The sequence below is a fragment of the Tardiphaga sp. 709 genome (assembly GCF_032401055.1).
Taxonomy (GTDB): Bacteria; Pseudomonadota; Alphaproteobacteria; order Rhizobiales; family Xanthobacteraceae; genus Tardiphaga.
In genome coordinates this window covers 4,960,997-5,016,763 of the sequence record NZ_CP135529.1, presented here as the reverse complement: position 1 = coordinate 5,016,763, position 55,767 = coordinate 4,960,997, and the positions used below count along the sequence as shown (strand labels likewise).

The following is a 55,767-nucleotide window of genomic DNA, read 5'->3' as shown; positions in this document are numbered from 1 at the left end:
CGAAACTGGATCAAGTCGCTTGGTCCCGGAGAAGGCGGGTGGCTGGGCGCGATGGCGGACCCGCACATCGGACCGGCACTTCGGTTGATCCACGAGCGACCGGATCGGCCCTGGACCCTCGATGACCTCGGGCAACGCGTGGGGCTAGGTCGCTCGGCGTTTTCGGCGCGCTTCACCAAGCTCGTCGGCCAGTCCATGTACAGTTATCTGATAGCGCGCCGGATGTCGGAGGCCGCATTCTTGCTTGAAACAAGCGACGAGGCGATCGCACGGATCGCGACCTCTGTCGGCTATGAGACCACTGCCGCGTTTTCGAAGCTCTTCCATCGACATCACGGCCTATCGCCTGGTCGTTACCGAGCAACGTTGCGCTCTGACGGCGACCGGAGGCAAGAGGACGTCGTCTTGGAAGCAGAAGTCACCGATTGACCCGCAAGCTCTACAACGGGGTTCGGACCGTGTTTAGCTTGTCCATGGTAGGACTCCCAACTTCCTTCGTTATCGCAGCTTACCGAGCCAGAGCGCAGAGAGCGACGGACGATTGCGCACGCCGAACTTGGCGTAGATCGATTTGACGTGGAAATGCGTGGTGTTCGGACTTTGGTCGAGCTTCTGCGCGATCCGGCTTTCCGTGTCCCCGTCGAGCAGTGCGAGCAACACCCGGCGTTCAGCGGGTGTGAGGGGCGCGTTGGCGATGAGCAGACCGTGGCTGAGCAATTGTTCTCGGTGGAACCATCTCAAGGCGCGCATGACGAAGCCCAGACGCTGGCCGTCCTGCACCGTAAAGCGGGGTGCCTGCGCATCGCGAAACACGAACAGGCGAATCCTCACGTCGTCATTGAGCGCAACGCGCACGGAAATGCTATCGGCGAAGCCGACGTCCAGATAGTGCCGCCGATAGTGCTTGCCCTCGAACCATTCCGGCGGAAGCGTTTCAAACAGCAGGCGGACGCGGAACTGCTCATCGCCCGACATGGAAAGGATCTGAGACAGGTCGACGTCGTCGGACCAGAGTGTATCGTACTGCTTCTGCACTGATGCCGCCACCGCCGGCATCGGGTCCAGCACCCTGACGAGGCGCGGACGCCAGCCGAGCAAGGGATCGGCCCGCTTCGGCGAAGGCAATCGCACGACCACGCCCCATAGCACATTGCGTGCCGACAACATGGTACGCAGTGCGGACAGCAGGTGTGTCAGCGCGGCGTCGCCGTCGGCGACTGAGAACTCGGCCAGCTGATCCCAGAGTGCATAGACTTCTTGATTTTGCGGATCGGTGGGATCCGTCGAGAGATGCATGTCATTCCCAATCTGTGCAGGAAGCCGGGCCTGCGCGGTCATACATAAAGCACAGCGAACCACCTTTCTAGGTAGTTCTCAGACGCATCAGGTAGCGCGATATTCAGTACGGGTGCTGGGAAGAACAGATTCTCTCACCGTGCCGATATGGGGGATATAACGATGCGCACACGGCGCGAGCCGGCGTGAAATGCCAGGCGACGACCGGACGGACGCTGTTCTGGCTGCAGTCAACCTCTCCTGACCAGCCGGTTGAGCAACTTGCACGAAATCACTCCCACACGAGAAATACTAACGCTGAGATGACGGTCCGCTGACGTCATTGACGTACTCGATTGCCCCTATGCGCGTTCGCCAGCTTCTGCGAGTCGGCTCTCTGGTGCTGCGTTCTCTCGCTATTCGTGACGCTGCGTTAGCCGTCTTGCCGCCGCTCTTTCGAGGCGACTGACGGGACTTCTTGTCGAAAGCAAATGCGCTTGGCGTTTTGGAGTTAAGTTATGAAGTGCAGGCTCGGTTCGAAGACGTTGCTGCAGACGGCGCTATTGCTTACCGGGAAGCACGTAGCCAATTGCCCTGAGGCTTACGGCGAAAGGTCGAGCCCCCGGGCCGCCTCCGCCGCATCAAAAACTATTCGCCCCGTCACCTGGCTTGGTTCAACCGCGCTGCTGGCGTCGCTGGCCGGGACGGTCGTGCCATCGGAGGCGCTCGCGGCCTGTGTCGGCGAGAACACCGGCAGCGTGACCTGCGATGCGGCCAACCCGGCGACCGGCGGCATGCTGATCACGAGTTTTGCCGGCACAACGGTCGTCACCGTCAATCCGGGCGCGCAGATCGACACCGGCCCCGCCAGCGTGACAGTGACCGCTCCCGGCAGCCTGACCTTCACCCACAGCGACACGAACTTCGGCATCCCCCAGATCGTGACCCTCAGCAACGATTTCGGGGACATCAGCTATGTCGGCAATGCCGCGACGAACGCGGTCAATGCGCAAGGCACCACTGGCACGATCGACATTCTCAATACTGCGGCGATTGGCACCGGAGGCCTCGCGGCGCTGACGACAGGCAACGGCAAGATCCAGATCAATTCCAACGCCACCGTGAACGGTACCATCTTCGGACAGTCCAGCGGCGGCGACGTCTTCATCACTGGATCCGGCAACGTCACATCCACAACCGCCGGCATCAGCGCCACGACCGTCGGCGTGGGCAACGCGATCATCACCTACAACGGTCCCATTACATCGGCAGACGCCGCCCTGTTTGCGTCGACCTTCGACGGAAACGCCACGGTGACGGGGTCCGGCAGCGTGACGAGTGCCGACGGTGCCGGCACCATCAAGGCGTGGGTGGCCGGCAACGGCCCCGGCAATGCGCTGATTGCCTGGAACGGCGCCGTCAACAACACCGCCGGCGGGGCGGGCCTCTATGCGATCGCCGATTTGGGAACAGCCACGGTGAACGTCCCGGGGAACGTCACATCGACCAACAACGCGGCTGTGCGGGCTTCCAGCGGAACTGGGACTGCCACCGTGACTGTTGCCAACGGCTTGACGCTCAGCGGCAGCTTCCAGAACGCCATCGATGTCGGTTCGCCATTCGGCAATGTAAATCTCGTGGTCGGCGATGGAGCTTCCATCAGCGCAATCGTTGACGCTATTTTTGCCCATACGATCACCGGCAACACCACGGCCACAATCGGCGCCGGAACCGTTGTCAGCGCCGCAATAGGAGGAGGACTCGTCCTCCAGGCGCCGGGTGGCATCACCACGGCCACGATCGGCGCCGGAGCCATTATCAGCGGCGAAGGAGGCATCGGCATCGACACAGGCAGCGGCTCGCTGACGATCGGCAACGGCGCGAGCGTCACAGGAACGGGCGGAACTGGCGTCAGCGTGCAGAGCAAAGCCGGCTTCACGCTGTTCAATGCTGGCATCATCAGCGGTCAAACGGCTGCGATACACTTCGCACACTTTACACCGATCAGCGATCCCATGACGCTGACGCTGGGGCCGACGTCGGTCATCGTGGGCCAGGTGATTGGCGGCGCCAGCCCGTTTCAGATCGCTCTGGGTTACGTGCCGGGTGTCGCCGACATCTTGCAGCTCGGCGGCACCGGCGCCGGCACATTCGATGTCTCGCTAGTCGGCGACACCGCGCAATATTCCGGCTTTGGCACCTTCAACAAGGTCGACGCGTCGAACTGGACGCTGACCGGCACCAGCACGTTCGCGGGACCGGTGAACGTCAGTGGTGGCACGCTCAGCGTCAATGGCGACATCACCTCGGCAGCCAGCCTGACGGTGAATGCCGGCGGTACGCTGGGCGGCACCGGCGTCGTCGGCACCACGGCGATCAATGGCGGCACGCTGGCGCCCGGCAATTCGATCGGCACGCTCACCGTCAGCGGCAGCTTGACGATGACGGCGGCATCGACCTATCTGGTGCAGGTCTCCGGCACCACGTCGGACAGGACCAACGTCACGGGCCTTGCCACGATCAGCGGCAAGGTGATCGTCGATCCGCTGCGCCCGCTCGGCGTCACCACGACCTACACGATCCTGAATGCCGGCACGCGGACCGGCACTTTCGACAGCGTCAGCATCGACAACTTCTTTGCCCGCAATGCGCGGTTGAGCTATGTCGGCAACGACGTGCTGCTGACGCTCGATCCCGGCCTGCTCGGCCCGATCCTGCCCGGCAGTGCCGGCACCAATCAGCGCACCGTCGCCGGCGCGATCGACAATGCGATCACCGGCGGCGCGGTGCTGCCGAGCGGCTTCAACGCGCTGTACCTTCTGTCCGGCAACGAGCTGCTAACTAGACTGTCGCAGGCATCCGGCGAGACAGCCACCGGCGCCCAGCAGACCACTTTCGACGCCATGACCCAGTTCATGGGCGTGATGACCGATCCGTTCACCGCAGGCCGCGGCACGGCGCAGGCCGGCGCGGCGGGGTATGCGGACGAAACATTGGCCTACGCCGCGAAGCGCGCTCCGAGCGATGCGCTGGCCGCGATCTATCGCAAGGCTCCGCCGATGGCGCCCGCGTTCCAGGCGCGCTGGAACGTGTGGGCGGCGGGCTTCGGCGGCTCGCGCAACACCGATGGCAACACGGTGGTCGGCTCGAGCGACACCCGGTCGAGCATCGGCGGCGTTGCGGTCGGCGCCGACTACTGGTTCTCACCAAATACGCTGGCGGGCTTCTCGCTGGCTGGCGGCGGCACCAACTTCTCGGTAGCCAACGGCGGCTCGGGCCGCAGCGACCTGTTCCAGGCGGGTGCGTTCGTGCGCCATACGGTCGGATCAGCTTACATCACAGCAGCCGCGGCCTATGGCTGGCAGGATATCACCACCGATCGTGTCGTCGGCGGTGATCGGCTGCGCGCTCAGTTCAATGCCAACAGTTATTCGGGTCGCGTCGAAGGTGGCAATCGTTACCTGATGTCCTCGCTGGGCGGCGTCGGTTTTACGCCTTATGCCGCGGCGCAGGTCACGGCACTCGATTTGCCATCCTATGCAGAGACTGCCGGCGGCGGCGCCAACACCTTCGCACTGGCCTATGCGGGCAAGACCGTGACCAGCACCCGCAGCGAACTCGGCTTCCGCATTGACAAGTCGTTTGCCGTAACGGACGCGATCTTGACGCTGCGCGGTCGCGTCGCATGGGCGCACGATTTCAATAGCGACCGTTACGCTTCGGCGACGTTCCAGACGCTGCCCGGTGCGAGCTTCTTCGTCAACGGCGCGGCGCAGGCGAGCGATGCTGCGTTGACGACCGCATCCGCGGAGATGAAGTGGACGAACGGCTGGACCGTCGCCGGCACCTTTGAAGGCGAGTTCTCGGATGTCACGCGCAGCTACGCCGGCAAGGGCGTGGTGCGGTACGCGTGGTGAGACGCCGAGGCGTCTGCTGACAACCTCAGCTCTGATGCGGGCCTTGCATGATCTTCATGGCATCCTTCACGTGGCGCCACTCGTTGGCTTCTTCCACCTGACCTTTTTGCTCGCATGTCAGTGCATTCTGAGCGGCATGAGCGATGGCCACGGCGCCGTGCCGATCAAGCATCTGTCGGGCAATGGTGTGGACTTGAGTTTCGGACATCATTTGCTTTCTCCTGATTTTCCCGAGCCAAAGAAAGCTGGTCCTGCTGGAACCGAACCGGCCCGGTGTCTCTGAAAACGGTGGAACAGCCAATCTCGTTCCCGGAAAAAACAACCGGCCCCGCGCTGGCATGGGCCGGCCATCTATCGCGGCCGCTATGCCATGAATTTCAAACTCGAATTGCGATCGGGCAAAGCATTGTGCACCGCAAATGCAATCATCCGATGTTAAACATCGGATGATTGCATTCGCTCTGAAAACGTGAGATAGGCCACTGAGGAAACAAGCGGGGAAGAACACTCGTGGCACGAAGTCCTACGAAATCGTTGGAGCGGGGAAGCAAGCCAGGCCGTATCAATTCGGTCTTGACCACGCTCGGCTGCGAAATCGCGCAGGATATTATCCCGATTGGCGCGACCCTCCCCCCGAGCCGGAATTGGAGGCGCGCTTCGGTGTCGGGCGCGGCGTCATCCGGGAAGCGATCAAAACCCTCGCTGCGAAAGGAATGGTCAGCGTGCGTCCGCGTTACGGTACGCACGTCTTGCCGCGCCGCGACTGGAGTCTGCTCGATCGCGATGTGCTGGGATGGCTGGTCGGCGGCGGCGAACCGGACCGCGATCTTCTGATGGCGATTCAGGAAGTCCGACTGATCATCGAACCGGCAGCAGCAGCGCTCGCGGCAACGCGGAGCACCAAACAGGACAGGTTGCGCATCGAGGCCGCACTGGTCGGCATGGAAACCTCGCACGATCAGGAAAGCGCCATCAAGGCGGACAAAGCATTCCACCTCGCCATTCTCGATGCGACGCATAACCCCGTGTTGCAGGGTTTTCGCGGCGCCATCGATACCATTCTGAGCGCGGTGTTTCTTGTCGCGGTCGGCAGCCCCGGCTGGTTCGAAGACAATCTGCCAAACCACGCGGCCGCGGCGCGCGCGATTGCCGCGGGCGATGCAAAGAAGGCCAAGACCGCCATGGAGCAGGTGCTCGGCTACACGCAATTCAAGCTCTCGAAGCGTCGCGCGACTGCGACGCCTGAGGGCATAACGCGGGTCTCAACCGCGGCGGCGAAAAAAAGAAAGAGGAAGCCCCATGTATCGTGACATGATCGGATCGACCCACGTTCTTGCATCGCCGGAAATCGCCATCGTCGCTATTCCCGAGGACGAGCGCGTCTGGGTCCCGCAGGCGCCGGATGTCTGGTTTCGTCCGCTGATGCTGAACACACGACAGGGGCAGTGGTGCAATCTGCTGCGCGTGCGACGCGCCGGCGTACTATCGCGGCATCTGCATCCCAATCCGGTGCATGGCTTCGTGTTGCGCGGCAAATGGTTCTACCGCGAACACCAGTGGGTGGCGACGGAAGGCTCCTACGTGTTCGAGCCTCCGGGTGAGATCCACACGCTGATCGTCCCAGAGGACGTTCCGGAAATGATCACCTTCTTCAACATCCAGGGATCGATGCTGTATCTCGATGAGAACAACAAGCATGTCGGCTATGAGGACGTCTTCACCAAGATCGATATGTGCCGCGCCCACTACGAGTCCGTCGGCCTTGGCCGTGACTACGTCGACCAGTTCGTGCGCTGATGGCAGACGGTGCCAACATGATCGAGGAGATGCCGTCGGCCGCATGGGCGTCGATCTGGTACGCGGGAAAACGCGTGCTGGTGACGGGTGGAACGTCAGGGATCGGTGCGGGTCTCGCGCGCGGCTTCGTTGAGGCCGGCGCGGAGGTCATCGCGACCGGCGTGAATGCTGCGGAGATCGAGCGAGCGCGTTCGGATTCGGTGTTGCGCGAGGCTCAGGCGCATCAGCTCGACGTTCGCGACGACAGCGCGATCAAGTCCCTTGTCGGCTCGCTCGGCGAACTCGATGTGATCGTCAATTGCGCCGGCGTCATTCGTCGCAGCGAGGAACTCGACCCCGCGGTTTTCCAGTCGGTGGTCGATATCAATCTCAACGGCACCATGCGGATGTGCGCCGCCGCGCGGCCGCTGCTGGCACGCTCCAAGGGCGCGATCGTCAATCTGGCATCCATGCTGTCGTTCTTCGGCGGCGGTCTCGTTCCCGGTTATGCCGCCAGCAAGGGCGGTATTGCACAACTGACGAAATCGCTGGCGATCGCCTATGCGAATGACGGCATTCGCGTCAACGCGATCGCGCCGGGCTGGATCGCCACGCCGCTGACGACCGATCTGCAGGCCAGCCCGGAACGCAGCCAGGTCATTTTGGGGCGCACGCCCTTGGGCCGTTGGGGCAAACCATCGGACCTCTTGGGCGGCGTGCTCTATCTGTGCTCGCCGACGGCATCTTTCGTGACGGGGACGATCCTCGTCATCGACGGCGGATATGCCGTGACGTGATCAGGACGGCGGCAAAGTGCCGCCGTTCGCAGACGAGATTTGAGTACCAAACTGCGTAGCCGAGAGCCTCGCAGATAAAATAAAGCGGCCAGAACGCTGGTCAAAGGGAGGTCGCGTGCTCGTTGCGCCCGGTCAAAAAGTGCGGTCCCGCGTCGCCTGGCGCGGCATGAACTCGCTGGTGGGCGCAACCTTGTTCGTGGCGCCCTTGCTGGTGCTCGTCGCCATCTGGGCGATCGTGGTCCCGCTCTTCAATGTCAATCCGCGAATTTTTCCGTCGGTCGGCTCGGTGGCCGAAGCAGCGGTTGCCGCGATCGGCGATGGCTCGCTCATCCGCCATATCGGCGCGAGCATGCTGCGTGTCGGACTGGGCACGTTTCTCGGCGTGCTCGTCGCCGTCCCGCTTGGCATCGCCATGGGCGTGAGCCCTGCGGTCTCGGCGTTCCTGACACCGCTGTTTCGCTTCTTCTCGGTGCTTGCCGGCATCGCCTGGATACCGATCGCGACATTGTGGTTCGGCTACGGCTTCGGCGCCATCATCTTCGTGATCTTCAACGCGGTCTTCTTTGTGGTCGCCTACAACACGCTACTCGGTGTCTCCACCATTCCGATGACAATCCGCAATGCGGCCGCCTCGCTCGGTGCCGGACGATGGGCGTTGCTCACCGAAGTGCTGCTGCCGGGTGCGCTACCCAACATCGTGACAGGCGTGCGCACCGGGCTCGGCTTCGCGTGGCGCGGCCTGATCGCGGCGGAGATGATCGCGACCAATGTTGGGCTTGGCTACATGCTGTTCGTCGCCCGTGACTTCTATCGCACCGAAGTGATCGTGCTCGGCATGATCGTCATTGGCGTGTTGTGGCTATTCATCGACCGGTTGCTGCTCGTTCCGCTGGAACGCGCGACGATCGAGCGATGGGGACTGGTGAGACGCACATGAACATTGCACTAAAATTCTGGAGCGGTTACGTCCGCGCGACGCATCGGTGGCCAATTATCGCGACCATCGTGCCGTTTATTCCCGTGGTGGCGATCTGGAGCATTGTCGCCAATTCAGGCATGTTTCCACGCGCCTTCTTCCCGGCGCCGGTGGATGTGATGCGGTCGTTCATCTCCCTCACCTACAAGGGAATTCTGCCGGACTATCTGCAGGACAGTCTGGTCCGGCTGCTGTTCGGTGCATCCATCGGCGTCGCGCTGGGCATTCCGCTCGGCATCCTGATCGGTTCCAGCCGCCTCGCGCATCGCATCTGCTGGCCGGTGCTGCTGTTCTTTCAGGCTATCGGCGACATTGCGTGGCTGCCGATCCTGCTGATCTGGTTCGGCTTCGGCCTCACCACCATGACCTTTGTCATCGTCTACACCGTGCTGTTTCCGATCGTGCTGAGCACCGTGCTCGGCGTGCAGTCGGTACATCGCGATCTGGCCCGTGCGGCGCAGAGCCTCGGCGCGTCGCCGATGCGGGTGCTGTGGGAAGTGACACTGCCCGGCGCCTTGCCGAACATCATCACCGGCCTGCGCAATGGCCTCGGCTATGGCTGGCGCGCGCTGATCGCGGTGGAGATCATCGTCGGCACCAGCGGTATCGGATTCATGATGTTCGATGCACGTCGTGCCGGCTCAACGGTCGAGATCCTGCTCGGCATGATCGTTCTTGGAATTCTTTGGTACATCGTCGATGCCTGGATCCTTGCGCCGATCGAGCGCGCAACGGGCCAGCGGTGGGGATTGGTAACGTCATGAAAACGCTGTCGCTCAAAAATCTTCGCAAGACCTATTTCGATCCCTATGCGGGATCGCAGGTCACCGCCGTTCAGGACGTCTCGCTCGACGTCGAGCAGGGTGAATTCGTTTCAGTCGTCGGTCCCTCCGGCTGCGGCAAGACGACAATTCTGAACATGATCGCGGGCTTCATCCCCTATACGGGCGGTGAAATCCTGATCGACGGCAATCTGGTCAAGGGGCCGGGTCCTGATCGCGGTGTTGTGTTCCAGTCGTTCGCCCTCTTCCCGTGGAAGACGGTGCTGGAGAATGTCGGCTTCGGCCCGAAGATGCGCGGCGTGCCAAAGGACGAGCGCGACCGCACCGCGCGGGAATATCTCGCGCTCGCCGGCCTCTCGCATGCCGCGGATCGCTACCCGAACGAACTGTCCGGCGGCATGCAGCAGCGCGTCGGTGTCGTCCGTGCGCTGGCCAACAATCCGGCCGTGCTGCTGATGGACGAGCCGTTCGCCAGCGTCGATGCGCAGACCCGCATGACACTGCAGGAAGAGCTGACGCGGATCTGGCAGGAGCGCAAGCCGACCGTCATCTTCATTACCCATGATGTGGCGGAGGCCGTGTTCCTCGCCAACCGCGTCGTCGTGCTGTCCAAGGGCCGCGTGCTCGATCAGATCAAGGTCGATCTTCCGCGTCCGCGCGTCTGGGATCAACTGATCGAGGATGAAACCTTCAAGCGTCTATCCGCGCAGGTGCTGCAAATGGTGCGAGCTGCATGAGTATCGCGCGAGATGTCATTCGTTCGACGCGCGGGCGTGTGGTGCTCGCTGTCATTGCCGTGTGGGCCGCGTTTCAGGGCTGGCTGAGCATCGAGGCGCCGGGCAAAATCTCCAAAGAGCTCGCCGGCGCGTCCGACAAGGTCAATATCCAGATCGATATGCCGTTTACGCCGGAGCGTTTTCACGTTCTGGCGTTTCAGAAGTATGGGCGGATCGCCGGAGCCGACGATCATTCCATCGGACTAAGGGGTGTGAAACGAACGGACCTCAACGCGGTTGCCCGGCCTTATTGGGTCACGAGCGTGAGGCCAATCAAAGAGGAGGACTGATTTTGAAACGCATATTATGGGCCTTAACGGCTGTGATGCTGGCTTGCGTGCCCGCACAATCGCAGACATTGACGAAACTGAATGTCGGCATGGTCAGTGCCATCGACATGCTGGCGATCCCGGTGGCACTGGAGCGCGGTTATTTCGAGAAGCAGGGCCTCGATGTCACCATCGCACGCCCCTACGCGACCGGCGTTGATGCGCTGAATGCGCTGCAGGCTGGCGAGACCGAGATCCTGCAGGTCGGCGTTCCGATGATCGGCGCCGTGCTGCGCGGCATGGATCTCGTGGCGCTCGGCAATTACAGCGGCAGCGCCACCAAATCCGGTTCGGATGCGACCATGGCGATCATTGCCCGTGAGGGATCGGGCATCGTCAAGGGTGACCTCAAGAGCCTCAAGGGCAAGAAGATTGCGACCTCCTTCGGCACCATCAACCATCTCTACATCCTGGCGCTGCTGGAGAAGGCCGGACTCAAGCCCGACGACGTTCAGCTGGTCAACACGCCGCCGCCGGATATGACTGTCGCGCTGCTCGCCAAGGGCATCGATGCGTTTTCCGGCTGGGATCCGTGGCCGATCATCGCGCGGAAAGACGTCCCCGGTGCCTTCGAAGTGATCCGCGGGGGCGATGTCATCGCCTATCTCGGCTATGTCGTCTCGCTTCGGTCCTGGGTCGAGAAGAATCCGGAGACGACGGAGAAATTCCTGGCCGCGACCTCACAGGCCGACCAGTGGATGCGCAAGAATCCCAAGGCCGCCGCGCAGATCGGCACCCGCTGGATTCCCGGCCTGAAGCCGGAGATCGCCGAAGCCGCCATGGAATTCAATGTCCAGCAGCTCGACCGGCGTCTGTCGGCCAACAGCTACAAGGCAATGTGGAGCGCACAGGACCGGCTTCAGCGCCTCGGCGTGCTCAAGGCAACCTTTGACGTCAACAAGAATATCGACGCCAAGCCGATCCTGAATGTCATGAAGAAGCATCCGGAACTCTTCGCCGATTTGCCGCCCATTCCGGCTGAGGTGGCTATCGGACCGGATTTCACGTTCAAGCCATGAATAAAGAAGGCGGTCTGCCCAATTACGGACCGCCTTTTTTTGATCGATGCATCATTCGAAAACACCAGCTAGCAGCGTCGCACTTTTGCGACCAGCTCACGTTTGTCCGCAACGTCAACTGCAACTAAGCCAGTCCCAGGCCGCCATCGATAGCAACAACCTGGCCCGTCATCCATTCCGAAGCGGGACTCGAAAGCCTCACGATCCATTCTGCCAGGTCGTCAGGAACGCCGCGCCGCCCGAGCGGTATGCGCGCACGCTCCTGTTCCTTGATTGCCGCAGCCTGTTCCAGGGAGAGCCCCATCATGCCCGTCAGCGCGCCTGATTCCGTAGGCCCTGCCGCCACGGCGTTCACGCGTATGCCGAGCGGTGCAAGCTCCAGCGCCCAGCAGCGGGTCAATTGCTCCAAGGCCGCCTTGCTGGCGGCGTAGTGAGACAGTCCAGCCACCGGCTTGTGACCGAAAGTGCTCGAGACATTAACGATCGTGCCCCGTGTTGCCTTTAGGTGAGGAAGAGCAGCAGAGGCGAGGAGACTTGGGCCGAGCACATTGACGGAGAAAATGTCCCTGATCCGATCGGCTGTCGCGTCTGCCAGCGGAAGGATGGCACCTGCGCCCGCATTGTTGACCAAGGTATCAACCCTGCCCCAAAGATCGACCGTCTTGGCGATTGTGCGCTTGGCATCTTCGGCGGAGGCTGCATCCGCCACCATGCCGGCTATGTTCGCATGCTCGGCAATCGTTTCTTCGATAGGGCCGGGACGGCGGCCGGTCACGAACACCTTGTTGCCTTCCCTTGCGAAGCGCAGCGCCGCCGCCTTCCCTATGCCGGAGCTGCCGCCCGTCACAATCACGACCTTTTCACTCTGCATTTTCAATCTCTTTCTCGCCAAGATGACGCGGCTTGGTCCCGCTACTGTTGTGCAGTTCTTCTGAATCGGCGCTGCTAAAACCAGGGCGCGCACTCATTAGCGAAGAGAACGCGCCCCGGTCCTAACCCGGCAAGCGATCAGTAGTCCCAGGAGATCGGAACCCAGCGAAACGCATCGCCATCGATCGCCACGTGGCCGGCGGACGGGAATGGCAGATGGGTCGCGACCAATAATTCGCCGCTGGCCGCCAGCTCCCGCAACAGACGGGTCCGCACGCGCGCTGCTTCTTCGGGGTCGTGCTCGAAACCGTTGTGCCAATCGGGTTGGTCAAACCCGACCGTGAACACGGCGTCGCCGGCGAAGGTCAGCGCGTCACCGCCGGATGCCAAGCGGACGACACTGTGTCCGGGCGTGTGGCCGCCGGTCCGACGCACGATGACTCCCGGCGCCAGTTCGTGCTCGTCCGTGAATGTCCGGAAATGCTTTCCATATTCGGCCATGAACCGCTTGGCGGTCGCCCGCAGCGCGTCCGGGAATCCCGGCGGCATTTGGGTGTGAGAGAAATCGGGCGCTTTCCAGAATTCGACCTCGGCGGCAGCGACGTGGATCCGCAGATCCGAACGCAATTGATCCTTCACCCCTTCGACGAGAAGTCCGCCGATATGATCCATATGCAAATGCGTCAGCACGATATCAGTGACGCATGCAAGATCGATCTCGGCAGCTGCCAATCGCTGGATCAGTTGTCCGGCCCGCGGCAAATGTAGGTCCGGGTCCAATCCCAGCCCGGCGTCGACAAGAATGGTCTGCTCGCCACTCTGCACGACGACCACGTTCAGCGGCCAGTCGAAAGCGTCCGGCGGCAGGAACATGTCACGCATCCAGGCGGCCCGGACGGCAGGGTCTGCGTTATGTCCCAACATGGAGGTTGGGAGTGGCAGCACGCCATCGCTGACCACCAGCACGTCGATGTCGCCGATCTTCACTGCATAGCGCGACGGAACCAGTTCGTTACGCCCCGACTTGGCGGGGGCTGATGTCGTATCAAGGTTCATGTGTTTCTCCTTCTGGGTATTTTGCGAGGTGTTTTTCCGAGTGGCTTGAATCGTCTGTGTCATCTGTGGGTCCTCCTGGTTGATCGTGAGAGCTGACCGCGCTCCTGCATGGAGCACGGTCCTTTCTTGTGTGAGGTGGCTAGACTTCGGTCACATGCTCCGGATCGGCCGAGGCGAGAGCGGCAGCACGCTCGGGCTTCGGCGGATAAATCCAGACGGTGTTGATTTCCTGCTTGGTCTTCTTGGCGACGTCGCCAACCATCTCGACCTTGCGATCCCAGCCGCGCGTGAACAGTGCGCCGGCTTCGCCGAGGTCGAGACAGGTGACGTAGGCCTTCTGGTGATATGGCCTGGGCGCCATGCGCAATAATTCAGCGGCGGCATTGTTGCCGGCAAAGGCACCCATCCGCGTCGCATGCTGGCACGACATCAGCGCGTAGTTGCCGACATCGTCGCTGGCCGCTCTGGCAGCATCGCCAGTAGCGAAGACGCCGGGCACCGAGGGTACGCGCAAATCGCGGTCAACCAGCAGCCGGCCGAAATTGTCGCGCTCGGCGGGGATCTGCGTGGTCAGCGGCGCGGCGCGAATGCCTGCCGCCCAGATCACGGTCTCAGTCTCGATACGTTCGCCGTCGGACAGTGTGATCCCGGATGCATCCAGCGAGGCAACGCCGGCACCGAGCCGGGTCTCCACACCGAGCTTGCGCAGCGCCTCCTCGATGATGGGACGTGGACCCTCGCCCATATCGGGAGCGATCGCACTGTTTCGTTCGACGATGATGACGCGCGGCCGGGCGTCCTTGCCGAGGATCGCGCGAAGCCGCGCCGGCATCTCGGTCGCCGCTTCGATTCCCGTGAAGCCGCCGCCGGCTACGACGATGGTGTCGCGTCCGTTCGATGCCGGCCGATCGGCCAGGCTATGCAGATGCTTGTCGAGCGCGATCGCATCGTCGAGATTGTCGACGCTGAAGCCATGCTCCGCGAGGCCGGGAATATTCGGGCGGAACAACCGGCTTCCAGTCGCCACGACCAGCCGATCGTAGGAGAGCGACTGTCGCTTATTGTTGGCGGTCGCGACTTGCACCGTGCGGGACGTTGTGTCGATCGCCTCGGCGCTGCCTTTGATATAGACGACATCGACGGCCTTGAGAACATCCAGCAAAGGCGCCGTCAAGGTTTCGGGCTTCGGCTCATAGAGCCGCGGGCGAATGACCAGTGTCGGCTCGGGTGCGACCAGCGCGATCTCGAGCTCTTCGGGCGAAACGCCCTTGATGTCGCGCAGGCGGGCTGCTGACAATGCGGCGTACATGCCGGCGAAGCCGGCGCCTATGATGACTATTCGCATGTGATTTTCTCCTTGGGTTTAAGTTGCTCGGCAGTACGCGCGTCACCGCCGCCGCTTCTCACCTGCGGCAAATTTGTTGCAATCAACGATGACGCGAAGAAGGGAAACGACGAAGTGAGCCCCTATGGCGGGGTACAGTCCAGCATCGACGCCAGTTGCATGGGACGTTCACATTCGGCGCGGCAGATCCGCGGAACCAGCGGCCGGTCACGGTGAAAGATGATCGGCTGAGCGGACGTCAGCGACCGGTCGTTCAAAACCTGGATGTCGTCGCTCACGATGATGGACAACGAAGGAGTGCTGTCTTGCGCGGTCTGCGCTGGCTTCTCGGCCTCTTCCCCCGTCGATGTCGTCAGTCGAATGGTCAGTGAAAGTCCATATATCAGAGAGCTCGTGACGACTCTCCGTCGCGGTATCATTGCAAGTGGGTCGACGAAGGTCTTCCAGGCCATTGTCTGTCTCCGTCCGTTATTGGCGTGGGCACGGTGATGATCTAGCTGATCGGATCTGCAACTGCCCCAGAGCGATTGACGTACCTGTCGAGAGATTGCGGCTAACGCGTCCGTCGGCGCCAATCGCTTGGACTTTCTCCGGTCAGCTTCCTGAACGCCGCTGCGAAGGCTGTCTGCGAGGCATAGCCAAGCGCCGCTGCCACCGACACGACCGATGCGTCGGTGTCGCGCAGCATGTTCATGGCCTGCTCGAGCCGGTGTTGGCGCAACCAGGCATGTGGCGAAAGCCCGGTGCTTTCCTTGAAAGCGCGGCAGAAGTGAAAGCGCGACAGGCCGGCATCCGAGGCCAGGGCGGAAAGAGAGACGTCCGTATCGCTGTCCGAGCGCAAACGTTCGATGGCGCGTAGCAGCGTCTTCGGCGCCAGCCCACCCATGGTCTGCTGGAACGTAGTTGGCGCGCCGGTGTGCGCAGCCAGCAGGCGCGTGGCCAGAAGATCCGTCACTTGCTGCCTGAACAGGGCATCCAGGGCCGCATTGCCCTCCAGCACGTCCGCCGCACTTATGAGCAACCGCGATGTGATGGGATCGGGATGCGCCGTTCGCTCCAGAAGGTCGCCAGGAGCGGCGATGTCGGCTTCGTGGGCAACGCGCTCGAGTATTCTGTGCGGAAGATAGAGCTGAACGACATCAACAGGTTTCGGAATATCCCATCGGGAGCTTGATCCTTCTGGAATGATGATCACAACACCGGGACGAAACGTTCCAATCGCAACCGATCTTCCTGACCGCCGCTCCATGCGCTGCATCGAACCGTTGTAAGCCATGATGACGTGATGGGTCATGGGCTCGACGACGTCGTGCAATGGCTCGTGCTTCCAGTGGGTGATTCCGGCACCGGAGGAATCCAAAGCCATGTGAAATGGTGTGGTCCCGAGCACGCGGGACATCTCCGCACCGGCAGAACGCCGCTCGGCATGGGACGGAGTTTCCTGGGGCGCCTCAGATGCGGCTACCGGGTCATTCGAACGATCGTGAGGCTTGGTCATGGACGTGCACCTGCATCAGGCGTTCGTGTGCGTCCGATAAGACCTGTACCGCCCATGACGATCATCCTCATGACCTTCCTCCGATTGTTCGGGCCATCCGTGGCCTTGCTCCTGAAAGCACTGCCAGAATGCGCGCGTACGGGCCGGAAAGCCTTGTAGGCACCTTGAATTGCCGTTGAGTTTTCCTTGGCTTCTTGTGCAATCGACGCGCGGACGTGCAGTTTTCATTCAAAAATGATGGCCTGGACACGATCGGCGCGAGCTCAAGCGAGGCGCCCGAACTCGTCGCTGTTGGACCGAAGCCGTTCGATCTGCTGCTCTTTCCGGTCCAGAACCGGGCACAGGCCATCATTGAACCCGACATGCCGCTCCCGCGTCTCATCGGACGAGGAGCCGTAGTCGATGTCCGAGCCAAGTCCCCTTCTGGAATTCATCATGCAGGCGCTGGCGTCGAAGCCGGAAGAGCGTGGCATTCTGTTTTACGTCATGCTGACATTCGCCATCGGCCTCTGCGTTGCCGCGTTGTGGCCATTTGGCGGCACGCAGGGCGACATCCTGACCGGTTACGGGATCGCGGTGGTGGCGGTCGGCAGCGGCGTGTTGCTGGTGAAGTGGTTCTTTCACAGCATCAATTGATGCGGTCTTCGCAATTCGCAGGCGTTGGCTTTACGCCACGCCTGCGCGATGCACGCACGGCGCAAACGGATCGACCGCCCACGCTTCGCCGGATTTGAGCCACACGCGGCTGATATCAAGCCAATCCGCCAGCGGCAGCAACCGGAGACCAGAGGGCGTTGCCCAGCCCTGCGACTCCGTCACGAACGGCGCATCGTCATCGGGGCGGCGCACGATCTGAACCACATGGGTAATCCCGCGTGGCCGCGGATGGTTCGCGGCCCATGCTCCGCCACCCTGTCGCAAGCCGATGGTGGCAAAACGCGGCAGGCTTTCGAGATCTATCCGATCGCCTTCGAGAATAAACCCGGTGCGGGCCTCGATGACTTCGATCATGCGATCGGACCAAGTCGAAATCCCGGCAATCTCACTGGTGCTGAAGACGCCGCTTTTGGATGCATCATTCATCGCCTGCATCGCGCTGGACAGCAGCAGCGCAGCCCAGCCGGAGCAATCGATGACCGGTGGCTCCCACGCAAGTCCTTCGGACTTGACGCCGCCTTTATAGCCGACGTGCCCCATATGGCGTTCGACGAGTTGCCACATGGCGGAAGCGATCAGGCTCGTATGGGGAGGTTCAGCCAGCTCACGCACCAGACGCGCGACATGCGCTTTCAGCTCGCCCAGCGCGACTTCGGGAGGCGCCACGTCGATGTCATGCACGTGCCAATAGGTCACGCGGTCTTCCCAGCCCGGAAAGCGCTCGGTGAGCAAAGCACGGTGCTCTGCCTCCTTCACGGCCACGACCATATCGGACGCTGCAAGCGCATCATGCGTGCAGACCGCCGGCATCCGCGACGCGCCAAGGGGCGAGATGCCATCGACGGTCAGCGCGTCGATGGTCTGTCGCGCCATCGGGCCGACATTGTCGCTGCCCCGCTCGATGGCCAGGGCGTGCGACGTCGCCTCCCAGTCCAGACCGGCACGGCGCGCCAGGTGATTGAAGAGTTCTTCCGCATAGCGGCTGCGATAGTAGTTGCCGGTGCAGAGGAAGAGGACGGTCCTGGCCATGGCCGAGTGTGTTTGGCGGGACCTGCATTTGTCAATTGCAGCGCCCTCGCCGCTCGCGAGCCCATGGACCCCGCAACCATTTTGCTGGATTGTGCCGGCCTCGCCTTGCGCCCAACGAATCATTTTTCAGAGGAAATCCCATGTCGCGCTCGCTTTTCCGCACCACCCTCGTCGCCGCCCTCGCGCTGATCGGCGCAAGCCTGTCCTCCGCGGCTTTCGCCGATAGCGGCACGATCCGCATCAATGTGCTGAAGGGCGGCTGGTTCATCGGCGCGTCGGGCGGTTCGGGCACGCTGACCTTTCGCGGCCGGACCTATCCACTGTCGATCGGCGGCTTGAGCGCGGGCCTCGTATTCGGCGCATCGCAGACCTATCTGTCCGGCCGCGTCAGCCGCATCAACAGCCCGGGCGATGTGGCCGGCGTCTATGGCGCAGGCGGCGCGGGTGCTGCCGTCGGCCGCGGCGTCAGCGCCATAGTGCTCACCAACGAGAAAGGCGCGCTGCTGGAACTCAGCGGTCGCCAGACCGGATTGATGGTCAATGCCGATCTCTCGGGCCTCGCCATCTCGCTGCGGTAAGCGGCGAGCCCATAAGCGGAGCGCTGCGGCGCGTTTCAAACATGGCGGGCCGTTCTTTGCGGAATAACGGACCGTGGCAGCCTCTCGCGTGCGCACCCGTTCTGAACGCACATGGGCAGGTCAGCTGGCAACCGGCTGACTGAGATTGAACTTGTCCTGCAGCACCAGGGCCGTGCCCAACGCCTGGCTGCGATAGAACGCGTTGCCATCCGTGTCGGCGGAACTGATGCTGACATTCCAGCCCATGCGCTCCTCAAACACGAACAAGGTCATCGCCTTCGGCCAGGGGCCGAAGAGGTGGATCGTCCGCTGCTTGATCAAATCCTCCAGCTCGTTCGCAGTCCTGAGCGGTTTTTCCATGAAACCTCCGGGTGATGTGCACGAGGCTAGCATGCGCCAGGGCGGAAGGATCGAACCATCTCGCCGGAACCATCAGGCATAGAAAGAGGCATCTTCCCGTCCCATACAGCCCAACCTTTGCAATGTACGGAACCGTACCAACCTGTTACTGCGGGGAATGACCATTCCTTTGCCGCGCTCGATCGAGAACGAGCCTGACTATCTCAAGGAACTGCTCGCGAAGGCTGGCGTCGATGCGCAGGCGCTCGCCATCGCGGCCAAGCTGCAGGAAGTGGTGATCGGTGAACTGCATCACCGCGTCAAGAACACCCTTGCCATCGTGTCGGCCATTACATCGCAGAGCCTGCGCACGGCCGGCAGCCTCGAAGAAGCTGCCAAGACCATCGGCGATCGCCTGCAGGCGCTGGCGGTGGCGCAGGATCTGCTGATCCGCGAGACCTGGACCGGCGCGAGCTGCCGTTCGCTGATCGAGAGCGCGGTGCGCGCATTCCAATCCAAGAGCCTCGATCAGTTCACGATCACCGGCGACACCCTCGCCATCTCGTCCGGGCCTGCCATGTCGCTGTCAATGGTGATCCACGAGCTTTGCACCAACGCCACCAAATATGGCGCGCTGTCCACGCCGGCCGGCCGGGTCACGATCTCGTGGTCAACGACGCAGGATACGCCGAAGCGCTTCATCCTGCGCTGGAACGAAAGCGGCGGACCGCCGGTGATCGAACCGTCACGGAAGAGTTTCGGCAGCCGTCTGATCGAACAGGCGCTGCCCGGGCAGCTGCAGGGCGAAGCACGCCTGCGCTTCGATCCCGATGGCCTCAGCTGCGAGGTCAACATTCCGCTCAGCATCATGCAGGAACGCTAGGCGCGAGTGTCACGCCGCAAGCCTGCGAAAGAATGACCTAGCGTCAGTTAAACACCACATTCAGAAAAGCCGCATCGTGATCGATCGCGCGAATGTGCACGCGATGTCACGCGGGTTTCACAAATCCTGAAGATTTTTGCACTGCGTTTTATTCGAATGCGCAAGTCATACTGCGCGTGGCGGGATGTCGCGCAACACCGCATGAAGGTTCAACGCTCTAACTTCAAAACAATGTCACTAGCCGTCATCGACGTTTCATCGCACGGACCAAGATACGCCCCAATGCGTCAGCATGGTCCGCGCAGCTCGAGACGACGGAGTGTATCATGACAACCGACCCGACACCGAAGTTCGACGCAAACTATGTGGCCACGCTGCGCCAGGTGCTGGATATCGCCGTGCAGCAGATCGCCGTACAGCATCGTACGCCGGCGACGAAGGCGATGATGGCGGAGACCATCGTGCGCCATGCGGCCGGCGGCATCACTGATGCCCATGCGCTCGTGTCGCACGCCGTGACCGCAGGCGCGAACGGCGCGCCGTAGCATTGCTGCGCAATCTTTCGCAACGCGAAAAGCGGGAACTGCCACGTATTTGATGGCATGCCGCCACGTCTTCGCCAAACCGGACAGCGAAGTTCCATCGAAGCCGATGGAAAACGATACCGATGATTATGTCAGAAAATTATTTCAGAGATCGCGCGGACAATTGCAACCGCCTCGCCCGCGAGGAGAGCGATCTGGAAATGCGCGGCATGCTCTGCGATCTCGAACTGGACTATCGCGCCAAGGCGCTCCACGCTGCAGCCCATGGCTGGCGCGACGCGCCGCGGTATTTCGAATTGGCTGAGGCGTAGGCCTGTCGCGATTGAAGCTGTCATTCCGGGTCGCGAAGCGGCGCCGTCAGGTGACGTTCGCGAACCCGGAATCTGGATGTAATTAGAACATTTCGGGATTCCGGGTTCGCGCAAGAGCGCGCCCCGGAATGACGAGTTTCAAATTCTACGCTTTCACGAGCCGCACCTGAGTGCCCCAGGGATCGGCGATCGCAATGCCATCTGTGATCGACTCGCCTGACAGACCCGCCGCCGCAAGACGGTGCTTGCGGTCGGCCATCACGGCATTATCGGCAATCCGGAGCGAAAACCAGGCCAGCCCGGTCTCCTGCGCATTGCGCGGACCGCTGCCAGCGCTCTGCCATGTGTTGATGCCGATGTGATGGTGATAGCGACCTGACGACAGGAATGCGACACCCGGCCGGCCAAGCCGCGTCGGCTCCATGCCGATCAGACCCTCATAAAAATTGCGCCCACGCGCGACATCGCCGACGCGTAGATGCATGTGGCCGATACGCAGCGCCTTCGGCGCGGTGTGATATTGATCGCGGGTCGTGTCCGTCTGCGCCACGATATTGTCGATATCGAGCTGGTCGGTCCCCATGGTCACCATGTCGCCGGTCCATTTCCACGCCGACGGCGGCCGGTCCGAATAGACCTCGATGCCGTTGCCCTCGGGATCGGTGAGATAGGACGCTTCGCTGACATGATGATCGGCAAAGCCGTCGAACGGCGTGCGCGCCAGCGCGGCATGGACCAGCCAGCGCGCGAAGTCCGCGCGGCTCGGCATCAGGAACGCGGTGTGAAACAGCCCGGCGGTGGTCTGCGCTTCCAGCGGCGCATCGGGCCGATGGATCAGATGCAACAGCGCCACGCCATCGACGCCGAGCACGACCTCGGTCTTGTCCGCACTGATGGTATCGAGCTTCAGCAGGTCTGTGTAATAGATCCGCATCTTGCCGAGGTCGCGGACGCGCAACGCCGCCGCGCCGATACGCATCGGCGTCTGTTGCGCGAAGGGGAGCGCAGCCGACACGGCCGCGCCAAGATCGACACCGCCCTCGGCACGCACCGCGCCCATCAACGCGGTCTGGCTGGCAGCAAAGGCGGCGAGCTTCATCACCTGTCGGCGCGTGGTCATGCGGGGGGTCCATGGCGGCAGAAGGGGTTCAAGAGCGGATCATTGTGGATAGCAGGCAACCATACGGGGTCAAATCACATCGCTGTAGGCCCAATCCACGGGACCTTTTTTAACATAATGTTACGTTCCGACATCGTTTTGGTAGTTGATCGCAGAAGCGAAGTGAGGAGAACTCACCCCAACTCAAAAATAAAACAGACGGGAAACGCCATGTCGACAGCCCCCCACATCATCCGTGATGATAACCGCGCGCGTGCCATCGTGACGGCGATGGCCTTGTTTGCTGCGCTATGCGGCACCACCGCCCCCGCTTCCGCACAACAGCTCGCCTGCGACGACGGTATCAAGACCGCATTTCATCCGGATGAGGCCACCACCGTGGTGGCCGTGCGGGCGATCAAGAAGGGCGAGGAACTGATCGCACAGGATTCGCCTCGCCCGATTACCATGGCGGCGGATATGTGCCTTGTGAAGCTTCTGGTGGGGCCAGGCTTCACGGCGGAAAAGGACAAGGCTGCGCGCTCCTGGTCCGAGGGCATCGGCATCGAGGTCTGGCTGCCAACACCGGCGAACTGGAATACGCGCATCCGCAATTACGGCGGCGGCGGCTGGGTCGGCGGCGGCCATCGTTATGCCGACAAGATCGGCAGCAAGGTGCCCGCCCTCGTCAACGCCAATATGGGTTATGCCTCGGGCACCACCGATGCTGGACAACCCTGGTATCAGGACGGCTCCTTCACCTTTCTCTCCGACGGCAAGATCAATACCGAAGGATTTCGCGACTTCTCGGTCCGCGCCCTGGTCGAGCAGGCCGTCAAGACCAGGGCGCTCGCCACGCTCTATTACGGCAAGGCGCCGGCTTACGCTTATTACGATGGCCACTCGCAGGGCGGCCGGCAGGGTATGAAGATCGCCCAGGACTATCCCGAGCTCTATGACGGCTACATGATCGCGCAGCCGGCGCTCAACATCCCGCAATTCGGCACGGCTGCGCTGTATCCGCAGATCGTGATGAAGACCGAACTCGGCTTCACCGCACTCGACAAACCGAAAGCCAGCGCCTTCGCCGCCAAGATCAACGCCGCCAACAAGCGCGCCCTCGCCGCCTGCGACCAGGCCGGGCTCGGCTTCCTGCTCGATCCGTTCGTCTGCGACTACGATCCCGCACGCGATGCCGCGGCCCTCTGCAGCGGCGAGGCCGGCCAGGGCGTCACCGGCAGCAATGCCGATGCGGCAACCTGCATGAGCCTCAAGGAAGCGATGGCGCTCGACAGGATCTGGTTCGGCGCAACGCCCGATGGCAGCTACGACGCCGCGCAAAGCTCCGACAGCCGCAGCGGTAAGGCGCTCGGCACGAAGCAGGTGTGGTGGGCCTTCACCAGGACCACTGCGATCGGCAGCCAGATCACCGGTACGGCCGCCGGCAGTGTGGCCCTGGCACTGAAGGACGTCCGCTACGCCGCCGATGCCAGCGCCACCAACCCGTCGGACATTCCGTTCAACAACGGCTCGACTACCGAACGCAACAAGTGGCAGGAGCTCAGCTATGCCGGTCTGGCCGATGCGGTGAACAAGAACCTCGCCTTGCAAGCGACGCTGTTCAGCAATCTCGGCACCGACAAGGCGGATCTCGGCAAGTTGCGCGATCTCGGCCGCAAGATCGTCGTCTATAGCGGCCTCGTCGATGACGCGATCCCGCCCGCCGGCAACGTCAACTATCACGAGCGCGTCGCGGCGCAGATGGGCGGCCATACCGAGGTGCAGAAGTTCATGCGGATGTATCTGCTGCCCGGCTCGGCCCACAGCTCGCAGGGCCGGGCCTATACGGTCAGCGGACAGAACGATTCCGTGCCGCTGCCGAAACTGCCGGGGAATGCCAACCAGACGCCGACGCGTGAGCAGGATCAGTTCTTCACCGCGCTGACGGACTGGGTCGAGAAGGGTATGGCTCCCGGCGAGATCGCACTGACGTCGCGCGACAGCAAGTTGAGCTATCCGGCTTGCGTCTATCCGCTGCGGACGGTGTGGAATGGCGGAGCGATAACGCAGGCGGCGAGTTTCGGCTGCAAGTAGCTGGCACTTTCAACAGCTGTCATTCCGGGTTCGCGCAAGAGCGCGCCCACAGGCGCACCAATTGGTGCGCCTGTGAATGACAGTGTGTGGCTTCTTAGAAGTTACTCGCCCCAGGCCGCGAAGGCGTCGTTGAAGGCACGCTCGCCGGGCGAGCCCTTCTCGATGGCGATGATGGCGCGGCGCTGGTTGGCATAGACCAGCGGGATGTCGAACCATGACCGCTCCTTCAGGAGCTGCAGGTTGCGCGCGCGATCGCTTTCGACATTGCTGAGACCGACAAGGAAGAAGCCGTCGGTGACCTTGACCGCGAGGCCCGCCAGTGGCGTGCCCCTCGCCTGCTCGTTCGACTTCATCAGCACGCCCGGAACGTTGGCGATACCGCCGCCGGCGAAATCGGGCGGCAGCACGAAAGTCAGTTCGGCCGTGTGGCTGGCGGGCAGCGACGTGTCGGTGTTGCGGCGGAACGACATGGTCATCTTGAACTTGCGTTCCGGAATCTCGATGTCCGCGCGCACGGCGATGTCACCAGGCTTGCCGCCGGTGCCCTTGATCTGCTCGGTGCGCCAGACCACCGTGCCGACATATTGCCGGCCCTTCGGCTCAGCCGGATCCTCGTCATACAGAACGACGCGCTGTGCAACCGGCGCGATCTGATCCGACGAGGACGGCTGACCGACGCGATCAGCGATTTTCGGCCGCGGCGCCAGCGGCGCATCCTTGTTGTCGGTGACGACGGGCGCCGAACCGCCGGCGAAACCGCGCACCATCTTGTTGATCGTCGGCCATCCCAGAATCACGGCGCCGATCAGGATCATCACGATGCCGATGAGAAGCGCGGTCTTGAACGGGAAACCGCCACTAACGCGCTTCGGCTTCGGAGGCTTGGGCGGCTTCGCCTTCTTGCCCTTGGAATCCTTGATGCGCGACGGTGGCACCTGCGACTCGTCGCCGGCCTGCTCATCGTAAGCTGTCTCGTCGTAGCCGAAAGCCTCGCTACGCGCTTCCATGCTGGGTTCGAGACGATCGAATTCCGGCGTCGGCGACGGCACGTTGGCGTAGGTCTTGCGCGCCGCACGATTGGCCTGCGCAGCGGCGCGGCCGAGATCGTCCACATCGGCGGTGACGTCGCGGAAACCGCGCATCGCGGCATCGCCCTGGTCGCCGCGATCGTTGCGGGCCGGCGGCGGCGTGTTGTTATCGGAGCGGCGCGGCGTGCCTGATCGTTCGCGGGTTGGCGGACCGTTCGGATCCTGCGCACCGGCATTGGGCGACTGCTGCTTTGGAATCGGCGGCGGATCGACGCGCAAGGTGCGCGGCGGACGCGGCTCTTCCGGGGCACGCGGAGACGGCGGCGTCGGCGTGATCGGCTGACGGCCGCGCGGCGACGGCTCGGCCGGCGTGGCACCGGCACGCGACCCGGCATTACGGAAAGCATCGCCAGCGCGCGGCTTGCCATCCGATGGCGGCCGCGAGGCGTCGCGGGCGCGCTGGGCCGCTTCGGATTCGACCTTGCGGACTGCCTCTTCAAGCGACAGCCGCTCGCGGGTGATCTCTGACTCGCTGAGGGGCGGCTCGACACTGCGCAACTGGGCAATCAGAGCCGTGCGGGCGCGCTCATAGAGCGCGCGCCGCTGCTCACCGGGAGCACTGGGGTCCAGTCCGGCGATGGCACGGGCGATCAACGGGTAGTAATCAGCCATCTCGACTCAATGTTGCGGGTGCATCAATTTGGAGGCTATCCGGTAACAGTTCGTTAAGCCTCAAACGGGTTTTGCACCAGAATAGTATCTTCGCGTTCCGGGCTCGTGGAAAGCAAAGCAATCGGGCAGCCAACCAGTTCCTCGATCCGGCGCACGTATTTAATCGCCTGCGCCGGCAGATCGGCCCATGAACGGGCGTTCGCGGTCGGCTCTTTCCAGCCTTCGATGGTCTCGTAGATCGGCTCGATCCGGGCCTGGGCGCCCTCGCCGGCCGGCAGATAGTCGATTTCCTTGCCGTCGAGCTTGTAGCCGACGCAAACCTCGATGGTGTCGAAGCCGTCGAGGATGTCGAGCTTGGTCAGCGCCAGGCCGTTGATGCCGCAGGTGCGGACAGTCTGTCGCACCAGCACCGCATCGAACCAGCCGCAGCGACGCTTGCGCCCGGTATTGACGCCAAATTCCTTGCCGCGACGGCCGATCTCTTCGCCGATCTCGTTCAGCAGTTCGGTCGGGAATGGACCTTGGCCCACGCGCGTGGTGTAGGCCTTGCAGATGCCGAGCACATAGCCGACCGCGCCCGGGCCCATGCCGGTGCCGGTCGCTGCCTGGGCGGCCACGGTGTTGGACGAGGTGACATAGGGATAGGTGCCGTGATCGACATCGAGCAGCGCGCCCTGCGCACCTTCGAACAAGATGCGCTTGCCCTCGCGGCGCTTGCTGTCGAGCAGCCGCCAGACCGCCTCGGCGTAAGGCAGCAGCACCGGCGCGAACGCGGCGAGATCCTTGACGATATCGGCCGACTTGAATTCTTCGAGGCCGAGGCCGCGGCGCAGCGCATTGTGATGCGTCAGCAGGCGATCGACCTTGTGCGGCAAGGTCTGCAGATCGGCGAGATCCATCAGACGGATAGCACGGCGGCCGACCTTGTCTTCATAGGCCGGGCCGATGCCGCGCTGGGTGGTGCCGATGGCGGTGGCCTTGTTGGCATTCTCGCGCAGTGCATCGAGTTCGCGGTGCAGCGGCAGGATCAGCGTGACGTTTTCGGCGACTCGCAGATTGTGCGGGCCGACATCGACGCCCTGGCCGCGGAGCTTGGCGACTTCATCGACGAAGGCCTGCGGGTCGAACACCACGCCATTGCCGATCACCGAGAGCTTGCCGCCGCGCACCACGCCCGACGGCAGCAGCGCCAGCTTGTAGGTCTGGCCGTCGATGACCAGCGTATGACCGGCATTGTGGCCGCCCTGATAGCGGGCGACGACATCCGCCTGATCCGACAACCAGTCAACGATCTTGCCCTTACCCTCGTCGCCCCACTGGGCGCCGACGACGACAACATTGGCCATTTGGCGCTAGTCCTCTGAAAATACACGCGTCGAAGCGTGATCAGCGCGGAAAACGGTCTGCCGTTTGCCGGATCACGCCCAGGCATCCGCCTAAACGCGGCCAATGATCTTGGTTACCCAAGTCTTCCAGGACGCTGTCTGCGATGCAAAACGGGAATAAAGGAAGCGCGGGGGGAAAACAAGCACGAACGCCCCGAAAATGGCCTCGTTAGCCTCATGCAAACCTTTGATATCCCCTGAAAATCCGGGGCGTTGTGGCGAGATTGCGGCAGCGCTCGCGGCCCGATTACTGAGAATGCCTCTCAATCTCACATGGTCGTGAGATCGGCCATCCCGGTTGGATCTGCCCTCGTTGTGCCGCTGCGTCGCCCTATATGGGTACCTCCGAGCGTTAATCACGCCGCTCGCCCGCAGACGTTGAACGAAATCGCCCGCCGCCCGCCTTACCGATGTCGCGTTCAGGAGTACCAACATGACCCATTCAATCAGGCTGGCGGCGGCCATCGTCACTGCGGCGTGCCTGTACGGCGGTGCTGCATCGGCGCAACAGGCCAACCCGGGCTGCACATCGAGCCAGCCGGCCGGCGGACCGCAAACCCTGCGCTGCGGCGGCGTAACGATCATTGCTGAAAACGGCGCGCGCTTCACGCTGCTCGATCGCGACCGCAACGGCCGTGTCGACGGCGTCGACCTGCAAAGCAAGGCCGTTCTCATCGAGGCCCCCAAACAGAAGGCAGGCAAAACCTTCGAGGTGATGACACCGCAGGCGATCGCCGCGGTGCGTGGCACCAGGTGGGCGGTGGACGCCGAGGGCAGCAAGACCTCCGTCTTCGTCGAGACCGGTCGCGTCGGCGTCAGGCGCGTGACCAGCCCCGGCAGCGTAACCCTCGGCCCCGGTGAAGGCGTCGATGTCGATACCTCGGCGACGCCACTCGACATCAAGCGTTGGCCCGCGCCGCGCGTCACCGCATTGATGGCAAGGCTTGGTCGTTGACAAAGGCTTGGGCGTTAAACGGCCCGGATACGCGACGATGATGAAGGCCAGCAGATTGCAGACACCGCTCGCCATGGTCCTGGCGGGCGTGTGGGCGGCGGCGCTGGCCTTTGGACATAACCGCGGCGATGTCGGCTTTCTCGACAGGCTAGAAGCGACGCTGACCGACCTGCGCATCCAGATCCGCGGCGTGAAGAAACCGCCCGATCTCGTCACCATCATCGCGATCGACGATCGGGTCGCACGCGAACAAGGCAGCTATCCGCTGCCCCGCGCCACGCTGACGACAATCATCGAGGAAATCGCACGCTACAAACCGAAAGTGCTCGCACTCGATCTGCTGCTGGTCGATGGCGGCGCAGCAGAGAGCGATGCCGCACTGGCACAGGCGCTCGGCAAGACCAACGCCGTCATTGCCGCGGCGGCTCTGTTCAGCGAGTCCAAACAGACCGTGGCCACCAAGGAGGCCGGACCTCTCGCCGACCTGCCGGTGGCGTCAGGATTTCTGCTGCCGCTGAAAATCTTCGCCGATCAGGCCACGGTCGGCGTGGTCAATCTCAACACCGATAGCAGCGGCGTGCCGCGCTCGATGCCGATGCTGATGCGCTCAGCCGACCGCGTGATGGTGTCGATGCCGCTGCGCGTCGCATCAGCCGCCTCGCGCGACGATGCCCAGATTGGCGAGTATAATTTCTCCCTCGCCGGCACCCATGTCCCGACCGATGTCGGCCATTTGTTGCCGATGTCTTTCTATGGGCCGCGCGGCACGATCCGGACGATCAGCGCATCGGAGGTTCTGGCGGGCAAACTCCGCCGCGCCGATGTCGAGGACCGCGTCGTCGCCATCGGCGTCACCGTCAGCGGCGGCGGCGATTTCTTCTCCACGCCGTTCGATCCGGTGATGCCCGGCGTCGAAGTCGTGTCCACCGCAATCACGCATCTGCTCGCCAAGGACACCTTGCTGCGCAATACATCCATCCGGCTGTTCGATGCCGGCTTTGCGATCGTCCTGGCGATGCTGTGCATCGCCCTGCTCGCATGGCGGCGCAATGCCGTCGGCCTCATTGCGATCGTCGCCGTGGTCGCGCTGTGGGCCGTGATCAACACCATCGCCTATGGCCATGGCATCTGGATGAGCGCCGCATTGCCGCTGGCCGCGGCTGTGCCGCCGGCGATGGCGTTCGGCGCACTGCAAATCTGGAGCAGCCGGCGCAGCGTGCAACGCTTTGCAGCGCGCAGCGACCTGCTGCGCCAGTTCCAGGCGCCGGGTCTGCGTGACTGGCTGATCAAGTATCCGGACTACCTGTTGCAGCCGGTGCATCAGCATGCCGCCGTCATCTTCATCGATATCTCGCGCTTCACCGCACTCAGTGAGACACTCAACGCAGACGCGGTGCGCGAATTGCTGAAGTCCTTCCACGCGATGATCGATCAGGTGACCCTCGCCCATGGCGGTGTGGTCACAACCTTCATGGGCGACGGCGCGATGATCCTGTTCGGATTGCCTGTCGTCGCCGATGACGATGCCCCCCGTGCCGTGCGCTGCTGTATCGACCTCACGACGCGAACCGGCACGTGGATCGCTGGTCTTCCGCCTGAGATCGCCAGCCAGATCGGATTCAAGATCGGCGCGCATTTCGGCGATATCGTCGCATCGCGTCTCGGCGGCGCCAGCTACCAGCACATCACCGCGACCGGCGATACCGTCAATGTCGCCAGCCGGCTCATGGAGGTCGCCGCGAGCCACGGCGCCAAGGTGGCCCTGAGCGACGACCTGCTGCGCGCCGCGGGAGCGGACTGTGCGGTGCGCGCGACGGGGGCGCTGAGCGGCCCGACCGAAGTCCAGATCCGCGGCCGCAGCGGCGCGGTCAGCGCGTGGCTTTGGCACGACGGCAGCGCGGCGGAGGCTATATCGACCTCAGCGTAAATCGACGCACGCGGCATCGCCGCGATGGAGCCGGAACCCGCTCTGGTCTGGCACGTTTGCTCGAAGACCTGTTACCGTACATCCGCAACCGTATCTGTTTGCGGCCGTATTTCATTGCAGCGTATTTTTGCGATCGGAGCCGCAGCTCCCGGGGTATTCGTGGATCAATCGTTCGGACCTATTCAGGACGCCAATTCATTCTTGCGAAGTTTGCTCGCAGCATCGGGCGACTGCATCAAGGTCCTCGATTTCGACGGCAACCTCATCTTCATGACCGACGGCGGCCAGCGCGTCATGGAGGTCACGGATTTTGGCGCGATCAAGGGGTGCCCATGGCCGGACTTCTGGCAGGGGCAGGGCAATACCGACGCCAAGGCGGCTGTAAGGGCCGCTCAGCTTGGGCGCACCGGACACTTCCAGGGTTACGCCACCACGATGGCCGGCACGCCGAAATGGTGGGATGTCACCGTCACCGCCATTCCCGGCCCCGATGGAAAACCGCATCAGCTGCTTTCGGTGTCGCGCGATATCACTGCATCGCGTGCCGTGGATGTGGCGCTACAGGCCAGCGAAAGCCAGCTACGACTTGCACTCGACGCTGCCGACACTGGAACCTGGGATCTCGACCCGCGCACCGGCTTGCTGCAATGGGACCGGCGCTGCTACGAATTGTTCGGCCTCACCTTCGGCAAGCCGATCTCGTTCGACGTCTTCCTGCAAGGACTTCATCCCGATGATCGCGACGTCACCGAGAAGGCGTGCCTGGACGCCATGATGGTGGACGGGCCACAGGCCTATGACATCGAATACCGCACCATCGGTCTCGATGACGGCATCGAGCGCTGGTGTTCCGCCAAAGGCAGGGCTGAATTCGAGAACGGCGCCGTCACGCGCTTCATCGGTACTATTCGCGACGTCGGTAAACTGAAACGTGCCGAGACACAGCAGCAATTGCTGACGCGCGAACTCGAACATCGCATGAAGAACACCATGGCCATGGTCGGCGCCATCGCCAGTCAGACGTTCCGTACCGCAGCGACCAAGGAAGAGGCTCGGACCATTTTCGATGCGCGCCTCTCCGCACTCAACCAGGCACACGATATCCTGACCGCATCGAGCTGGACCAGCGCGTCGATGCCCACGGTGATCGCTGGCGCACTGGCGCCGCATCGAACGGGCGAAAAGCGCATTCGCGTCTCGGGCCCCGAGGTGGAACTGACGGCCAAACAGGCACTGTCACTGGCGCTCGCGCTGCATGAACTCGCAACCAATGCCGCAAAGTATGGTGCATTATCCGTTCCGGACGGAACGATAGATATCGACTGGGCTTGTCACACCGGCAGCGACGGGCCGGCGTTAGGTTTCGCGTGGCGCGGATCCGGCGGCCCCGTCGTCGTCCCGCCGACGCGACGTGGATTTGGCTCACGACTGATCGAAGGCACGCTGTCAGCCGACTTCGGCAGTTCTGTCAAAATCGAATTTTTGCCCGAAGGGCTCACATGTCGGTTCGAAACCAGATTGAGCGAGCTGGCTTCGATACCCGACGAAAGGTGACACCAATTTTGATGGCAGCACTCTCAGATCCCAACGCACGTGACATCCAGCGGCCCGCCGTCCTTATCGTCGAGGACGAGCCTCTGCTCCGCATTCACGCAGCCGACATCGTCGAGGAAGCCGGCTTCATCGCTATCGAGGCCAACAATGCCGACGAAGCCGTGCGAATTCTCGAGAGCCGCAACGATATCGTGCTGCTGTTCACCGACGTACAGATGCCCGGCAGCATGGACGGGTTGAAGCTTGCGCATGCGGTGCGCAACCGCTGGCCGCCGATCAAGATCGTCATCGTGTCCGGCCATTTGCAGGTCGCGCAGAACGATCTGCCTCACGATAGTCGCTTTTTCGGCAAGCCGTTTGAGACGACGAAGATGATTGCGGAACTGCGCGCATTGATCGGCTAGAGCCGGCGCTATTGGACGGGTTGCTCACCCAGGATGGCGCGATCGATGGCGTCGATCACGTTCTGAATCTCGACAAACTTCATGCGAGCCCGTTCCGCATTGTCGCGATTGAAGGGTGCCGCCAGCACTTTCGCGTGCGCATCACGTTCCTCGATCATGCGCATATGCGCCGCCTTGAGCGTATCCAGACGTTCAATCATCTTGATCGATCCTCATATCGGACACTGAAATCGGACGTATGATCATACTTATAGCATGAAGCCCGCCGGTGATGATCACCGACGGGCTTCAGTCATTCCAAATCTATGAGACGACGCAAAACTTGCCGGTCGAGAAATCCCAGTACATCCGTGGAAATTTCAGGACCTTCAAGCTCAGATCGCGCGCAGATCTTCCGCGCTGGTCTTGCCGCGCATCTTGTCAGCCTTGGCTTCGAAAGAAACCTTCTGGCCTTCATTGAGCGAACCCAATCCAGCGCGCTCGACTGCACTGATGTGAACGAACACATCCTGGCCGCCGTCATCAGGCTGAATGAAACCGAAACCCTTGGTCGCGTTGAACCACTTAACTGTACCGACTGCCATAACTATTCTCCAAGATGTGCGAATGCGCGAGCCCTACGCGACATCGCGTGAGCCCGATCCGATTTCAACGATGTCTTGGGGAATGGAGCCGATTACGGCGCGGTCAACAAGCCAGAGCATATATTCGAATAAGCACAATATAGGTGATTTCAGCCGAATTACAAGGACAATGATTCCAGAGCGTGTTTCACGAGTGGTTACAACGGCGAACTTCAGATCGAAGCTGGCTGCGGAACTCTGATTTACCGTTGCTGCAGTGGGCGCGCGAATGGACAGATCGAGGCGACGCACACCGGTTCTGGCCGAACTTCGCTTCGCCGAGCGACGTCGCGAATTCGACGGGCTCGATCTCGCTACGCGTTTCGAGCTGATCTATCGCACCAATCTGTGGGGCGCTGAAAAATCGCAATCCGGCCTCGGCTCCGAACTCGACGCAACAACGGCACTCCGCCGCGACCTCATGCAATTGCTGCGGCGATTGCCGGTGCAATCCATCCTCGATCTGCCCTGCGGCGATTTCACCTGGATGGCGCAGATGGACCTCGGCGGTATCCGCTATCTCGGCGCCGATATCGTTCCGGATATCGTGGCAGCCAATGCCGCGCACTATGGCAATGCAGGCCATATCGATTTTGCCCGCCTCGATCTCGTCAGCGATACCCTGCCCGCTGCCGATCTGGCGTTGTGTCGCGACTGCCTTGTGCATCTGTCATTCGCCAACATCCACCGCGCCATCGCCAATCTGAAACGCTCCGGCACCTGCTGGCTGCTGACCACGACATTTCCCGACGCATCAGCCAATCGCGATATCGAGGACGGTGACTGGCGCGTACTCAATCTGCAGCACGCACCGTTCCTGTTTCCTGCTCCGTTAGCCGTGATCAACGAAGGCTGTACGGAAGCTGGCGGCGACTATGCCGACAAGTCGCTGGCCCTGTGGCGCGTGGGAGATCTGCCGGACGAGGCGTGATTCAGCTTACACGTCGATACGGCCCTGCATCACCGGCACGCAACGGCCGGAAATGCGAACGCTCTCGACATGTCCATCACGCTTCCGCACCTCGACCTCAATGAGGCTGCGACGCCCCATCTCGACACCCTGCTCGATGGTGATGGCACAAACCGCATCGCGGCGCGGGTCGAGCGTGACGAGATAGGCCGCCAGCGCCGCAGAGGCGCTCCCGGTGGCAGGATCTTCGGGCACGTTGCTGAGCGGGGCGAACATGCGGGCGCGCAAATGATCGATGCCGTCGCCTGTGCGGACATAGATGAAGGCCGAGAAGCGATCGTCGCGGTGCCAGTATGTCTTTCCCGCGACCTCAAAGGCCGATGTATTCGGACGCGCGGAGGCCAGTGCATCGAGACCCGACAGTTCAGCGACAGCGAAAGGCAGGCCGACGGAGACGATGCGCGGCGGATGCGTGTGTGACACGACCGCATCCGGCGGCAGCGAGATGCAGCCGGCCAGCGTCACGACATCGACTGCATCACCGATCTGAACGGATTGCGGCGCGACAAAGCCGGCGCCGATGACCTCGCTGCCTTCCCGCAATAGATCGAGATGGACGAGGCCTGCCTTCTCTTCGAACATCATGTGATCGCCGACAGGCCTGCCAAAGGCCGCGCCCTGGCGGCCGAGCACATAGGCGGTGCCGACATTGGGATGACCCGCGAAGGGAATTTCATCGGTCGGTGTGAAGATGCGAACGCGTGCGGTATGCGCGGGATCATCCGGCGGAAACACGAAGGTCGTTTCCGAATAGTTGAACTCGGTGGCGATCTTCTGCAGCAGCGCATCGTCGATGCCGCGCGCATCCGGAACGACTGCCAGCGGATTGCCGCCGAAACGCTGGTCCGTGAACACATCCACGGTGACATAGTCGATCATCATGCAGCCCTCACCATTCCGTTACCGCCGGGTTCGCCGACGTAACAGTCAGCGCCGGCCCTGCGTATTCGTAGCCATAAACCTAGGTATGCCGGCTGCACACTACCGTCCGATTCACCGCAGCCTCGCCATCCCATAAACCAGATAATGTCATGCCGATCCTCTCCCGTTCGAGCTGACCGGCGCGAACTCGTAAAGTGCTGCAACATCCATGCTTCCTTCATCCCTCCGGCCAGGACAATCGCCGGCAACCGAATGGTGATACCATGTTGATGAATTCCCTTTCCAAGACGACTCTGCGTGCGATGCTGACAGTGGCCATGTGTGTGCTGACGGCGCCGATGGCTCAGGCCGCAACGGCAGCGCCCGTGAAGGCGAAGAACGTGGTGCTGGTGCACGGCGCCTGGGCCGACGGATCGAGCTGGGCCGGGGTCATTCCGCTGTTGCAGAAGGCAGGCCTCCATGTAACGGCCGTGCAAAATCCGCTGAGCTCGCTGGACGACTCCAATGCCGCGACGCGCCGCGCATTGGCGCTGCAGGACGGCCCGACCGTGCTGGTCGCCCATTCCTGGGGCGGCACGGTGATCAGCGACGTCGGCACCGACCCGAAGGTCTCGGCGCTGGTCTATGTCGCCGCCCGCGCACCGGACGCCAATGAGGACTTCGTGGCGCTGTCCGGCAAATTTCCGACGGGCGAGGTGCGCGCCGGAATCCAGACCCATGATGGCTACACCCAGCTCTCCGAAGACTCGTTCCTGAAATATTTCGCCAATGGCGTTCCGCGCAAGCAGGCCGAAGTGCTCTATGCCGTGCAGGGCTCGACCGCCGCATCGATCTTCGCAGGCCGCACCACCGCAGCCGCGTGGCACGATAAGCCCTCGTTCTATGCGGTGTCGAAAGAGGACAAGACGATCAATCCCGATCTCGAACGTTTCCTCGCCAAGCGCATGAATGCGACCACGATCGAGCTCAATGCGGGCCATCTCTCGCTGGTCTCCCATCCCAAGCAAGTCGCCGACCTGATCCTCGCCGCCGCAGGCGTCAAGAAGTAGACCTGTCTCTTCCCCTTTACTGCGCGCGTCGGGAGTTACCCGGCGCGCAACGCTTCCATCGATTCAAAACCATGACGCAGATCCGCGTCGCAACAGGAGGACGTCCCATGTTCTCACGGAGAGATCTCATGGCGGCAACAGCATCGGGCATCGTGATGACCGCCGCAGCATCCGCACAGGCCGCGACATTCGGCAATCCGGATCTGCCGCCGCAGGGCGCGATCAACGCCAAGGGGCCGAACAATCTGAGCGATCCCGGCCCGCAGAATTCCGTCATCGCCGGCCAGTTTCCATCCTCGCAATTGCCGCCTGCGACCGATATCGGCGGCATGGCCCTGCCCTGGGCCACGTTCAACAATGCACCGCGGCGCATCCAGAACGGTGGCTGGGCACGGCAGGTGACGCAAGCAGACTTTGCGATCTCGACCACTATCTCCGGCGTCAATATGCGGCTCACCGCCGGTGGCATCCGCGAGATGCATTGGCACCAGGCCGGCGAATGGGCGATCATGACTTACGGCTCGTGCCGGGTGACCGTGCTCGACAATCAGGGCCGGCCTTATGTCGCTGATGTCAATGCGGGCGACCTCTGGTACTTCCCGTCCGGTGCGCCGCACTCGCTCCAGGGTCTCGGCCCCGATGGCTGCGAATTCGTGATCTGCTTCGATGACGGCCAGGCCAACGAATTCAATACGCTGCTGCTGTCGGACTGGATCGCGCATACGCCGCCGGAAATCCTGGCCAAGAATTTCGGCGTGCCGGTCGAAAGCTTCGCGAAAATCCCGCTGCAAAATCTCTGGATCTTCCAAGGCACGGTTCCCGGTTCGCTCGCGGCGGATCAGGCCTCGTCCTATCGCGATGCGGATGTCGCGCTCTATCCGTTCACCTATGCGCTGGGATCGTCCAAGCCGGTGAAATCGACACGCAACGGCGAGATCCGGATTGCCGACACCAGCAACTTCACCGCTTCGGCGACGATTGCGGTGGCACTGGTGACGGTGAAGCCCGGCGGCATGCGCGAGATGCACTGGCATCCGAATGCCGACGAGTGGCAGTATTATCTCGCGGGCCGCGCGCGGATGACACTGTTCAATTCCGGCCCGAACGCCACCACCATCGACTTCACATCGGGGGACGTCGGCTACGTCAAACGCAACTTCGGCCACTATATCGAGAACACCGGCGACACCGACCTGCAATTCATCGAGGTGTTCCGCACGGCGCATTACGAGGAAGTGTCGCTGTCCGACTGGCTGACCCACACGCCGCCGGCTCTCGTCGCACAACATCTCAACGTGGCACCGGAAGTCATCGCCAAATGGCCCCGCCGGGCGCCAGGCATCATGCCGGCCTGACGCTGCAAGAGCGCACGGGAGGTCTCAGGACTTCCCGTGCCTTCCGCGATCAACCGCCCGACTGTCCGTCGATTGCGACATCGACACCTTCATAGTTCTTGCCGCGAAGACTGACCTTGTCGCCGTCGAATGACAGCATCCATGTCCGCGTGCGGCCGTCCTCGCCGAGGGTCCTGCGCTCGATTTCGAACGCATGTTCGTCGAGCCACCTCCCCTTCACGGCAATAATCCCAAATGCCGTTGGCGTCCCTCTGCGATACAGTCCGTCGAGCCCGAGAGGGCCACTGATTTTCTCAGCCCCTCTCGTGGGATCGCGACTATAGATTTCGAAATCATAGTGCGGATGGGAGCCCACGAATGTCAGCGACAGCGACTTTACAGCGAGAGGATTGGGCGGAAAGGTGTAGGTCTTGCCTGATACCGCCGAGGCGATCGAAGGCGTTTCCTTAACGTCCACCTCTGCCTCCGTCGAAATGGCGCGAACAACGCTTGCGAGTCGCGCAGTGCCGGCGGGGTCCGGCTCTATTGCTATCTCGGACCTGACAGCCTTTGGGATGGCGTCCACGATGTCGGTCACCGGGCAATTGTCTCGGCCGGTCGTCACTGCAACGAGGTCCAGCGCTGGATAGACCATCACAAGCTGACAGTGCAGCCCGCTTGCCCAATAGACATTGCCGTTGGGTCGCGTCCAGAAGAAGTTCGAATAGCGAAACTCCGGAGCAAAAGAGAGCTTCATGTCCACCGTGGCGTGGCTCACTCTGTCGATCCAGACGGGCGACACCAGCGTCTTGCCCTCCCACACCCCGTTATGCAGATACAGATAGCCGAATTTCGCCATGTCGCGCGGATGCAGCGCCAGGCCGTATCCGCCCGTCGAGATGCCCTGCGGATCGCGCCGCCATTTCCACGCCGTGATGCCCAACGGACCGAACAGCTTCGCTTTCGCATAATCCTCCGCGCTCATCCCGGTCACTTTGGTCAGGATGGCCGATAGCAGATGTGCATTTCCACTATCGTAATTGAAGCCGTCTCCCGGCGAAGCAGCCATCGGACGATCGAGAATGTACTGGATCCAGTCCCGGCTCCGCTCCATGCCGGCCGTCGACTCCAATGAGCCGTTGACACCGGCCCGGCCGTCCCGCGCAAGTCCGGACGTCATGTCCAACAGACTTTGAAGCGTGATCGCCTTCTTGTTGTCATCAAGGTTAGCAGCGCTGCGCTCGCCGAAGAATGCCAGCATCCGCTGGTCCGTGCCATTCAGGAGACCATCCTGCAACGCCATCGATGTCAGCGTGCCGATGACGGCCTTGGTGACGGAATTGACCACATGCGGCAGATCGGCAGTGTAAGGCGCGTAATAGGCATCCAGAACGATCTTGCCATGACGCACGATCAGCACGCTGTCGAAATCGTTGCGGCTTCCGAGCTCCAGCAGTGCTGCGAGCGCTGCCGGGTCCACGCCCTGCTCTTCCGGCGTGGATGTCTGCCAGCCCTGGGTCGGCCACACCGGAGCCGGACCTTCGCCCGCAACCGCGCTGCCGAGGAAGGTCACAAACATGCCCAGGCCGAGCACAAGCTTCAGAACGGGAATTCGTGAAGATCGCATGAAAGCCTCGATGCGAGTTTTAACGCTGCGCGAGGACCATATCTCCAGCTACAGATTGTTCAACCGAATTGCAGCTTCATTCCGCCCGCGGACTTGCAGGTGCGCGATCGCCTAGACAGCAACAGGAACAAGCTTCGCGACGGCGCTGAGCAAATCGGTCTGGGTGATCAGCCCCTGAATCAGGCGGTCCTGATCGACGATGATGACGGCGTGCGTTCGTCCATCGGTTAGCGTCGGAAGCAAGGTCACAGCGGGTGTCTGCATCGTCGCCGTCGCTGCGGGCGACATGGATTTTCCGACATCGCCCGATTCCTTCATCAGCTCGCGGAGGCCGACCGTTCCGACGAGCTGTCCCTGCATGCCTAGGACGGGAAGCGTGCGGACATTATGCAAGAGCAGCCGCGAGCGGGCCAGTTCGGCACTATCCCGCAATCCGACCGTGACGACATCGCGCGACATGATGTCTCCGCACAGGATCGTGCCGTGCGAGCGCAACATGGCCTGCAGTTCGACCTGCCGCAGCAACGTCTCGAGATCGTCGGGGCTGATATCGAAGGTCTCGCTGAGCGCTTCCAGCGCCTTGTCGATATCTTCGGCGCGAAAGCCGACCCGCAGCTCCGGGCTGATGTCCGATGTCTGATGCGGATTTGCTGATGGCACCGGCGCCCTGTGAGGATAGGTCCGCCGCGAGATCTTGTGAAACAGATAGCCCAGCCCGACCAGAAGCACCGAGTTCAGGCCAACGGGCACGAATGGAAACAGATATCCCGACGCGGTCACGATGGGCCCGCCGATGATCGCCGTCAGCGCCGTGGCGCCGCCGGGCGGATGCAGGCAGCGCGCAAAGGACATCGCGGCGATGGCGAGCGATACACCGAAGCCGATCGCCAGGATCTGATCGGGCACCACATGCGCGACAGCAACGCCGATCAGAGCCGAGATGGTGTTACCGCCGATGATCGCCCATGGCTGGGCTAGCGGACTCGTGGGAACCGCAAACAGGAGCACAGCAGATGCGCCCAGCGGCGCCACGATCAGCGGCAGGCTGGAGCTGTCGCCCAACACAGATCGGCAGATCAGTCCCGTGAGCACGATACCCAGCAGTGCACCCAGGCAAGCAATCATGCGCTCGCCAAGCCGTGCCCCCGCCAGGATGGGGACGAACAGTCGAATACCTGTCTTGCGAGGTGCAACGTCGCTCGAAACGTTCCTTGGGTCTTCTCTTTTTGTCATTGAATCGAGACCGGCGCATGGCCCCGCCAGAATGACGGGCCCCCCTTTGACCACTATGCGCAAGCGCCTGCAATGTTGAATACGACACGCGGGCCTGACGATCGCGATCTGGCAGAGCTATCCCTGCTCGGCTACAACGGCACAGCCATTCGCCCGAACGCGCCCCATCAGGAGGGCACGACGGCGATCTCAAGGGAGGACCCATGGCCCGCATCGACTACAGCGATCCCGCCGCAGCCAGCGAACGCACCCGCGAGATCCTCGGCAAGAACCGCAATGCCAACATCTTCCTCATGATGGCGCATTCGCCCAGCTACCTCGAACAATATTGCCGGCTCGGCGGCGCCATCCGCAACAAGGGCGAGCTCGATCCCGTCATCCGCGAACTGGCAATCACCCGCACCGGCATTCTCTGCGAGGCGCCCTATGAAGTCGCCGCGCACAAGCGCATCGGCGGCTATGTGGGCGTGTCAGACGAACAGAACGCCGCGCTGGACGACTGGCAGGCGGCGAGCTGCTTCACCGACGTGCAGCGGGCGGCGCTGGCCTTCACCGATGATATCGTTGCGCTGCATCGCCCAACCGACGCGACCTTCAAGGCGATCGCAGCCAAGCTGACGCCCTGCGCGCTGGTGGAATTGCAGCTCTCGGTCGGCTTCTACATCATGACCTCGAAATTCCTCGAAAGTTTTGCTATCGACATGCAGCCCGTGTCCGAGATCGTCTGAATTCACCACTGCTTGAGCGCTCCAATTCCCTTGAGTCTCACATGTCGAAAACCACCCGCGCCACGCAGGCGCTGAGCAAGCTCGGCGCCGCGTTCACCCTGCATACCTACGATTACGACCCAGACGCCGAGAGCATCGGCCTGCAGGCAGCGGAAGCGCTCGGCATCGCACCGCAACGCATGCTGAAGACGCTGATGGCCGAGGTCGATGGCAAGCCGGTTTGTGTCGTGGTGCCCTCCGACAAGGAGGTCAGCATGAAGAAGCTGGCCGCGGCCTTTCGCGGCAAGAGCGCGAAGATGATGCGCCCGGCCGACGCCGAACGCATGACCGGTTATCACGTCGGCGGTATCAGCCCGTTCGGACAAAAGAAGCGCGTGCCCGTCGCCATGGAGCAGGCGGCATTGTCGGAAAATACGATCTATCTCAATGGCGGCCAGCGCGGGCTGCAGATCGAGATTGCGCCGGAGGCCGCGCGTGCGGCGCTGGATGCGATGGCGGCCACACTGACGGACTGATGCGCATCACCGCGGTTTGAAGTCCCTGTCGGACGGAGTGATCACGACGTGCTGTCGCAGGCGGGAACGGCGATGTAAGCTGCGCATTATCGATTTCGGACCTCAAGGGAGAATCGACATGCGCTCAATCCTGGCAGCAGCTGCACTTCTGGTCGTGATGGGCGCCACGCCCTCCATGGCCCGCGAATATCCATGGTGCTCGCGCACCTCGGCCACCGGCTTCAATCCGAGCTGTACGTTCACCTCCTATAACCAGTGCATGGCGACCGTGAGCGGCCAGCGCGGCGACTGCATGCAGAACCCGATGCTGGCCTATGGCGACCAGCGCCGCGGCAGCCGCGCGATGCGTGGCCAGCAGGACGGTTGGGACAATGGATGGAATAACGGCTGGAACAACAACTGGGATCGGCGCTGGTAGCATCATAGGCCAACGACGGATTAGCCGAAGGCGTAATCCGTCGCTGGCATTGCGGTGCCGGAGACGTGGCGGATTTCGCCTCGCTCATCCGCCCTACTTTCTCATGTCACTTCCGGCCATACGCCCATGCCGCAATCGCGATCGGCAGCCCGACGCCGAACCACGCAAAATAGCGGCCGGGATCGCCGGCGAGCAGCGCTGACAACAAGCCTGCGAGCGATAAGACGCCAATGACGATCGGCGCGCCGAACACGCGCCACCAGTTCGCTCTGTGCTGCGGCGCCTCGTTCATGACGATGGCCCAATCGCTGCCGTCACCCCGGCAGACAGCCGCGCGCCGCGCCTGACCTTGCTGCGCTTCACTGCCCACAGATACAGCCCGCTGCCGAGCACGATGATGGTGAAAACCGTGAGCAGCGCCCAGATGATCTTCAGCGGCATGCCACCATAGTCGCCGAAATGCAGCGGCTGCGAGACCAGTACCGCTTTCAGATAGGTCGGCAGCTCGCTGGTGTCAGACACCTCACCGGTCTCGCCATCGAGCAGCACAGGTTTCACCAGCCGCGAGGTCAGCGGTGTATCGCCGCGCAAAAAGACCGCGAAGTGATGCGTCGATGTGAACGGCGTGCCGGGGAATGCGATAAAGGCTGGATCCATGCCGGGCGTCGTCTTCATGGCGTTGCCCAACACCTTGTCCAGCGATGCCAACTGGTTCGGTGTCGGCTTGCCGGCATAGGGCGCGGCCATGGCAGCCAGTTCATTACGCTGCCAGATACCGAGCATGACTTCGGCATAGGCGTTGATGACGCCGGTGCCGCCGACCACCAGCGCCCAGACGATGGTGACCACGCCAAGCAGATTGTGCCAGTCGAGCCACAAGACCCGGCGCGATTTCTGTTTGCGGATCGCCGCGAAATTCAGGCGGCGCGTGAACGGCCAGTACAGCACCACGCCGGAGATGATGGCGATCATGAAGAGAAAGCCCATGACGCCCATGAACCACTTGCCGGGCAGACCGAGATACATGTCGGTATGTAGCCGCAGCATCACCAGCATCGGGCCGGTGCCGAGCAGACCCACAGGCTTCGCCGTATAAGCATCGAACGCCTTCACCACCGTAGTCTGCGGATCGGACGTCACCGACGTGTTGGAGAAGGTCGAGACCATGCCGGGCTCGTCCTTGTCCCAGGCCATGTAGAGCAAGATGTTGCCGGGATGATCCGCGATCGCCGCACGGCCGATGGCGTCCAGGCTGAGCTTCGCCGCACCGGGCGTATGCACATCCATCTTCGGCGCATAGCCGAGCGCCTCGTCGATCTCATGATGAAAGATCAACGGCAGCCCCGTGAGGCACAGCAGCAGCAGGAAGACGGTGGAGACAAGGCTGCTCCATTTGTGGATCAGCGACCAGATGCGAGCCGTACGCGCTTTCAGGGGATCGATCCTTCTTCAACTACTGAAAATGTCGTCCCCGGCGAGCCGGAGACGACATGAGCAGATCATTTTGACGTGGCGACCGTGCGGCGAGCGTGACGTATGGCGACCTATTGTCGTGCTGTCTCGCTCGCCCGTACCGTTACCACTTGTAGCCGATGCTGCCGGTCACGCGACGGCGATCGCCATAGAAGCAGGAGTTCGGATCAGAACAGCTACTGACATAGATCTCGTCCGCGACGTTCTGAAGATTGACCGCCAAGCGCCAGTTCTGCCATTCGTAGTGAACGGCAAGATCGCCGAGAACGCGCGACGGAACCGCTTGCTGATTGGCCGGATCCGCGTAGGACGCGCCAACATAGCGTACGCCGCCGCCGAAGCCGAAGCCAGCGAACGTACCTGACTGGAACGTATAGTCCGCCCAACCCGAGGCCAGCTGACGCGGCGCAGCGGTCGGGACCTTGCCGATCAACAGCGGATTGAGATCCTGACTGATGAAGAGATTATAGGACGTGAACGAGCCGACCACCTTGAAGCCCGGTGCCAGATTGGCGACGGCCTCAAGCTCGATACCCCGCGACGTTACCTCACCGAGCTGTGCAGGCAGGTTCGAATTGGGGAAGTCCGTCGAAGGTGTATTCTGCCTCTTCAGGTCGAACAGCGCCACGCCGAAATGACCGTTGAAGCCATTGGGCTGGAATTTGACGCCGACCTCGGTCTGCTGTCCGGTCTCGGGCAAGCGCAGCGCACCCGTGGAGAACACCACACCGGTAAGCGGATTGTAGCTGGTCGCGTACGATACATACGGTGCGAGACCATTGTCGAAATTATAGATTAATCCGGCGCGTCCAGTGAACTTGCTGTCTTCGCGGGTCGCGCTGGATCCTGCGCCCAGTCGGCTCACATCGTCAGTCGTGACGAAGTCGTTACGGCCGCTCAGCACGAGCGTGAAGCGATCAAGCTTGATCTGATCCTGGGCGTATATACCGAGCTGTTTCTGCGTCAGGGTACCATCGCGATATGGCATACCGGCGAATTGGGCATTCGGCGTGTAGACCGGGTTCACGACATTGATCGAGGTCGCGGGAAACAGTGAGGCCTGGAAATCGCTGATCTGGTAGTAGCGCATGTCGAGACCGAACAGCGTCGTGTGCTGTACCGCTCCGGTGTTGAAGCGATATTCGACTTGGTTGTCGAGGTTGGCCTGGTTCGCGATGCCGCGTGTAGCGAAATACAGACGCGACAGATCGCCGGTCGCGTTGGTGCCAAGCCCCTGCAGCGTCGATAGATTGACGTCCGTGTGGGCGAAACGCGCATTCTGCCGGAAGGTGACACTGTCCGACAGGCGCCGTTCGAACAGATAGCCAAGCATTTCCTGCTCACGCGTAAAGCGATCTGCACTCGGCTCGCTGGCGAAGAAGCCGGTTCCGATACGACCGTAGGGCGCGGCGACCACGGTCCCGGTATAAGGCAGGAAGCCCTGTACCCGCGAGTCGTTTTTCGAAGCAGATGCGAGAACTGTCAGCGACGTATCCGCGTCCGGCTTCCAGGTGATCGACGGCGCGATGAAGTAGTTGTTGTCGGAAATATAGTCCGTCTGCGTGTCGCCGCCTTTCACCTGCCCGACCAGTCGGGTGAAGATCTTGCCATTCTCGACCGGTGTTGCAACCGGACCGCCGACATCGAACGACAGGTAACTGTTGCCGTAATTATTGACGCCGACTTCCATATAGCGAATCGGCTCTGCCGGCGGCATCTTGCTCACTACGTTGACGATACCACCAGTGCTGCTGCCACCGTACAGCACGGACGATGGCCCGCGTAGAACCTCAACGCGCTCCATATTGAACGGTTGCAGCTTCCATGTCGCGAATGCCGTCGCGAACAACTGCATGCCGTCAAGGAACACGCTGTTGTCGTCGGCCTTGAAGCCGCGGATCAGGAACCAATCGTTGCGGGTATCGGAGCCGAACGTGCCTGCGAAAACACCGGGCGCGTAGCGCAACACTTCGTCGAGTTTGGTAGGCTTCTGATCGCGGATCTGTTCTGCGCCGATGACCGAGATCGCCTGCGGCGTTTCATTGATCGGCGTGTTGGTCTTGGTGCCGGTCGAGCTGCGGTTGGCGACATAGCCCTGGATCGGGCCGCGCGGGCTTTCCACGAACACGTTGCTGCGCAGGGGCTGCGCCACCGGACGCGGCGCGACGGCGGTGCGGGCGCGGGGCGTCCGGCTCGGTGTGGCGGCCGCGCGGCGACGCTGCTGCGGCTGGTTGACAACCACCGGCGGCAGCGGCTGCGCGCCGCTCTGCGTGGAACTGGACTGCGCCAGCGACGTATCGAGCGTGACAACGCTGAGCGCGCAGACCGACGACAGAAGTGCGAAACGCGACAAACGAATGGTGTTGTTCAAGGTGATCCCCGAAATCTCATCCGCATCGACATGGTCGATTGCGGACGCCCTCATGTGATGGATCGGGGTTAAAGGGACGGGGGCGTCACCGCCAATAGAAGCGTTCCAAACAACAAGCAATCTGCGGCAGTGTGACAACACTGCCGCAGATTTTAATGGTTCTAAATTTAGCGGCTACTTTCTCAGCGAGATCCAGCCAGGGCGCGACGATTATCTCTGCCCGGAAACATTCGGAACGCCTTCGCGCATCCGATTCTTCCGCGGTGGATAGTTACGCCGCGCGGACCGAGCGCAGGAAGTTGCCGACCTCATGCTTCAGTCGCGTGCTCTCACTCGACAGCGACTGCGCTGCGGATAGAACCTGCGACGAGGCGGAGCCTGCTTCCTCGACACCGCGCTGCACGTCGGTGATGTTCGAACTCACCTGCATCGTGCCTGCTGCGGCCTGCTGCACGTTGCGCGAAATCTCCTGCGTGGTGGCGCCCTGCTCTTCAACGGCCGATGCGATGGCGGACGCGATCTCCGACATCTGACCGATCGTCATGGAGATCTCCTTGATAGCCGACACCGAATCCTCGGTCGCCTTCTGGATGCCGCTGACCTGCTGGCTGATCTCGCCAGTGGCCTTCGCGGTCTGCTCGGCCAGCGCTTTTACTTCCGCGGCAACCACCGCAAAGCCGCGACCGGCTTCACCGGCGCGCGCGGCCTCGATGGTCGCGTTGAGCGCCAGCAGATTGGTCTGGCCCGCGATATTGTTGATCAGCTCGACCACGTCGCCGATGCGTGCCGCGGCCGTCGCCAGTTCTCCAACGCGGTTGTTGGTGTTGTCAGCCTGCGCAACGGCCTCGCTGGCAATGCGCGCGGCGCCCTGCACCTGACGGCTGATCTCGTGCACGGACGACGACATTTCCTCGGTGGCGGAGGCAACCGACTGCACATTGGTGGCAGCTTCTTCCGACGCCGCCGACACAGCGATCGCCAAAGCCTGCGAGCGATCCGATGTTGCCGTCAATGTGGTGGCCGAACCTTCCAGTTCCTTCGAGGCGGATGACACGGTCTCGACAATCTGGCCGACGGCGCCCTCGAAATCGGCGGCGAGCTTCATCATATCCGCCTTGCGCTGTTCGGCCGTGCGGCTCTCCGTAGCGATCTGCGCGACCTTCATGCGCTCGACTTCGAGGCCGTTCTCCTTGAATACACTCAGCGCCGTCATGATCTCCCCGATCTCGTCGGCGCGCTTGCTTGCCGGAACGTCGACGGTGAGGTCTCCTTTGGCGAGCTTGTTCATCGTGGCGATGCTCGCCTTCAGCGGACGCACGATGGTGCCGCGCGCAACGAAATAGCTGAGCACGATCGCCAGCAGCATGACCACAACGGTCGCATAGACGATGGTCCAGAGCGTGTCATTGGCCGTCTCGAGGAAGTCGACCTTTTTAATGCCCACATAGAGGATGCCGATCACGTTGCGGCTGGCATCGAAGATCGGATCATAGACGGTCATATACGGCTCGCCGAGGATGGCTACTTCACCACGGAACGCGGTCTTGCCGTTGAAGACCGCGTCATAGGCCGGCCCTTTCGCCAGTTGCGTGCCGATGGCACGGGTGCCATCCGGCTTCATCACATTGGTGGAGATGCGGGTATCGTTCATGAAGATCGTGGCGGTGCCGCCGACCAGCGTCTTGATCTTGTCGACCGCCGCGAAATTGCCGTTCAGCGGCTTGCCGTCGGCAAGCAGCTTGCCATCCGCGATGCTGTATTTGTCGCCGCTCTCGCGCAGCACGTTCCAGGCGACGCGCATGTTGGTCTCGACCCGCTCCGTCGCGGATTTGGCGGCGCCCTGTTCGAGCACATATTTGGCGACCAGCGTGATGCAGACGCCGAGGATGAGAATGCCGGAGACCGTCATCAACATGATGCGCGGGCCAAGACCGAGACCCCGGCGGCGGCCGGGTTTGGGTTGAGAGGCGGACAACGGCATTACGATCTCCTGTCGCGCCGACCCCTCGGTCGTGCGCTCAAAGCCGAACGGCTCCAGACACACTCACTGCACAACGTCGACGAGGTATCCGGACCCGCAATTCAAGAAACAAGTTCCATCATAGCGATTCAGTTCTATCGGCTAGCCGTTCGAAAGCGGTTAATGTTCGCCTGGCGGAAAAGGTATAATCGTCTGATTTTGCGTGTTTTTCGGCATCTGAATACCTGAATCGAGGCTCATTCCTGGCGTCCATTCGACGCATCTACCGATGCGCGCTCCGCTGCCGCGCATGGTGCCCGCGCGCCAGCATGACTTGTGCCACCCGGCGAACTGCCGCCTATGAAAGGCTGCATTGACCATCGAGCCGATGACCCCTTCCGCTCCGCCGCGACAAACGATCGTCGGCTGGTTCGCCAACCAGCCTTATCTCCTGCTCAGCCTCACTTCGCTGTTCTGGGCCGGGAACATCGTGCTCGGCCGCTATGTCGCCGGCCACGTCCCACCGGTGACGCTGGCCTGCGTGCGCTGGATCGGGGCCTTTTTCCTGTTGCTGCCCTTCGCCTGGACGCATCTGCGCACGGACTGGCCGGTCCTCCGCGCGCAGCTTTCTCTCATGACCATGCTGGCGCTGACCGGCTTCGCTGCCAATACGGTACTGGCCTATTGGGGCCTGAAATACACGCAGGCCCTGAATGCGCTGCTGATCCAGTCGTCGGGCCCGCTCTGCGTCGCGCTGTGGACGCTGATCCTGTTCGGCGTGAGGCTGACACTGGCGCAACTGCTCGGCATCGTGGTCTCCATGGCCGGCGTGCTGATCATCATCCTGCGCGGCGATCTGACCGCACTGGCCAGTATCCAGATCAACAAGGGCGATGCGATGCTGTTCGCAGCGCTGCTGGTGTTCGGCATCTATTCGGCGCTCATGCTGCGGCGACCGGTGACCCACCCGATGTCGCTGATTGCTTTCACCACCGCCGGCGGCGCGATCCTGACCCTGCCGATCAGCATTTGGGAACTCAACTCGGGCTCGCCGCTGATCTTCGACACCGTGACGCTGCTGACGCTCGCCTATGCCATGATCTTTCCGTCCGCGCTGGCCTATCTGTTCTTCAACCGCGGCATCGCGCTGATCGGCCCCAATCGGGCGGCACCATTTCTGCATCTCATGCCGGTGTTCGGCTCGGTATTAGCGATCGCATTTCTCGGCGAGCAGCCGCAACTGTTTCACCTCGTCGGCTATGTGCTGGTGCTGTCGGGCGTATTCATCGCATCACGGCGATAGACTGAACATCCGGTCCGGCCAGCCAGACATCGGGAGTAGAAACATCTCATGACCGTTTTCTCGCTCGCCCACCTCACCGTGCTATCGCTGGCGCCGCCAGAGATGATCGACGTTGCCGCGCGCTGCGGCTACCGGAGTGTCGGACTGAGACTGATCGCCGTGACCGCGGAAAGCCCCGGCTACCCGCTGATGAACGACAAGGCGATGATGCGGCAAACCAAGGCGCGTCTCGCTGACACCGGACTGCACGTGCTCGATATTGAACTCGTCAAGATCACGCCCGGGATCGACGTCGCGGCGCTTGAGCCGATGCTCACCGCCGGCGCGGAGCTCGGAGCCCGCCATGTCATCGTCGCGCCCTATGATCCCGACTTGTCCCGCCTCGCCGACCAACTGGCGGCCATCGCCGATCTTGCGGCGCGATACGGCATCATGCCGGTGATGGAGTTCTTTCCCTGGACCAATGTGTCGAACCTGCACAAGGCGCGCGCCATCGTCGAGACCGCAGGCCGCGCCAATGCGGGTATCCTTGTCGATACGCTGCATTTCGACCGCTCCGACAGCAGCCTCGCCGAACTCGACGACATGCCATCGCGCTTGCTGCCGTTTTTCCATTTTTGCGATGCTCCGGCGGAGAAGCCTGGCACGGTTGAAGGACTGCTGCACACCGCGCGCGCTGAACGGCTGCCACCCGGCGACGGCGGCATCGACCTCTGCGCCATCGCCGCGCACCTGCCGAAGCATATTCCGGTCGCGCTCGAAGTGCCGATGGATGCGCTGACCCGGGAGCGCGGCCCCGAAGAAGTCGCGCGCCGCGCAATCGCCGGCGCGAAGCGCCTGCTGGGAGATTGAGAATCTGGCGAGTAATCTACGCGCACATGCCACCGCCCGGCACAGCACCTGTCCCGCGCGCGTTATGCCAACGTATGAACGATAACCGGGCCGGCTATCGCTGTGGCTGGTCCAATCAGCAAGGGCGCCAGATTCTGTTCGCTCCACGCGAGCCCGCGTCGGTTCGACTCCTCGGCGCCCGCGAAATTATTGAAGATGCTGATCGCCGTCACCGTATCGTCGGACGCATAGACCACATAATAGGCCATGAAACCTTCGACATCACTGATGATCGGAATGGCACCTTCCTTGATCCTGCGCGTCAGTTCCTCAGCCATGCCGGTCTTTGCCTTGCTCTGACGAATGGCAGCATACATGGGACGCTCCTTCACCCGTAAGCTGCCCGCATCGCACCTGCCGCGATCATGCATCGCACACACTCATCATCGGCGGGACGAGCAGCAGGGTTTCCCGCGCATGGAACCTACGCCATCCCGCGCAACGACGCCATCTGACGCGTCCCCACCACTACGCGCCTCCGATCAATATGCCCACCGCCAGAACGATGACGCCGCCAAGCACCACCTGAAAGACGGCCTGCAGGAACGGCGTATCCATATAGCGCGCCCTGATATAGGCGATGGCCCAGAGTTCGAAAAAAACGACAACACCCGCGATGGCCGTCGCGATCCAGAATGCATTCGGCCAACTGTCCGGCACGAGATAAGGCAGAGTATGGCCGAGACCGCCCAGCGTCGTCATCAGCCCGCAGATGCCGCCACGTAGCCACGGCGAGCCGCGTCCGGTCATGGAGCCATCGTCCGACAGTGCTTCGGCGAAACCCATGCTGATGCCGGCGCCGATCGATGCGGCGAGGCCAACAAGAAATGTCTGCCAGTTGTGATGTGTTGCAAACGCGGCCGCAAACAGCGGCGCCAGCGTGGATACGGAGCCGTCCATCAAGCCCGCAAGACCTGGCTGAACATATTGCAGGACGAACATCCGGTGGCGAGTGGTGTCCTCCATCGTGCGAACGTCGGACGTCAGGATGGCATCCGATAATTTGGCCGCGAGATGCTCGTGTCCTTTTTCCAGCTCGGCCAGATCGCCCAGCAACTTGCGAACGCCGACATCCGTCGCCTGCTCGGCGGCCCTGGCGTAAAAGCGCTCGGCCTCGAACTCCATCCTCTCGGCCTCCTTGCGGATGGTGTCGAGCGACAGGTTACGCGTGAGCCAGATTGGTCGGCGGCGGATGAAGCCCTTCACGTCTTCGCGCCGGATCGGCGGAAGGTTCGGTCCGAAGCGCTCCTCATACATCTGCAACAGCAGATGCCGATGGCCCTTTTCCTCTTCGGCCATCTCGCTGAAGACTTTCGCGGAATCGGGATAGCGCTCTGCCAGATCCTCGGCGAAGCTGAGATAGATCCGGCTGTCCTCTTCCTCGCTGGAGATCGCAACCGCCAGCACCTCGCGTTCGGTGAGCTCCGAAAACGCCTTCATATCAATGCCTTACATAATTTAGAATTGTTCTAATTTATATAGGGGCTGCTTTGCATTTGTCAAAGAGCTTTGCGCCTGCGCGGCGCTGAACCTGTCGCTGGTCGGGAAGCAGTAGCGGGGGCGAGAAGGACCGCGACGAAACGATCGCGCGTGCTCCGGAGCTCGCCCCGGCATTCGCACCGACCCCGACGCTGAGATGCTGCGGATCAGCGGCCGTCTGTAAATGCTGTCGCTCACGAACGCGATAAGGTCGCCCCGGTGTTACGACGTCGATGCATGGCCTACACCATCGACAGCGCGCCAACCTGAACGGCATACCTTTCCGCTTCCGTGCGTCACCGACCTCCGCTAGTTTGCCCGCAACAAATATGGGCTACCGAAGCCGATTCAGGGAGAAAAGCGGAATGCACGGACTTTCAATTCTTCGCGGTGTAGCGAGCGCATCGTTTATCGGAGCGCTGCTGTTGGCGACCCCGGCCGCCATCGCACAGACTGCGAACTATCCAAACCGGGCGATCACGCTGGTGCTCCCGTTCGCCGCCGGCAGCGGCACTGACACCACGACGCGCCTGATTGCCAAGGAGCTTGGCACCGCACTGAACGCCAACACCGTGATCGACAACAAGGCCGGCGCCAATGGCTCGATCGCCGCCAGTTTCGTCGCCCGCGCTCCCGCCGACGGCTACACGCTGTTCGTGACGACCAACACGACGCATTCGGCCAATCCCTATCTGCTCAAGACCATGAGCTATGATCCGATCAAGGATTTCACCCCGATCGCGCGGACCGGCGACCTGCCCTTCATGCTGGTGATCAATCCCGAGATTCCGGCCAACTCGGTCGAGGAGCTGGTCGCACTGGCCAAAAAGGAGCCGGGCAAGTACTCCTACGCATCAGGCAGTTCGTCGGCGATCGTCTCGGGCGCGACCTTTGCCCGTCTCGCCGGGCTCGATCTCCTGCACGTGCCTTATAAGAGCTCACCACCCGCACTCACCGATGTCATCGCCGGCCGCGTCAGCATGATGTTCGTCGACGTGCCCACCGGCTTGCCGCACGTCAACGCCAAGGCGCTGAAGTCGCTTGCGGTGACCACGAAATATCGCTCCAAGCTTCTGCCTGACCTTCCGACCATGGACGAGGCCGGCGTGAAGGGCTTCGACATCACCTCGTGGCAGGGCTATCTCGGCCCGGCCAACATGCCGAAGGACATCGTCGTCAAGCTCAACACCGAAATCCGCAAGATCGTCGAACGCCCCGAAATCCAGAAAGACCTCGCCAACCGCGGCATGGAAGCCTTCTCCGGTACGCCGGAAGAATTCGACGCCTTCCTGAAGGATCAGCTCAAGGTGTGGGAAAAGCTGATCACGGACGCGGGGATCGAGAAGCAGTAATTAGGGATCGGCCTCTCAACTGTCGTCCCCGCGAAGGCGGGGACCAATAGCCTCCGTCCTATCAAAAGAAGCTCGGCGCCAGCAATGCAGCGTCGACGCACTGACCGTGGTTATGGGTCCCCGCCTGCGCGGGGACGACGACTGAGGGGGGGCCGGCGGCATGTACTACGTCTACATTCTCGCCAGCAGTCGTCATGGTACGCTGTATATTGGCGTAACTAATAATATAGCTCGGCGAATAATGGAGCACCGGACGGGAAAGGGTTCGAAGTTCGCTCGGGAGTACAAGATTTTCCGGTTGGTCTATGTCGAGAGCTACGACCAACCCAGCGATGCCATCACGCGTGAAAAGCAGCTCAAGAGGTGGAATCGTGACTGGAAGATCCGGCTGATCGAGACGGACAATCCCGAATGGAGCGACCTGTCGTCGCTGCTGGCGAATGGCTCGTAACTCGGCCGTGACCTTTCAGCGGGTCGTCCCCGCGCAGGCGGGGACCCATAGCCTCAGTCGCATCAAGAGAAGCTCGGCGCTGGCAATGCGGCGTCGAAGCACTGACCGTGGTTATGGGTCCCCGCCTGCGCGGGGACGACCGGAGAGACCTGAGCAGGATGACGATAGCGGTAGCCTAACCCGCAGGCTCGGCGACTGCATGTCGCAGGGTTTTCCCCTCTCGTCATTTTCTTGTCACGGAACTGTCAGCGCAGCGTAACGCCCGCGCCTCAGAACACGCCGCATGGTCACCACAAAGGAGACAACCATGCGCAGCACATTCCTCTGCTCCGTCGCTTCCCTCGTCATGCTTTCTTCCGCAGCCTTTGCGCAGTCGGAAGGCGAATTTCCAGCCAAGCTCGCCGGCCATGCCGTGCTGCCGGCGACGTCGACCATCGACGCGCCCGCGGACGCGCCGAACGACCTGAAGACTTCGGGCAAATACACCACCGGCAAGCGCGTCGAAGCGCTCGGCACCGTGATGGGCAAGTCCTATGAGCGCGCCACCGGCATCTCGCTGCCGATGAAGGGCCAGCCGCTGCAGGGCCATTCCGGCATCAAGGTGATGCCCGACGGTTCGTTCTGGGTGCTGACCGACAATGGCGCCGGCTCGCGCTACAATTCGGCCGACTACATGATCTATCTCAATCACCACAAGATTGACTGGAAGAACGGCAAGGTCGAGCGTCAGGCCACCGTGTTCCTGCACGATCCCGACAAGAAGGTGCCGTTCCGCATCGTCCATGAAGACACCGCCAAGCGCTACCTGACCGGCGCCGATGTCGACACCGAAGGCTTCCAGATCGTCGGCGACAATTTCTGGATCGGCGAGGAATTCGGCCCCTACATCATCAAGGCCGACAAGACCGGCAAGGTGCTGGCTGTGTTCGACACCGTCGCCGACGGCAAGCCGGTGCGTTCGCCGGACCATTGGTCGGTGCAGTCGCCGGGCGCGCCGGGCGCCACCTACACCACCGTCAACCTGCGCCGCTCCAAGGGCTATGAAGGCTTCGCCTCCTCCAAGGATGGCAAGTTCCTCTACGGCCTGCTCGAAGGCCCGATCTGGGATGCCGAAAAGAAGGACTGGGAAAAGGTCGACGGCAAGGAAGCCTCGCGCATCCTGGAATTCGACGTCGCCAACGAAAAGTTCACCGGTCGCTACTGGCAGTACGTGTTCGAACAGAACGGCAATGCCATCGGCGACTTCAACATGATCACCGCCGACAACGGCCTGATCATCGAGCGCGACAACGGCGAAGGCACCAAGGACAAGGCCTGCGCCGACGGCAAGCGCGGTGAAGACTGCTTCCCGGATCTCGCCAAGTTCAAGAAGGTCTACAAGATCGAACTGAACGACGCCAATGTCGGCAAGCCCGTTCGCAAGATCGGCTTCATCGACCTGATGAAGATCCAAGACCCGAACAAGCTGGCCCGCAAGCCGCTGAACGACGGCGTGCTGACCTTCCCGTTCTTCACCATCGAGAATGTCGACCAGGTTGATGCCACGCACATCATCGTCGGCAACGACAACAACCTGCCGTTCTCGTCGAGCCGCGAACCGAACAAGGCCGACGACAACGAGTTCGTGCTGCTCGAAGTCGCCGACTTCCTGAAGGCGAAGTAAGCAACGCGAGCAGGCACTCGCCTGAAACGACGAAAGCCCTCCCGCAAGGGAGGGCTTTTTGCGTTCGAGCTTGATCTACTTTCCTCTCCCACAAGGGGAGAGGGGAAGAAGTGCCTCTACGCAGCACGCACCTTGGTCAGGAACTCGTCCACTGCCGTCCGCAACATGCCGGACTGGGTATCGAGCTCCCTGGCATTCGACAACACCTGCGAGGCCGCCGTCCCGGTCGCTTCTGCTGCGCTGCTGACGCCCCCGATATGTTCGCTGATCTCACTGGAGCCCGCCGCGACCGACTGAATGTTGCGCGCGATTTCCCGCGTAGCCTCGCCCTGCTCCTGGACGGCCGTGGAGATACTGGTGGTGATCTCGCTCATCTGCGCGATCGTGCCGGTAATGGCGCTGATCGAAAGCACGGCTTCGCTGGTGGACGCCTGCATGGCGGCAACCTGGGCGGAGATCTCTTCGGTGGCCTTGGCGGTTTGGCTGGCCAGCGCCTTCACTTCAGAGGCGACCACCGCAAAGCCGCGGCCGGACTCGCCGGCGCGCGCCGCTTCGATAGTCGCATTCAGCGCGAGCAGATTGGTCTGGGAGGCGATGCTGTGGATCAACTGAACCACTTCGCCGATCTTCTCCGCGCCGCTGGACAGCAGCTGAACGGTCGCATTGGTGCGTTCCGCATCGCCGACTGCTTTGCTGGCAATTTGGCTCGACTGCGAGACCTGCCGCAAGACTTCGCTGACCGAAGCCGACAATTCCTCGGCAGCGGCTGCAACCGTGCTGACATTGTCAGACGACCGCTCCGACGCGGCGCCAACCGTCGACGCACGCGAACTGGCATCGCTGGCGGTCGCCGTCATGGATTGCGCGGTAGTCTGCATCCCTGCCGCTGCCGTCGATACCGAGCGAACGATCCCGTTGACGCTGCGTTCGAAATCATCGGCGATGCTCTCCATGGCCGAACGCCGCTCGGCAGACGCGCGCGCCTGCGACTCGGCCTCGATCTTGTCGAGCCCGCGAATCCGGACGGCATTGTCCTTGAAGACCTGGACGGTCGATGCCATCGCACCGATCTCATCGCCGCGCCCGGTCCCGGGAATGTCGTCTTCAAGCGCTCCATCGGCTAGCGTGCGCATCCGCGCACCGAGCTGACCGAGCGGGCGGCTGATGCTGCGACCGATCATCCAGGCGATGCCGCCCGCGACCGCACCAATGGCAAGGATCGCCAAACCGAGCGCCCAGACGATCGGCTTCAACCTGGCGTCGAGATCTTCCAGATAGGCTCCGGCGCCCACATACATGTTCCATCCGGGGATCGCAGCGGCATAGGCAACCTTGCGCAGCGGCTCCGTCTGGCCAGGTTTGACGTAGTCATAAAACATCGTGTGCTCGCCTTTAGCAGCAACACTGTCGCGCCACTCGCGACCGATCGCCTTGCCATTGGTCACCACATCGAGGCGGTTCTGACCGATCTGCTTGGCATCCGGCGACAACACCGTCACGCCGTCCATCATGGAGCCAAACAGGTAGCCCGCGCCGTTGTCGTAGGTCATCGTATTTGCACGACGACCG

At 62.2% G+C, this 55,767-nt stretch carries 55 protein-coding genes and 1 pseudogene (2 of these 56 only partly in view); 32 read left to right on the top strand and 24 right to left on the bottom strand.

Annotation, left to right across the window (positions count from 1 at the left end; genetic code table 11):
* On the top strand, positions 1-429 hold the final stretch of the coding sequence (locus tag RSO67_RS24375) for an AraC family transcriptional regulator (RefSeq protein WP_315840929.1). 537 nt of this gene lie to the left of the window's left edge; the window shows 429 of its 966 coding nt (coding positions 538-966); the start codon falls outside the window, past its left edge; its stop codon occupies positions 427-429.
* Between the two features lie 69 nt (positions 430-498).
* On the opposite strand, the gene RSO67_RS24370 is transcribed toward RSO67_RS24375, so the two are convergent.
* Complete coding sequence (locus RSO67_RS24370; RefSeq protein WP_315840928.1) at positions 499-1,338, bottom strand: helix-turn-helix transcriptional regulator; 840 nt, start codon at positions 1,336-1,338, stop codon at positions 499-501.
* A gap of 455 nt (positions 1,339-1,793) precedes the next feature.
* On the opposite strand from RSO67_RS24370, the gene RSO67_RS24365 reads away from it, so the two are divergent.
* Positions 1,794-5,192 (top strand): autotransporter domain-containing protein, encoded by a 3,399-nt coding sequence (locus RSO67_RS24365; RefSeq protein ID WP_315840927.1) that lies wholly within the window; start codon positions 1,794-1,796, stop codon positions 5,190-5,192.
* 25 nt (positions 5,193-5,217) lie between these two features.
* On the opposite strand, the gene RSO67_RS24360 is transcribed toward RSO67_RS24365, so the two are convergent.
* Positions 5,218-5,403, bottom strand: a complete 186-nt coding sequence (locus RSO67_RS24360; RefSeq protein WP_170849737.1) for a hypothetical protein — start codon at positions 5,401-5,403, stop codon at positions 5,218-5,220.
* Between the two features lie 433 nt (positions 5,404-5,836).
* Between RSO67_RS24360 and RSO67_RS24355 the strand changes: the two are divergent.
* The 9 genes and pseudogenes from RSO67_RS24355 to RSO67_RS24315 all read left to right on the top strand — a co-directional run.
* Positions 5,837-5,884 (top strand): annotated as a pseudogene (locus RSO67_RS24355) (hypothetical protein); the annotation flags it as partial.
* 30 nt (positions 5,885-5,914) lie between these two features.
* Complete coding sequence (locus RSO67_RS24350) at positions 5,915-6,502, top strand: FadR/GntR family transcriptional regulator (protein WP_315844348.1); 588 nt, start codon at positions 5,915-5,917, stop codon at positions 6,500-6,502.
* A complete protein-coding gene (locus RSO67_RS24345; protein ID WP_315840926.1) occupies positions 6,492-6,989 on the top strand; it encodes a 2,4'-dihydroxyacetophenone dioxygenase family protein in 498 nt (165 codons plus the stop codon). The genes RSO67_RS24350 and RSO67_RS24345 overlap by 11 nt, the downstream gene beginning before the upstream one ends.
* Positions 6,989-7,765 (top strand): SDR family NAD(P)-dependent oxidoreductase, encoded by a 777-nt coding sequence (locus RSO67_RS24340; RefSeq protein WP_315840925.1) that lies wholly within the window; start codon positions 6,989-6,991, stop codon positions 7,763-7,765. The genes RSO67_RS24345 and RSO67_RS24340 overlap by 1 nt, the downstream gene beginning before the upstream one ends.
* Positions 7,766-7,880: 115 nt before the next feature.
* Positions 7,881-8,702 carry an ABC transporter permease gene (locus tag RSO67_RS24335; protein ID WP_315840924.1) on the top strand — a complete coding sequence of 274 codons (822 nt, stop codon included), beginning with the start codon at positions 7,881-7,883 and terminating at the stop codon, positions 8,700-8,702.
* On the top strand, positions 8,699-9,505 hold the full coding sequence (locus RSO67_RS24330; RefSeq protein ID WP_315840923.1) for an ABC transporter permease: 807 nt from the start codon (positions 8,699-8,701) through the stop codon (positions 9,503-9,505). Before RSO67_RS24335 ends, RSO67_RS24330 begins: the two co-directional genes overlap by 4 nt.
* The gene (locus RSO67_RS24325) at positions 9,502-10,260 is read left to right on the top strand and encodes an ABC transporter ATP-binding protein (RefSeq protein WP_092138834.1); all 759 of its coding nucleotides are present in this window, start codon (positions 9,502-9,504) and stop codon (positions 10,258-10,260) included. The genes RSO67_RS24330 and RSO67_RS24325 overlap by 4 nt, the downstream gene beginning before the upstream one ends.
* Positions 10,257-10,589, top strand: coding sequence for a hypothetical protein (locus tag RSO67_RS24320; RefSeq protein WP_315840922.1), 333 nt, complete (start codon positions 10,257-10,259; stop codon positions 10,587-10,589). Before RSO67_RS24325 ends, RSO67_RS24320 begins: the two co-directional genes overlap by 4 nt.
* Positions 10,590-10,591: 2 nt before the next feature.
* Positions 10,592-11,647 (top strand): ABC transporter substrate-binding protein, encoded by a 1,056-nt coding sequence (locus tag RSO67_RS24315; RefSeq protein ID WP_315840921.1) that lies wholly within the window; start codon positions 10,592-10,594, stop codon positions 11,645-11,647.
* Between the two features lie 124 nt (positions 11,648-11,771).
* Here the strand turns inward: RSO67_RS24315 and RSO67_RS24310 are convergent, their stop codons facing one another.
* The 5 genes from RSO67_RS24310 to RSO67_RS24290 all read right to left on the bottom strand — a co-directional run bounded on the left by RSO67_RS24310 (position 11,772) and on the right by RSO67_RS24290 (position 16,416).
* A complete protein-coding gene (locus RSO67_RS24310; protein WP_315840920.1) occupies positions 11,772-12,518 on the bottom strand; it encodes an SDR family oxidoreductase in 747 nt (248 codons plus the stop codon).
* Between the two features lie 137 nt (positions 12,519-12,655).
* Positions 12,656-13,573: an MBL fold metallo-hydrolase gene (locus RSO67_RS24305; RefSeq protein WP_315844347.1), complete on the bottom strand. Its 918-nt coding sequence runs from the start codon at positions 13,571-13,573 to the stop codon at positions 12,656-12,658.
* Between the two features lie 139 nt (positions 13,574-13,712).
* On the bottom strand, positions 13,713-14,918 hold the full coding sequence (locus RSO67_RS24300) for an NAD(P)/FAD-dependent oxidoreductase (protein ID WP_315840919.1): 1,206 nt from the start codon (positions 14,916-14,918) through the stop codon (positions 13,713-13,715).
* A 122-nt stretch (positions 14,919-15,040) separates the two neighbouring features.
* Positions 15,041-15,370, bottom strand: a complete 330-nt coding sequence (locus RSO67_RS24295; RefSeq protein ID WP_315840918.1) for a hypothetical protein — start codon at positions 15,368-15,370, stop codon at positions 15,041-15,043.
* 101 nt (positions 15,371-15,471) lie between these two features.
* A complete protein-coding gene (locus RSO67_RS24290) occupies positions 15,472-16,416 on the bottom strand; it encodes an AraC family transcriptional regulator (RefSeq protein WP_315840917.1) in 945 nt (314 codons plus the stop codon).
* A 402-nt stretch (positions 16,417-16,818) separates the two neighbouring features.
* On the opposite strand from RSO67_RS24290, the gene RSO67_RS24285 reads away from it, so the two are divergent.
* Entirely contained in the window at positions 16,819-17,052 is a 234-nt protein-coding gene (locus RSO67_RS24285; RefSeq protein WP_315840916.1) for a hypothetical protein, read from the top strand.
* 30 nt (positions 17,053-17,082) lie between these two features.
* On the opposite strand, the gene RSO67_RS24280 is transcribed toward RSO67_RS24285, so the two are convergent.
* Positions 17,083-18,225 (bottom strand): hypothetical protein, encoded by a 1,143-nt coding sequence (locus tag RSO67_RS24280; protein WP_315840915.1) that lies wholly within the window; start codon positions 18,223-18,225, stop codon positions 17,083-17,085.
* A gap of 17 nt (positions 18,226-18,242) precedes the next feature.
* Between RSO67_RS24280 and RSO67_RS24275 the strand changes: the two genes are divergently transcribed.
* Entirely contained in the window at positions 18,243-18,680 is a 438-nt protein-coding gene (locus RSO67_RS24275; protein WP_068731288.1) for a hypothetical protein, read from the top strand.
* A 120-nt stretch (positions 18,681-18,800) separates the two neighbouring features.
* Here the strand turns inward: RSO67_RS24275 and RSO67_RS24270 are convergent, their stop codons facing one another.
* Positions 18,801-19,040, bottom strand: coding sequence for a hypothetical protein (locus RSO67_RS24270; RefSeq protein ID WP_315840914.1), 240 nt, complete (start codon positions 19,038-19,040; stop codon positions 18,801-18,803).
* 157 nt (positions 19,041-19,197) lie between these two features.
* Between RSO67_RS24270 and RSO67_RS24265 the strand changes: the two genes are divergently transcribed.
* The 3 genes from RSO67_RS24265 to RSO67_RS24255 all read left to right on the top strand — a co-directional run bounded on the left by RSO67_RS24265 (position 19,198) and on the right by RSO67_RS24255 (position 20,758).
* The gene (locus RSO67_RS24265) at positions 19,198-19,902 is read left to right on the top strand and encodes a sensor histidine kinase (protein ID WP_315840913.1); all 705 of its coding nucleotides are present in this window, start codon (positions 19,198-19,200) and stop codon (positions 19,900-19,902) included.
* Positions 19,903-20,228: 326 nt separating this feature from the next.
* Positions 20,229-20,447, top strand: a complete 219-nt coding sequence (locus tag RSO67_RS24260) for a hypothetical protein (RefSeq protein ID WP_068731389.1) — start codon at positions 20,229-20,231, stop codon at positions 20,445-20,447.
* 122 nt (positions 20,448-20,569) lie between these two features.
* Positions 20,570-20,758, top strand: coding sequence for a hypothetical protein (locus tag RSO67_RS24255; RefSeq protein WP_315840912.1), 189 nt, complete (start codon positions 20,570-20,572; stop codon positions 20,756-20,758).
* Positions 20,759-20,903: 145 nt separating this feature from the next.
* On the opposite strand, the gene RSO67_RS24250 is transcribed toward RSO67_RS24255, so the two are convergent.
* Positions 20,904-21,878, bottom strand: a complete 975-nt coding sequence (locus tag RSO67_RS24250) for a VOC family protein (RefSeq protein ID WP_315840911.1) — start codon at positions 21,876-21,878, stop codon at positions 20,904-20,906.
* Between the two features lie 210 nt (positions 21,879-22,088).
* Between RSO67_RS24250 and RSO67_RS24245 the strand changes: the two genes are divergently transcribed.
* Positions 22,089-23,951, top strand: coding sequence for a tannase/feruloyl esterase family alpha/beta hydrolase (locus tag RSO67_RS24245; RefSeq protein WP_315840910.1), 1,863 nt, complete (start codon positions 22,089-22,091; stop codon positions 23,949-23,951).
* A gap of 101 nt (positions 23,952-24,052) precedes the next feature.
* On the opposite strand, the gene RSO67_RS24240 is transcribed toward RSO67_RS24245, so the two are convergent.
* Together RSO67_RS24240 and RSO67_RS24235 are read right to left on the bottom strand one after the other, a co-directional pair.
* A complete protein-coding gene (locus tag RSO67_RS24240; RefSeq protein WP_315840909.1) occupies positions 24,053-25,651 on the bottom strand; it encodes a hypothetical protein in 1,599 nt (532 codons plus the stop codon).
* 53 nt (positions 25,652-25,704) lie between these two features.
* Positions 25,705-26,997: an adenylosuccinate synthase gene (locus tag RSO67_RS24235; protein WP_315840908.1), complete on the bottom strand. Its 1,293-nt coding sequence runs from the start codon at positions 26,995-26,997 to the stop codon at positions 25,705-25,707.
* Between the two features lie 472 nt (positions 26,998-27,469).
* Between RSO67_RS24235 and RSO67_RS24230 the strand changes: the two genes are divergently transcribed.
* The 4 genes from RSO67_RS24230 (at position 27,470) to RSO67_RS24215 (ending at position 31,876) form a co-directional block, all read left to right on the top strand.
* Positions 27,470-27,991 (top strand): FecR domain-containing protein, encoded by a 522-nt coding sequence (locus RSO67_RS24230; protein WP_315840907.1) that lies wholly within the window; start codon positions 27,470-27,472, stop codon positions 27,989-27,991.
* Positions 27,992-28,028: 37 nt separating this feature from the next.
* A complete protein-coding gene (locus RSO67_RS24225; protein ID WP_315840906.1) occupies positions 28,029-29,918 on the top strand; it encodes an adenylate/guanylate cyclase domain-containing protein in 1,890 nt (629 codons plus the stop codon).
* A 201-nt stretch (positions 29,919-30,119) separates the two neighbouring features.
* A complete protein-coding gene (locus RSO67_RS24220; protein WP_315840905.1) occupies positions 30,120-31,472 on the top strand; it encodes an HWE histidine kinase domain-containing protein in 1,353 nt (450 codons plus the stop codon).
* A gap of 11 nt (positions 31,473-31,483) precedes the next feature.
* A complete protein-coding gene (locus tag RSO67_RS24215) occupies positions 31,484-31,876 on the top strand; it encodes a response regulator (RefSeq protein WP_315840904.1) in 393 nt (130 codons plus the stop codon).
* Positions 31,877-31,884: 8 nt separating this feature from the next.
* Here the strand turns inward: RSO67_RS24215 and RSO67_RS24210 are convergent, their stop codons facing one another.
* Both RSO67_RS24210 and RSO67_RS24205 read right to left on the bottom strand, forming a co-directional pair.
* The gene (locus tag RSO67_RS24210) at positions 31,885-32,076 is read right to left on the bottom strand and encodes a hypothetical protein (RefSeq protein WP_315840903.1); all 192 of its coding nucleotides are present in this window, start codon (positions 32,074-32,076) and stop codon (positions 31,885-31,887) included.
* 174 nt (positions 32,077-32,250) lie between these two features.
* Entirely contained in the window at positions 32,251-32,460 is a 210-nt protein-coding gene (locus RSO67_RS24205; protein WP_068731259.1) for a cold-shock protein, read from the bottom strand.
* Between the two features lie 268 nt (positions 32,461-32,728).
* On the opposite strand from RSO67_RS24205, the gene RSO67_RS24200 reads away from it, so the two are divergent.
* A complete protein-coding gene (locus tag RSO67_RS24200; protein WP_315840902.1) occupies positions 32,729-33,430 on the top strand; it encodes a class I SAM-dependent methyltransferase in 702 nt (233 codons plus the stop codon).
* Between the two features lie 6 nt (positions 33,431-33,436).
* On the opposite strand, the gene RSO67_RS24195 is transcribed toward RSO67_RS24200, so the two are convergent.
* Positions 33,437-34,351, bottom strand: coding sequence for a PhzF family phenazine biosynthesis protein (locus RSO67_RS24195; RefSeq protein ID WP_315840901.1), 915 nt, complete (start codon positions 34,349-34,351; stop codon positions 33,437-33,439).
* 269 nt (positions 34,352-34,620) lie between these two features.
* Here RSO67_RS24195 and RSO67_RS24190 point away from each other — a divergent pair, with 269 nt between their 5' ends.
* Both RSO67_RS24190 and RSO67_RS24185 read left to right on the top strand, forming a co-directional pair.
* On the top strand, positions 34,621-35,400 hold the full coding sequence (locus RSO67_RS24190; RefSeq protein WP_410001777.1) for an alpha/beta fold hydrolase: 780 nt from the start codon (positions 34,621-34,623) through the stop codon (positions 35,398-35,400).
* Positions 35,401-35,507: 107 nt separating this feature from the next.
* Positions 35,508-36,755, top strand: a complete 1,248-nt coding sequence (locus RSO67_RS24185; protein ID WP_315840900.1) for a cupin domain-containing protein — start codon at positions 35,508-35,510, stop codon at positions 36,753-36,755.
* Positions 36,756-36,804: 49 nt separating this feature from the next.
* Here the strand turns inward: RSO67_RS24185 and RSO67_RS24180 are convergent, their stop codons facing one another.
* Positions 36,805-38,361: a serine hydrolase gene (locus RSO67_RS24180; RefSeq protein WP_315840899.1), complete on the bottom strand. Its 1,557-nt coding sequence runs from the start codon at positions 38,359-38,361 to the stop codon at positions 36,805-36,807.
* Between the two features lie 111 nt (positions 38,362-38,472).
* Positions 38,473-39,594: an HPP family protein gene (locus RSO67_RS24175; RefSeq protein ID WP_410001776.1), complete on the bottom strand. Its 1,122-nt coding sequence runs from the start codon at positions 39,592-39,594 to the stop codon at positions 38,473-38,475.
* Between the two features lie 203 nt (positions 39,595-39,797).
* Here RSO67_RS24175 and RSO67_RS24170 point away from each other — a divergent pair, with 203 nt between their 5' ends.
* The 3 genes from RSO67_RS24170 (at position 39,798) to RSO67_RS24160 (ending at position 41,255) form a co-directional block, all read left to right on the top strand.
* The gene (locus RSO67_RS24170) at positions 39,798-40,322 is read left to right on the top strand and encodes a carboxymuconolactone decarboxylase family protein (protein ID WP_315840897.1); all 525 of its coding nucleotides are present in this window, start codon (positions 39,798-39,800) and stop codon (positions 40,320-40,322) included.
* A 41-nt stretch (positions 40,323-40,363) separates the two neighbouring features.
* Entirely contained in the window at positions 40,364-40,837 is a 474-nt protein-coding gene (gene ybaK, locus RSO67_RS24165; RefSeq protein WP_315840896.1) for a Cys-tRNA(Pro) deacylase, read from the top strand.
* Positions 40,838-40,955: 118 nt separating this feature from the next.
* Entirely contained in the window at positions 40,956-41,255 is a 300-nt protein-coding gene (locus RSO67_RS24160; protein WP_315840895.1) for a DUF3551 domain-containing protein, read from the top strand.
* Positions 41,256-41,361: 106 nt separating this feature from the next.
* Here the strand turns inward: RSO67_RS24160 and RSO67_RS24155 are convergent, their stop codons facing one another.
* The 4 genes from RSO67_RS24155 to RSO67_RS24140 all read right to left on the bottom strand — a co-directional run bounded on the left by RSO67_RS24155 (position 41,362) and on the right by RSO67_RS24140 (position 47,080).
* Complete coding sequence (locus RSO67_RS24155) at positions 41,362-41,547, bottom strand: hypothetical protein (RefSeq protein WP_315840894.1); 186 nt, start codon at positions 41,545-41,547, stop codon at positions 41,362-41,364.
* Positions 41,544-42,656, bottom strand: coding sequence for a PepSY-associated TM helix domain-containing protein (locus RSO67_RS24150; RefSeq protein ID WP_315844345.1), 1,113 nt, complete (start codon positions 42,654-42,656; stop codon positions 41,544-41,546). Before RSO67_RS24150 ends, RSO67_RS24155 begins: the two co-directional genes overlap by 4 nt.
* A 175-nt stretch (positions 42,657-42,831) precedes the next feature.
* Complete coding sequence (locus RSO67_RS24145; protein WP_315840893.1) at positions 42,832-45,153, bottom strand: TonB-dependent siderophore receptor; 2,322 nt, start codon at positions 45,151-45,153, stop codon at positions 42,832-42,834.
* Positions 45,154-45,370: 217 nt separating this feature from the next.
* Positions 45,371-47,080, bottom strand: a complete 1,710-nt coding sequence (locus RSO67_RS24140) for a methyl-accepting chemotaxis protein (protein ID WP_315840892.1) — start codon at positions 47,078-47,080, stop codon at positions 45,371-45,373.
* A 367-nt stretch (positions 47,081-47,447) separates the two neighbouring features.
* Here RSO67_RS24140 and RSO67_RS24135 point away from each other — a divergent pair, with 367 nt between their 5' ends.
* Together RSO67_RS24135 and RSO67_RS24130 are read left to right on the top strand one after the other, a co-directional pair.
* Entirely contained in the window at positions 47,448-48,362 is a 915-nt protein-coding gene (locus RSO67_RS24135; RefSeq protein ID WP_315840891.1) for a DMT family transporter, read from the top strand.
* A 48-nt stretch (positions 48,363-48,410) separates the two neighbouring features.
* Positions 48,411-49,214 carry a sugar phosphate isomerase/epimerase family protein gene (locus tag RSO67_RS24130; protein WP_315840890.1) on the top strand — a complete coding sequence of 268 codons (804 nt, stop codon included), beginning with the start codon at positions 48,411-48,413 and terminating at the stop codon, positions 49,212-49,214.
* Between the two features lie 62 nt (positions 49,215-49,276).
* Here RSO67_RS24130 and RSO67_RS24125 read toward each other — a convergent pair whose 3' ends face one another.
* Complete coding sequence (locus tag RSO67_RS24125) at positions 49,277-49,570, bottom strand: antibiotic biosynthesis monooxygenase (protein WP_089263582.1); 294 nt, start codon at positions 49,568-49,570, stop codon at positions 49,277-49,279.
* A 151-nt stretch (positions 49,571-49,721) separates the two neighbouring features.
* A complete protein-coding gene (gene mbfA / locus RSO67_RS24120; RefSeq protein ID WP_315840889.1) occupies positions 49,722-50,693 on the bottom strand; it encodes an iron exporter MbfA in 972 nt (323 codons plus the stop codon).
* A 404-nt stretch (positions 50,694-51,097) separates the two neighbouring features.
* On the opposite strand from mbfA, the gene RSO67_RS24115 reads away from it, so the two are divergent.
* From RSO67_RS24115 to RSO67_RS24105, 3 genes are all read left to right on the top strand, one after another.
* Entirely contained in the window at positions 51,098-52,084 is a 987-nt protein-coding gene (locus tag RSO67_RS24115; protein WP_315840888.1) for a tripartite tricarboxylate transporter substrate binding protein, read from the top strand.
* 160 nt (positions 52,085-52,244) lie between these two features.
* On the top strand, positions 52,245-52,535 hold the full coding sequence (locus RSO67_RS24110) for a GIY-YIG nuclease family protein (protein ID WP_315840887.1): 291 nt from the start codon (positions 52,245-52,247) through the stop codon (positions 52,533-52,535).
* A gap of 307 nt (positions 52,536-52,842) precedes the next feature.
* Entirely contained in the window at positions 52,843-54,198 is a 1,356-nt protein-coding gene (locus RSO67_RS24105; protein ID WP_315840886.1) for an esterase-like activity of phytase family protein, read from the top strand.
* Positions 54,199-54,314: 116 nt separating this feature from the next.
* Here the strand turns inward: RSO67_RS24105 and RSO67_RS24100 are convergent, their stop codons facing one another.
* Positions 54,315-55,767, bottom strand: partial view of a methyl-accepting chemotaxis protein gene (locus tag RSO67_RS24100; protein ID WP_315840885.1) — the 3' portion only. 233 nt of this gene lie beyond the right edge of the window; only the last 1,453 of its 1,686 coding nucleotides appear in the window; its start codon lies beyond the right edge, outside the window; it ends in the stop codon at positions 54,315-54,317.

What these genes read in the sequence shown, in the direction of transcription:
- RSO67_RS24280 (WP_315840915.1), bottom strand. Translation starts at nt 18,225, where the DNA reads ATGATTCGTTGGGCGCAAGGCGAGGCCGGCACAATCCAGCAAAATGGT.
- ybaK (WP_315840896.1), top strand. Translation starts at nt 40,364, where the DNA reads ATGTCGAAAACCACCCGCGCCACGCAGGCGCTGAGCAAGCTCGGCGCC.
- RSO67_RS24190 (WP_410001777.1), top strand. Translation starts at nt 34,621, where the DNA reads ATGAATTCCCTTTCCAAGACGACTCTGCGTGCGATGCTGACAGTGGCC.
- RSO67_RS24340 (WP_315840925.1), top strand. Translation starts at nt 6,989, where the DNA reads ATGGCAGACGGTGCCAACATGATCGAGGAGATGCCGTCGGCCGCATGG.
- RSO67_RS24255 (WP_315840912.1), top strand. Translation starts at nt 20,570, where the DNA reads ATGATTATGTCAGAAAATTATTTCAGAGATCGCGCGGACAATTGCAAC.
- RSO67_RS24155 (WP_315840894.1), bottom strand. Translation starts at nt 41,547, where the DNA reads ATGAACGAGGCGCCGCAGCACAGAGCGAACTGGTGGCGCGTGTTCGGC.
- RSO67_RS24215 (WP_315840904.1), top strand. Translation starts at nt 31,484, where the DNA reads ATGGCAGCACTCTCAGATCCCAACGCACGTGACATCCAGCGGCCCGCC.
- RSO67_RS24290 (WP_315840917.1), bottom strand. Translation starts at nt 16,416, where the DNA reads ATGACCAAGCCTCACGATCGTTCGAATGACCCGGTAGCCGCATCTGAG.
- RSO67_RS24260 (WP_068731389.1), top strand. Translation starts at nt 20,229, where the DNA reads ATGACAACCGACCCGACACCGAAGTTCGACGCAAACTATGTGGCCACG.
- RSO67_RS24160 (WP_315840895.1), top strand. Translation starts at nt 40,956, where the DNA reads ATGCGCTCAATCCTGGCAGCAGCTGCACTTCTGGTCGTGATGGGCGCC.
- RSO67_RS24180 (WP_315840899.1), bottom strand. Translation starts at nt 38,361, where the DNA reads ATGCGATCTTCACGAATTCCCGTTCTGAAGCTTGTGCTCGGCCTGGGC.
- RSO67_RS24130 (WP_315840890.1), top strand. Translation starts at nt 48,411, where the DNA reads ATGACCGTTTTCTCGCTCGCCCACCTCACCGTGCTATCGCTGGCGCCG.
- RSO67_RS24345 (WP_315840926.1), top strand. Translation starts at nt 6,492, where the DNA reads ATGTATCGTGACATGATCGGATCGACCCACGTTCTTGCATCGCCGGAA.
- RSO67_RS24330 (WP_315840923.1), top strand. Translation starts at nt 8,699, where the DNA reads ATGAACATTGCACTAAAATTCTGGAGCGGTTACGTCCGCGCGACGCAT.
- RSO67_RS24205 (WP_068731259.1), bottom strand. Translation starts at nt 32,460, where the DNA reads ATGGCAGTCGGTACAGTTAAGTGGTTCAACGCGACCAAGGGTTTCGGT.
- RSO67_RS24200 (WP_315840902.1), top strand. Translation starts at nt 32,729, where the DNA reads ATGGACAGATCGAGGCGACGCACACCGGTTCTGGCCGAACTTCGCTTC.
- RSO67_RS24185 (WP_315840900.1), top strand. Translation starts at nt 35,508, where the DNA reads ATGTTCTCACGGAGAGATCTCATGGCGGCAACAGCATCGGGCATCGTG.
- RSO67_RS24140 (WP_315840892.1), bottom strand. Translation starts at nt 47,080, where the DNA reads ATGCCGTTGTCCGCCTCTCAACCCAAACCCGGCCGCCGCCGGGGTCTC.
- RSO67_RS24370 (WP_315840928.1), bottom strand. Translation starts at nt 1,338, where the DNA reads ATGACCGCGCAGGCCCGGCTTCCTGCACAGATTGGGAATGACATGCAT.
- RSO67_RS24325 (WP_092138834.1), top strand. Translation starts at nt 9,502, where the DNA reads ATGAAAACGCTGTCGCTCAAAAATCTTCGCAAGACCTATTTCGATCCC.
- RSO67_RS24225 (WP_315840906.1), top strand. Translation starts at nt 28,029, where the DNA reads ATGATGAAGGCCAGCAGATTGCAGACACCGCTCGCCATGGTCCTGGCG.
- RSO67_RS24195 (WP_315840901.1), bottom strand. Translation starts at nt 34,351, where the DNA reads ATGATGATCGACTATGTCACCGTGGATGTGTTCACGGACCAGCGTTTC.
- RSO67_RS24175 (WP_410001776.1), bottom strand. Translation starts at nt 39,594, where the DNA reads ATGACAAAAAGAGAAGACCCAAGGAACGTTTCGAGCGACGTTGCACCT.
- mbfA (WP_315840889.1), bottom strand. Translation starts at nt 50,693, where the DNA reads ATGAAGGCGTTTTCGGAGCTCACCGAACGCGAGGTGCTGGCGGTTGCG.
- RSO67_RS24235 (WP_315840908.1), bottom strand. Translation starts at nt 26,997, where the DNA reads ATGGCCAATGTTGTCGTCGTCGGCGCCCAGTGGGGCGACGAGGGTAAG.
- RSO67_RS24245 (WP_315840910.1), top strand. Translation starts at nt 22,089, where the DNA reads ATGTCGACAGCCCCCCACATCATCCGTGATGATAACCGCGCGCGTGCC.
- RSO67_RS24285 (WP_315840916.1), top strand. Translation starts at nt 16,819, where the DNA reads ATGTCCGAGCCAAGTCCCCTTCTGGAATTCATCATGCAGGCGCTGGCG.
- RSO67_RS24360 (WP_170849737.1), bottom strand. Translation starts at nt 5,403, where the DNA reads ATGATGTCCGAAACTCAAGTCCACACCATTGCCCGACAGATGCTTGAT.
- RSO67_RS24270 (WP_315840914.1), bottom strand. Translation starts at nt 19,040, where the DNA reads ATGGAAAAACCGCTCAGGACTGCGAACGAGCTGGAGGATTTGATCAAG.
- RSO67_RS24135 (WP_315840891.1), top strand. Translation starts at nt 47,448, where the DNA reads ATGACCCCTTCCGCTCCGCCGCGACAAACGATCGTCGGCTGGTTCGCC.
- RSO67_RS24310 (WP_315840920.1), bottom strand. Translation starts at nt 12,518, where the DNA reads ATGCAGAGTGAAAAGGTCGTGATTGTGACGGGCGGCAGCTCCGGCATA.
- RSO67_RS24170 (WP_315840897.1), top strand. Translation starts at nt 39,798, where the DNA reads ATGGCCCGCATCGACTACAGCGATCCCGCCGCAGCCAGCGAACGCACC.
- RSO67_RS24110 (WP_315840887.1), top strand. Translation starts at nt 52,245, where the DNA reads ATGTACTACGTCTACATTCTCGCCAGCAGTCGTCATGGTACGCTGTAT.
- RSO67_RS24365 (WP_315840927.1), top strand. Translation starts at nt 1,794, where the DNA reads ATGAAGTGCAGGCTCGGTTCGAAGACGTTGCTGCAGACGGCGCTATTG.
- RSO67_RS24320 (WP_315840922.1), top strand. Translation starts at nt 10,257, where the DNA reads ATGAGTATCGCGCGAGATGTCATTCGTTCGACGCGCGGGCGTGTGGTG.
- RSO67_RS24240 (WP_315840909.1), bottom strand. Translation starts at nt 25,651, where the DNA reads ATGGCTGATTACTACCCGTTGATCGCCCGTGCCATCGCCGGACTGGAC.
- RSO67_RS24300 (WP_315840919.1), bottom strand. Translation starts at nt 14,918, where the DNA reads ATGCGAATAGTCATCATAGGCGCCGGCTTCGCCGGCATGTACGCCGCA.
- RSO67_RS24105 (WP_315840886.1), top strand. Translation starts at nt 52,843, where the DNA reads ATGCGCAGCACATTCCTCTGCTCCGTCGCTTCCCTCGTCATGCTTTCT.
- RSO67_RS24125 (WP_089263582.1), bottom strand. Translation starts at nt 49,570, where the DNA reads ATGTATGCTGCCATTCGTCAGAGCAAGGCAAAGACCGGCATGGCTGAG.
- RSO67_RS24250 (WP_315840911.1), bottom strand. Translation starts at nt 21,878, where the DNA reads ATGACCACGCGCCGACAGGTGATGAAGCTCGCCGCCTTTGCTGCCAGC.
- RSO67_RS24305 (WP_315844347.1), bottom strand. Translation starts at nt 13,573, where the DNA reads ATGAACCTTGATACGACATCAGCCCCCGCCAAGTCGGGGCGTAACGAA.
- RSO67_RS24115 (WP_315840888.1), top strand. Translation starts at nt 51,098, where the DNA reads ATGCACGGACTTTCAATTCTTCGCGGTGTAGCGAGCGCATCGTTTATC.
- RSO67_RS24265 (WP_315840913.1), top strand. Translation starts at nt 19,198, where the DNA reads ATGACCATTCCTTTGCCGCGCTCGATCGAGAACGAGCCTGACTATCTC.
- RSO67_RS24210 (WP_315840903.1), bottom strand. Translation starts at nt 32,076, where the DNA reads ATGATTGAACGTCTGGATACGCTCAAGGCGGCGCATATGCGCATGATC.
- RSO67_RS24275 (WP_068731288.1), top strand. Translation starts at nt 18,243, where the DNA reads ATGTCGCGCTCGCTTTTCCGCACCACCCTCGTCGCCGCCCTCGCGCTG.
- RSO67_RS24145 (WP_315840893.1), bottom strand. Translation starts at nt 45,153, where the DNA reads ATGAGGGCGTCCGCAATCGACCATGTCGATGCGGATGAGATTTCGGGG.
- RSO67_RS24295 (WP_315840918.1), bottom strand. Translation starts at nt 15,370, where the DNA reads ATGGCCTGGAAGACCTTCGTCGACCCACTTGCAATGATACCGCGACGG.
- RSO67_RS24230 (WP_315840907.1), top strand. Translation starts at nt 27,470, where the DNA reads ATGACCCATTCAATCAGGCTGGCGGCGGCCATCGTCACTGCGGCGTGC.